56 protein-coding genes and 1 riboswitch (1 of these 57 running past the window's edge) are annotated in these 57,671 nt (G+C 36.0%); of the genes, 15 read left to right on the forward strand and 41 right to left on the reverse strand.

Features of this window, described 5'->3' with window-relative positions; genetic code table 11:
- Window positions 1–16: 16 nt before the first annotated feature.
- The 8 genes from metF to QWT87_RS07885 all read right to left on the reverse strand — a co-directional run bounded on the left by metF (window position 17) and on the right by QWT87_RS07885 (window position 11,066).
- A complete protein-coding gene (gene metF / locus QWT87_RS07850; protein WP_087707902.1) occupies window positions 17–976 on the reverse strand; it encodes a methylenetetrahydrofolate reductase [NAD(P)H] in 960 nt (319 codons plus the stop codon).
- 5 nt (window positions 977–981) lie between these two features.
- On the reverse strand, window positions 982–2,394 hold the full coding sequence (locus QWT87_RS07855; protein ID WP_302715466.1) for a P-loop NTPase fold protein: 1,413 nt from the start codon (window positions 2,392–2,394) through the stop codon (window positions 982–984).
- 3 nt (window positions 2,395–2,397) lie between these two features.
- A complete protein-coding gene (gene metH / locus QWT87_RS07860) occupies window positions 2,398–5,064 on the reverse strand; it encodes a methionine synthase (RefSeq protein ID WP_302715468.1) in 2,667 nt (888 codons plus the stop codon).
- 4 nt (window positions 5,065–5,068) lie between these two features.
- Window positions 5,069–6,160, reverse strand: coding sequence for a fatty acid desaturase family protein (locus QWT87_RS07865; RefSeq protein WP_302715470.1), 1,092 nt, complete (start codon window positions 6,158–6,160; stop codon window positions 5,069–5,071).
- An 83-nt stretch (window positions 6,161–6,243) separates the two neighbouring features.
- On the reverse strand, window positions 6,244–7,254 hold the full coding sequence (locus QWT87_RS07870; RefSeq protein WP_302715473.1) for a homocysteine S-methyltransferase family protein: 1,011 nt from the start codon (window positions 7,252–7,254) through the stop codon (window positions 6,244–6,246).
- Window positions 7,255–7,343: 89 nt separating this feature from the next.
- A complete protein-coding gene (locus QWT87_RS07875; protein WP_302715475.1) occupies window positions 7,344–8,546 on the reverse strand; it encodes an O-succinylhomoserine sulfhydrylase in 1,203 nt (400 codons plus the stop codon).
- Between the two features lie 35 nt (window positions 8,547–8,581).
- On the reverse strand, window positions 8,582–10,126 hold the full coding sequence (locus QWT87_RS07880) for an ACT domain-containing protein (RefSeq protein ID WP_302715477.1): 1,545 nt from the start codon (window positions 10,124–10,126) through the stop codon (window positions 8,582–8,584).
- Complete coding sequence (locus QWT87_RS07885; protein ID WP_302715480.1) at window positions 10,119–11,066, reverse strand: alpha/beta fold hydrolase; 948 nt, start codon at window positions 11,064–11,066, stop codon at window positions 10,119–10,121. The genes QWT87_RS07880 and QWT87_RS07885 overlap by 8 nt, the downstream gene beginning before the upstream one ends.
- 57 nt (window positions 11,067–11,123) lie before the next feature.
- Window positions 11,124–11,231: riboswitch (SAM riboswitch) on the reverse strand.
- A gap of 187 nt (window positions 11,232–11,418) precedes the next feature.
- Between QWT87_RS07885 and QWT87_RS07890 the strand changes: the two genes are divergently transcribed.
- On the forward strand, window positions 11,419–14,034 hold the full coding sequence (locus tag QWT87_RS07890; protein ID WP_302715483.1) for an MGH1-like glycoside hydrolase domain-containing protein: 2,616 nt from the start codon (window positions 11,419–11,421) through the stop codon (window positions 14,032–14,034).
- A gap of 244 nt (window positions 14,035–14,278) precedes the next feature.
- On the forward strand, window positions 14,279–15,955 hold the full coding sequence (locus tag QWT87_RS07895) for a T9SS type A sorting domain-containing protein (RefSeq protein ID WP_302715486.1): 1,677 nt from the start codon (window positions 14,279–14,281) through the stop codon (window positions 15,953–15,955).
- Between the two features lie 76 nt (window positions 15,956–16,031).
- Here the strand turns inward: QWT87_RS07895 and QWT87_RS07900 are convergent, their stop codons facing one another.
- The 9 genes from QWT87_RS07900 to QWT87_RS07940 form a co-directional block, all read right to left on the reverse strand.
- On the reverse strand, window positions 16,032–16,457 hold the full coding sequence (locus QWT87_RS07900) for an OsmC family protein (protein WP_108410847.1): 426 nt from the start codon (window positions 16,455–16,457) through the stop codon (window positions 16,032–16,034).
- A gap of 8 nt (window positions 16,458–16,465) precedes the next feature.
- Window positions 16,466–17,182 carry a phosphodiester glycosidase family protein gene (locus tag QWT87_RS07905; RefSeq protein WP_302715490.1) on the reverse strand — a complete coding sequence of 239 codons (717 nt, stop codon included), beginning with the start codon at window positions 17,180–17,182 and terminating at the stop codon, window positions 16,466–16,468.
- A 67-nt stretch (window positions 17,183–17,249) separates the two neighbouring features.
- On the reverse strand, window positions 17,250–18,572 hold the full coding sequence (locus QWT87_RS07910; protein ID WP_116095882.1) for a DUF58 domain-containing protein: 1,323 nt from the start codon (window positions 18,570–18,572) through the stop codon (window positions 17,250–17,252).
- Between the two features lie 58 nt (window positions 18,573–18,630).
- On the reverse strand, window positions 18,631–18,981 hold the full coding sequence (locus QWT87_RS07915) for a four helix bundle protein (protein ID WP_302715496.1): 351 nt from the start codon (window positions 18,979–18,981) through the stop codon (window positions 18,631–18,633).
- Window positions 18,982–19,036: 55 nt separating this feature from the next.
- The gene (locus QWT87_RS07920; protein ID WP_076395014.1) at window positions 19,037–20,068 is read right to left on the reverse strand and encodes an AAA family ATPase; all 1,032 of its coding nucleotides are present in this window, start codon (window positions 20,066–20,068) and stop codon (window positions 19,037–19,039) included.
- Window positions 20,069–20,157: 89 nt separating this feature from the next.
- Window positions 20,158–21,315, reverse strand: a complete 1,158-nt coding sequence (locus QWT87_RS07925; protein WP_302715499.1) for a hypothetical protein — start codon at window positions 21,313–21,315, stop codon at window positions 20,158–20,160.
- A 12-nt stretch (window positions 21,316–21,327) separates the two neighbouring features.
- Window positions 21,328–22,122 (reverse strand): DUF4129 domain-containing protein, encoded by a 795-nt coding sequence (locus QWT87_RS07930; RefSeq protein WP_302715501.1) that lies wholly within the window; start codon window positions 22,120–22,122, stop codon window positions 21,328–21,330.
- Entirely contained in the window at window positions 22,115–23,074 is a 960-nt protein-coding gene (locus QWT87_RS07935) for a DUF4013 domain-containing protein (RefSeq protein ID WP_302715504.1), read from the reverse strand. The genes QWT87_RS07930 and QWT87_RS07935 overlap by 8 nt, the downstream gene beginning before the upstream one ends.
- Window positions 23,061–24,044: a stage II sporulation protein M gene (locus QWT87_RS07940; protein WP_076395006.1), complete on the reverse strand. Its 984-nt coding sequence runs from the start codon at window positions 24,042–24,044 to the stop codon at window positions 23,061–23,063. Before QWT87_RS07940 ends, QWT87_RS07935 begins: the two co-directional genes overlap by 14 nt.
- 27 nt (window positions 24,045–24,071) lie before the next feature.
- Between QWT87_RS07940 and QWT87_RS07945 the strand changes: the two genes are divergently transcribed.
- Window positions 24,072–24,812: an RDD family protein gene (locus QWT87_RS07945; RefSeq protein ID WP_302715507.1), complete on the forward strand. Its 741-nt coding sequence runs from the start codon at window positions 24,072–24,074 to the stop codon at window positions 24,810–24,812.
- 300 nt (window positions 24,813–25,112) lie between these two features.
- Complete coding sequence (locus tag QWT87_RS07950; protein ID WP_165762954.1) at window positions 25,113–25,280, forward strand: hypothetical protein; 168 nt, start codon at window positions 25,113–25,115, stop codon at window positions 25,278–25,280.
- 239 nt (window positions 25,281–25,519) lie between these two features.
- On the opposite strand, the gene QWT87_RS07955 is transcribed toward QWT87_RS07950, so the two are convergent.
- Window positions 25,520–26,026, reverse strand: coding sequence for a hypothetical protein (locus tag QWT87_RS07955; protein WP_302715513.1), 507 nt, complete (start codon window positions 26,024–26,026; stop codon window positions 25,520–25,522).
- 47 nt (window positions 26,027–26,073) lie between these two features.
- Between QWT87_RS07955 and QWT87_RS07960 the strand changes: the two genes are divergently transcribed.
- Both QWT87_RS07960 and QWT87_RS07965 read left to right on the forward strand, forming a co-directional pair.
- Window positions 26,074–26,532 (forward strand): helix-turn-helix transcriptional regulator, encoded by a 459-nt coding sequence (locus QWT87_RS07960; protein WP_302715516.1) that lies wholly within the window; start codon window positions 26,074–26,076, stop codon window positions 26,530–26,532.
- 49 nt (window positions 26,533–26,581) lie between these two features.
- Window positions 26,582–26,872, forward strand: coding sequence for a GNAT family N-acetyltransferase (locus QWT87_RS07965; RefSeq protein WP_076394996.1), 291 nt, complete (start codon window positions 26,582–26,584; stop codon window positions 26,870–26,872).
- On the opposite strand, the gene QWT87_RS07970 is transcribed toward QWT87_RS07965, so the two are convergent.
- From QWT87_RS07970 to smpB, 5 genes are all read right to left on the reverse strand, one after another.
- Entirely contained in the window at window positions 26,861–27,832 is a 972-nt protein-coding gene (locus tag QWT87_RS07970; protein WP_302715520.1) for a glycosyltransferase family protein, read from the reverse strand. The two genes, QWT87_RS07965 and QWT87_RS07970, sit on opposite strands and share 12 nt — an antisense overlap.
- Complete coding sequence (locus QWT87_RS07975; protein ID WP_302715523.1) at window positions 27,829–28,656, reverse strand: UDP-2,3-diacylglucosamine diphosphatase; 828 nt, start codon at window positions 28,654–28,656, stop codon at window positions 27,829–27,831. Before QWT87_RS07975 ends, QWT87_RS07970 begins: the two co-directional genes overlap by 4 nt.
- Before the next feature lie 58 nt (window positions 28,657–28,714).
- The gene (locus tag QWT87_RS07980) at window positions 28,715–29,455 is read right to left on the reverse strand and encodes a YebC/PmpR family DNA-binding transcriptional regulator (protein ID WP_294286250.1); all 741 of its coding nucleotides are present in this window, start codon (window positions 29,453–29,455) and stop codon (window positions 28,715–28,717) included.
- Window positions 29,456–29,549: 94 nt separating this feature from the next.
- Window positions 29,550–31,040: an OmpA family protein gene (locus tag QWT87_RS07985; protein WP_302715529.1), complete on the reverse strand. Its 1,491-nt coding sequence runs from the start codon at window positions 31,038–31,040 to the stop codon at window positions 29,550–29,552.
- A gap of 77 nt (window positions 31,041–31,117) precedes the next feature.
- Window positions 31,118–31,576: an SsrA-binding protein SmpB gene (gene smpB, locus QWT87_RS07990; protein WP_087707948.1), complete on the reverse strand. Its 459-nt coding sequence runs from the start codon at window positions 31,574–31,576 to the stop codon at window positions 31,118–31,120.
- A gap of 206 nt (window positions 31,577–31,782) precedes the next feature.
- Here smpB and QWT87_RS07995 point away from each other — a divergent pair, with 206 nt between their 5' ends.
- The 7 genes from QWT87_RS07995 (at window position 31,783) to QWT87_RS08025 (ending at window position 40,556) form a co-directional block, all read left to right on the forward strand.
- Complete coding sequence (locus tag QWT87_RS07995; protein WP_087707950.1) at window positions 31,783–33,405, forward strand: ABC-F family ATP-binding cassette domain-containing protein; 1,623 nt, start codon at window positions 31,783–31,785, stop codon at window positions 33,403–33,405.
- A gap of 99 nt (window positions 33,406–33,504) precedes the next feature.
- Window positions 33,505–35,217, forward strand: a complete 1,713-nt coding sequence (recJ, locus tag QWT87_RS08000; RefSeq protein ID WP_302715534.1) for a single-stranded-DNA-specific exonuclease RecJ — start codon at window positions 33,505–33,507, stop codon at window positions 35,215–35,217.
- A gap of 9 nt (window positions 35,218–35,226) precedes the next feature.
- Entirely contained in the window at window positions 35,227–35,811 is a 585-nt protein-coding gene (gene nadD, locus QWT87_RS08005) for a nicotinate (nicotinamide) nucleotide adenylyltransferase (protein ID WP_087707954.1), read from the forward strand.
- A gap of 79 nt (window positions 35,812–35,890) precedes the next feature.
- Complete coding sequence (locus QWT87_RS08010) at window positions 35,891–36,229, forward strand: DUF3817 domain-containing protein (protein WP_302715539.1); 339 nt, start codon at window positions 35,891–35,893, stop codon at window positions 36,227–36,229.
- A 293-nt stretch (window positions 36,230–36,522) separates the two neighbouring features.
- On the forward strand, window positions 36,523–38,784 hold the full coding sequence (locus QWT87_RS08015; RefSeq protein ID WP_302715541.1) for a TonB-dependent receptor domain-containing protein: 2,262 nt from the start codon (window positions 36,523–36,525) through the stop codon (window positions 38,782–38,784).
- Window positions 38,785–38,866: 82 nt separating this feature from the next.
- Window positions 38,867–39,718 carry an alpha/beta fold hydrolase gene (locus tag QWT87_RS08020; RefSeq protein ID WP_302715544.1) on the forward strand — a complete coding sequence of 284 codons (852 nt, stop codon included), beginning with the start codon at window positions 38,867–38,869 and terminating at the stop codon, window positions 39,716–39,718.
- 10 nt (window positions 39,719–39,728) lie between these two features.
- Complete coding sequence (locus tag QWT87_RS08025; RefSeq protein ID WP_302715547.1) at window positions 39,729–40,556, forward strand: GLPGLI family protein; 828 nt, start codon at window positions 39,729–39,731, stop codon at window positions 40,554–40,556.
- A gap of 60 nt (window positions 40,557–40,616) precedes the next feature.
- On the opposite strand, the gene QWT87_RS08030 is transcribed toward QWT87_RS08025, so the two are convergent.
- From QWT87_RS08030 to QWT87_RS08095, 14 genes are all read right to left on the reverse strand, one after another.
- Window positions 40,617–42,374 (reverse strand): discoidin domain-containing protein, encoded by a 1,758-nt coding sequence (locus QWT87_RS08030; RefSeq protein WP_302715550.1) that lies wholly within the window; start codon window positions 42,372–42,374, stop codon window positions 40,617–40,619.
- Window positions 42,375–42,403: 29 nt separating this feature from the next.
- On the reverse strand, window positions 42,404–43,429 hold the full coding sequence (locus QWT87_RS08035; protein ID WP_302715552.1) for a hypothetical protein: 1,026 nt from the start codon (window positions 43,427–43,429) through the stop codon (window positions 42,404–42,406).
- 63 nt (window positions 43,430–43,492) lie between these two features.
- A complete protein-coding gene (locus QWT87_RS08040) occupies window positions 43,493–45,094 on the reverse strand; it encodes an NAD(P)-binding protein (RefSeq protein ID WP_302715554.1) in 1,602 nt (533 codons plus the stop codon).
- Between the two features lie 10 nt (window positions 45,095–45,104).
- Window positions 45,105–45,230 carry a hypothetical protein gene (locus QWT87_RS08045; protein ID WP_302715556.1) on the reverse strand — a complete coding sequence of 42 codons (126 nt, stop codon included), beginning with the start codon at window positions 45,228–45,230 and terminating at the stop codon, window positions 45,105–45,107.
- Window positions 45,227–45,403 carry a hypothetical protein gene (locus QWT87_RS08050; RefSeq protein ID WP_302715558.1) on the reverse strand — a complete coding sequence of 59 codons (177 nt, stop codon included), beginning with the start codon at window positions 45,401–45,403 and terminating at the stop codon, window positions 45,227–45,229. Before QWT87_RS08050 ends, QWT87_RS08045 begins: the two co-directional genes overlap by 4 nt.
- Window positions 45,387–45,725, reverse strand: a complete 339-nt coding sequence (locus QWT87_RS08055; protein WP_302715561.1) for a hypothetical protein — start codon at window positions 45,723–45,725, stop codon at window positions 45,387–45,389. Before QWT87_RS08055 ends, QWT87_RS08050 begins: the two co-directional genes overlap by 17 nt.
- 57 nt (window positions 45,726–45,782) lie before the next feature.
- Window positions 45,783–47,297, reverse strand: a complete 1,515-nt coding sequence (locus tag QWT87_RS08060) for a polyamine aminopropyltransferase (protein ID WP_302715563.1) — start codon at window positions 47,295–47,297, stop codon at window positions 45,783–45,785.
- Entirely contained in the window at window positions 47,290–47,505 is a 216-nt protein-coding gene (locus QWT87_RS08065; RefSeq protein WP_256038223.1) for a DUF350 domain-containing protein, read from the reverse strand. The genes QWT87_RS08060 and QWT87_RS08065 overlap by 8 nt, the downstream gene beginning before the upstream one ends.
- Before the next feature lie 11 nt (window positions 47,506–47,516).
- On the reverse strand, window positions 47,517–47,714 hold the full coding sequence (locus QWT87_RS08070) for a hypothetical protein (protein ID WP_302715567.1): 198 nt from the start codon (window positions 47,712–47,714) through the stop codon (window positions 47,517–47,519).
- A 3-nt stretch (window positions 47,715–47,717) separates the two neighbouring features.
- Window positions 47,718–49,193: a DUF4178 domain-containing protein gene (locus QWT87_RS08075; protein WP_302715570.1), complete on the reverse strand. Its 1,476-nt coding sequence runs from the start codon at window positions 49,191–49,193 to the stop codon at window positions 47,718–47,720.
- Between the two features lie 3 nt (window positions 49,194–49,196).
- Entirely contained in the window at window positions 49,197–49,556 is a 360-nt protein-coding gene (locus QWT87_RS08080; RefSeq protein ID WP_087707972.1) for an S-adenosylmethionine decarboxylase family protein, read from the reverse strand.
- A 24-nt stretch (window positions 49,557–49,580) separates the two neighbouring features.
- Entirely contained in the window at window positions 49,581–50,504 is a 924-nt protein-coding gene (ctlX, locus tag QWT87_RS08085) for a citrulline utilization hydrolase CtlX (protein ID WP_302715573.1), read from the reverse strand.
- Between the two features lie 158 nt (window positions 50,505–50,662).
- A complete protein-coding gene (locus tag QWT87_RS08090; protein ID WP_337250572.1) occupies window positions 50,663–51,007 on the reverse strand; it encodes a four helix bundle protein in 345 nt (114 codons plus the stop codon).
- Between the two features lie 88 nt (window positions 51,008–51,095).
- Window positions 51,096–52,010 (reverse strand): dimethylarginine dimethylaminohydrolase family protein, encoded by a 915-nt coding sequence (locus tag QWT87_RS08095; RefSeq protein WP_087707978.1) that lies wholly within the window; start codon window positions 52,008–52,010, stop codon window positions 51,096–51,098.
- Between the two features lie 313 nt (window positions 52,011–52,323).
- Between QWT87_RS08095 and QWT87_RS08100 the strand changes: the two genes are divergently transcribed.
- Window positions 52,324–52,485, forward strand: a complete 162-nt coding sequence (locus QWT87_RS08100) for a hypothetical protein (protein ID WP_302715576.1) — start codon at window positions 52,324–52,326, stop codon at window positions 52,483–52,485.
- 65 nt (window positions 52,486–52,550) lie between these two features.
- Window positions 52,551–53,030: a hypothetical protein gene (locus tag QWT87_RS08105; protein ID WP_302715578.1), complete on the forward strand. Its 480-nt coding sequence runs from the start codon at window positions 52,551–52,553 to the stop codon at window positions 53,028–53,030.
- A 2-nt stretch (window positions 53,031–53,032) separates the two neighbouring features.
- Here QWT87_RS08105 and QWT87_RS08110 read toward each other — a convergent pair whose 3' ends face one another.
- The 4 genes from QWT87_RS08110 to QWT87_RS08125 form a co-directional block, all read right to left on the reverse strand.
- Window positions 53,033–53,461, reverse strand: coding sequence for a hypothetical protein (locus QWT87_RS08110; protein WP_302715580.1), 429 nt, complete (start codon window positions 53,459–53,461; stop codon window positions 53,033–53,035).
- Window positions 53,462–53,577: 116 nt separating this feature from the next.
- Window positions 53,578–54,864, reverse strand: coding sequence for a citrate synthase (locus QWT87_RS08115; RefSeq protein WP_076391888.1), 1,287 nt, complete (start codon window positions 54,862–54,864; stop codon window positions 53,578–53,580).
- A 90-nt stretch (window positions 54,865–54,954) separates the two neighbouring features.
- Window positions 54,955–56,247 carry a phosphopyruvate hydratase gene (gene eno / locus QWT87_RS08120; protein WP_076391886.1) on the reverse strand — a complete coding sequence of 431 codons (1,293 nt, stop codon included), beginning with the start codon at window positions 56,245–56,247 and terminating at the stop codon, window positions 54,955–54,957.
- A 123-nt stretch (window positions 56,248–56,370) separates the two neighbouring features.
- Window positions 56,371–57,671, reverse strand: the 3' portion of a protein-coding gene (locus QWT87_RS08125; RefSeq protein WP_302715584.1) for a hypothetical protein. 451 nt of this gene lie beyond the right edge of the window; 1,301 of the gene's 1,752 nt are visible here — the last part of the coding sequence; its start codon lies beyond the right edge, outside the window; the stop codon is at window positions 56,371–56,373.

Consider the following 57,671-nt stretch of genomic DNA (forward strand, 5'->3'; position numbering starts at 1 on the left):
TTCATTTTTCACTTTATTAGAATAGCGCTCCGGCTACTTTTTTAATATTATCACTCTTCCCCATCGAATAAAAATGCAGAACCGGAACTCCGAATTCCAGCAGTTCTCTGCATTGTGCGATTGCCCATTCGATTCCGATTTGTTTTACGGCTTCATTATTTTTGGCATTTTCGACTTCATTTATTAAATCTTCCGGAAGATCAATTTTAAAAATCTGAGGTAAAACCTTTAAATGCTTTTTCGTAGCAATTGGTTTAATTCCCGGAATAATCGGAACCGTGATTCCCATTTCTCTGGCTTTCTGAACGAATTCAATGAATTTTTTATTATCGAAAAACATTTGGGTTACGATATAATCTGCTCCCGCATCCACTTTTTGTTTCAGCCATTTCAGATCATAATTCATGGATGGTGCTTCCATGTGCTTTTCAGGATAACCGGCAACGCCGATGCAGAACTTATTATGCTCATCACAAATTTCATCCTGATTATGCAGATATTTTCCTCTTCCCAGATCATTAATCTGGTGAACCAGTTCCATTGCGCTTCCGTGACCTCCCTGAGTCGGCTCAAAATACTGATGCCCTTTCATCGCATCGCCTCTGAGAGCCATCACGTTATCAATTCCGAGATACATACAGTCAACCAGAAGATATTCTGTTTCTTCTTTGGTAAAACCTCCGCAAAGCAGATGCGGAACGGTATCTACATTATATTTATGTTGAATGGAAGCACAGATTCCCAACGTTCCGGGACGCATTCTGGTAATTCTGCGTTCCATTAATCCGTTTCCCTTGTCGATGTAAATATATTCTTCTCTGGAAGTCGTAACGTCAATGAATGGCGGTTTAAATTCCATTAAAGGATCAATATTTTTATAAAGATCTTCAATCCCTATTCCTTTTTGCGGCGGAACAACTTCGAGGGAGAATAAGGTTTTTCCGTTTGCGTTTTTTATATGGTCTGTGATTTTCATTTATTCTAAAAAATTTCGTTTATTTGATTATATTGGTTTATTACATCCTTAAAAAACGACTTGAAATCCGCGATTTTAAAATCACCTTCAAATTTATATTGGTAGCCATCATATTTTATAGTAAAATTATAAGGTGTGCTAAAAACCTGATTTCCTGTATCATTAATTGACTTTCTAAGATTAATAAATAAGTACATTTCTCCTAATGTCTTTTGAAATCTCGAAAGCTGTTGGAATTCAATATTTGTTACATATGTCAAAAAATTATAAGTGTTGCCAAAATATCTAACAACTGTCTTTAATAGAGAGTAAATTGGTTGAAACGAAGAAAATATTCCTACATTCTGATTATTAGCAATAACAGTAAATCTTTTATCGACATTTAATGTGTAAAGATTTGAAATACCTAATCTTGAAAAATCATTATTAAATAACTGTCTTGCAGAAATATAATTCTTTTTGATGGCATCGTAAAAAATAAATCTTAAAAATTGAACATACTCAACATCGTGTTGATCTTGTGGGAAATTTTGATTAAACCAATTAACATAATCAACATTAGAGTAATTATAAACTTCTGTTGTATAAAATTTATTTATATATCCAAAGAAGTCTACATTTTCGCCATAAAAATGGTGATAAATATGTTTGATATTGTTTATATCACAAACTAAAATAACCTTTTCGAATCCAAATTTATTTTCGCCTAATTTATCATGTGCAGAAAAGATATTTAAGATTCTAAAAATATGCTCTGGATCAATTCTATCTAAATCATCAATAACCAAAACAGGTTTTTTTTCTGTTTTTGTTTCAATACCTTTTACTAATCTATAAATAAGCTGGGAAACTGCGTTATTTTCGTACAGAGAACCAATTTTTAATTCTTCCTTATCAAAAAATTGTTTAATAATTTTTAAATCCGGATTTGATTCTATTTCTTTTTTAAAATTGTCAAAATCATTTTTGTTAATTTCAGAAATTTTTGAAACTAATTTTCCTATATTTTTGATCATTGAATAAGATTTAGGTAATTGTTCTTCAATGACTGTTTCTCCTAATAAATCAACATTTGAAACAAAATCATTCAAAAATTTATTTGAAAAATATTGATAAGCTAAATTTCCTACTGGAAAATCAAAATCGTCAAAATCAACACTATTTTTATCTAAAATTTGAAATAATATATCAAACTTTATTAATTCAAAAATATCCTGATTACTTGAAACTGAATAATTAACTGGATTAAGAAAAATGGGGAAATATTTATCCTCATATTTTTGTTCTTTAAAAAATTCACTTAAAAAATACGATTTACCTATTCCAAATTTTCCAGAGAAAATAATTCGATTATTATTTTCAATACTTAAATGATCTTCAAATTTTTGAAAAACTTTTTCTATTAATTCTTTTCCCATAATTTAAATTCCATCTGCCAAATTAGGATTCAACCACTTTCTCGCTTCCTGCAAAGAAATTCCTTTTCTTACGGAATAATCTTTCAATTGGTCTTCTGCAATTTTCCCCAATCCGAAATATTTGGCGTGCGGACTTCCGAAATAGTATCCGGAAACCGAAGCAGTCGGGAACATTGCTAAACTTTCCGTCAGATAAACTCCGATATTTTCTTCCACTTTCAGTAAATCCCAGATTGCGTGTTTTTCTAAGTGATCCGGACACGCAGGATAACCCGGAGCGGGACGAATTCCTTTATACTTTTCAGCAATTAGTTCTTCGTTGGTTAAATTTTCCTGATTGGCATAACCCCAATATTCCGTTCTTACTTTTTTATGTAAAAATTCTGCGTAGGCTTCTGCAAAACGGTCTGCCAAAGCTTTCACCATGATCGCGTTGTAGTCGTCATTCGCTTTTTCGTATTCCTGCGCCAGTTCATCCGTTCCGAAACCGGTTGTTACACAGAAAGCTCCCATATAATCGGTTTTTCCTGAACTTTCAGGGGCAATAAAATCGCTTAACGCCAGATAATCTTTTCCTTTTGAACGCTGAGCCTGCTGTCTCAGGGTGATGAACTTCGTTTTTTGATCGTTGTTTTCATCAAAAATTAAAATATCATCCGTTTCGTTGGAATTGGCTTTGAAAATTCCGAAAATAGCTTTTGCCGTTAATAACTTTTCATCCAAAATTCTTTTTAAGATTACCTGTGCATCTTTGAACAATTCTTTTGCCTGAACTCCTACAACCTCATCTTCTAAAATTTGCGGATATTTGCCATGAAGATCCCAGCTTCTGAAAAAAGGCGACCAATCGATGAAAGGCAATAATTCTCTCAGATCCTGATTTTCAACAACGGTAATTCCTAACTGATTAGGCATAAAAATTTGTTCATTTTCCCAGTCGATTTTAAACTTATTCTGTCTGGCTTCTTCAATAGAAACATAGTCTTTTTCTACCTGTCTGTTCAGGAACTTTTCACGAAATTCGGAATATTCACTTTTCAGATCATCAACATATTCTTTATTTCTATCGCCCAATAATGAACTTACCACGTTTACCGCTCTGGAAGCATCATTGACGTGAACTACTGCATTTTTATATTTTAAATCGATTTTCACGGCTGTGTGCGCTTTTGAAGTCGTTGCGCCACCAATCAGCAAAGGGAAATTTAAATTCTGTCTTTCCAGTTCCTGTGCGATGTACACCATTTCATCCAGACTCGGTGTAATTAATCCACTAAGTCCGATCACATCGACTTTCTCTTCAATCGCAGTCTGAATAATTTTTTCAGCAGGAACCATTACACCAAGATCCACAATTTCGTAGTTGTTACAACCTAAAACAACGCTTACAATATTTTTACCGATATCATGAACGTCTCCTTTTACCGTTGCCATCAAAATTTTTCCGTTGGCTGGTTTTGTTCCGTCTTTTTCGGCTTCGATGAATGGCTGTAAATAAGCCACCGCTTTTTTCATGACCCTTGCAGATTTTACCACCTGCGGTAAAAACATTTTTCCGCTTCCGAACAGATCTCCCACAACGCCCATTCCGGTCATTAAATTAATTTCAATCACATGAAGCGGTTTTTCTGCCTGTAGTCTAGCTTCTTCCACATCTTCCTCGATAAAACGGTCGATTCCTTTTACCAAAGCATGGGTGATTCTTTCCTGTAAGGGATGATTTCTCCATTCTAAATCTTCAACCTTTTCTTTCTTAACGGATTTATGCTTTTCGGAATACTCAAGAAGGCGTTCTGTAGCATCTTCTCTTTTATCGAGAATCACATCTTCAACAAGCTCCAGAAGTTCTTTATTAATTTCATCATAAACTTCCAGCATCGCAGGATTTACGATTCCCATATTCATACCTGCCTGAATGGCGTGATACAGGAAAACCGAGTGCATCGCTTCTCTCACCGTATCATTTCCACGGAACGAGAACGAGACATTGGAAACTCCCCCGCTCACGGATGCATACGGAAGATTCTGACGAACCCATCTTGTTGCTTCAATAAAATCGATGGCATTTCTGCGGTGTTCATCCATTCCTGTTGCCACAGGGAAAATATTTAAATCGAAAATAATATCTTCTGCAGGGAAATTTAAACGATTCACTAAGATATCATAGGAACGTTTTGATATTTCGATTCTGCGTTCGTAGGTATCGGCTTGTCCCACCTCATCAAAAGCCATGACGATCACGGCTGCTCCGTATCTTTTGATGGCTTTTGCCTGTTTGATGAATTCTTCTTCACCACCTTTTAAGCTGATGGAATTGACCACACATTTTCCCTGTGCAACCTGCAATCCGGCTTCCAGAATTTCCCATTTTGAAGAATCGATCATGAGAGGAATTCTTGCGATGTCCGGTTCTGAGGCAATCAGGTTTAAAAATTTAATCATGGAAGCCTTTCCGTCGATCAGTCCATCGTCAAAATTAACGTCGAGAATCTGTGCACCGCCTTCAACCTGATGACGTGCAATATCGAGCGCTTCCCCGAATTTTTCTTCTTTTATTAATCTTAAAAATTTCTTTGAACCGGCAACGTTGGTTCTTTCCCCAACGTTGATAAAGTTACTTTCCGGTGTAATAATCAAAGGCTCAAGCCCCGATAATCTTAAATATTTCATCAATTTATTCTTCTAAAATAAAATATGCATTATTTGCATTTTGCTTCAGCAAATCCACATGTTTGCCCAAAGCGGTGGTCATTGGAAATCTTTTGTATGCTAAGCCGTGTTCTTTGGCAAACTGCTCGATTTCTTCTGTAATTTCATTATAATAGGCATAACTATAATTCGGAAAAAGATGGTGGGCAACGTGAAAGTTGAAATTTCCCAAAATATTCCGCACAAACCAGTTATTTTCTTTTAAATCGTTGGTGACTTCAAACTGATGGTGAAGCCAGCTAAAAGGAAGTCCGTTTTTCTCATCAAGTTTCGGGAAGGCATTATCGGGAAGCGGATGCAGTGGCAACAATACAAAAAGCGCAAAAATACTCGCTGCAATTACCTGTAAAAACCACGCTCCCAAAGCCAAGCCTAAAGAGACTTTAAAAAACAGAACGGGAACGGCAATCTGATAGAAAAAGTAAAACAGCTTATACGCCACCATTTTAATTTTTTCTTTTACCGGAATCGCTCCCTGTGTTTTCAGGATCACTCTTTCGTTATCAAAAAAATCTCTGAAATCGCGAATAAACATCCAGTTGAACAGATATAAAGGATAGACCAGAAAGAAAAAGAAATGCTGATATTTCTGAATTCCTTTTGCTTTGATCCACGGAACAATTAGTAAAAGTCCGCTCTGCTCAATGTCTGTGTCCCAACCGTCTACATTGGGATAGGCGTGATGGCTTGCGATGTGTCTTTTCTTCCAGATGTAGGAGTTGGCTCCCACAAAATCGAAAATCTGTAAAACCAGACTGTTCAGTCTTTTACTTTTAAAAATATTATTGTGAGCCGCTTCGTGAATTAAATTCAGATAAATTAAAACCAGAGAAAGCCCCATTAAAATAAAACTCAAAACGTAGACAGAAGGCTGATCTGCATGTAGAAGAGCAAAGACATATAAACCAAAATAGACCAAAGGCAGAATAACTGCTTTGATCTGAATATAAATGTCCCTGTTTTCAGGAATGGATTCTACTCTTTGGTTCACTTTTTTTCTGAGTTCATTAAATAATCTGGCATCTTCCGGATCTTTAAAGTAAATAGGTTTTTCCATTATATTTAATTTTGTGTGATAATTAAAGATAATATTAAAAACTGTTCCTTTTTCTTATGATTTAATTAAAAAATTCTATTATTTCAGACCAATTCCTTCAATTTTCTTGGTGGATATTGCGAAACCAGATCTGCAATTGCCTTGATATGTTCCGGCGTTGTTCCGCAGCAGCCTCCAATGATGTTGATTAATCCTTTTTCTACATATTCTTTGATCTGACTCGCCATATCTTCCGGAGTTTCATCATACTTCCCGAAAGCATTGGGTAGACCTGCATTCGGATAAGCTGAGACAGCAAATTCTGAATTATGAGCTAAAGTCTCCAGATAAGGCGTTAATTGATTTGCTCCTAAAGCGCAGTTAAAACCTACACTTAAAAGGTTTAAATGAGAAACTGAGATCAAAAATGCTTCTGCTGTCTGTCCGCTCAATGTTCTTCCTGAAGCATCGGTAATGGTTCCTGAAACCATGATCGGAATTTTGATGTTTCTTTCGTCCTGAAGTTCGTCAATAGCGAAAAGGGCTGCTTTTGCATTCAATGTATCGAAAATGGTTTCTACCAACAGAATGTCCGATCCTCCGTCTAATAAAGCTTCGCACTGCTGTTTGTAAGCAATTCTCAGTTCATCAAAAGTAATGGCTCTGTATCCGGGATCGTTTACATCGGGGCTTAAACTTGCGGTTCTGTTGGTTGGGCCGATAGAACCTGCCACAAATCTTGGTTTATCCGGATTTTTCGCGGTGTACTCGTCGCAGGCTTTTCTTGCAATTTTTGCAGATTCGTAATTCAGTTCGTAAACGAGATCTTCCATGTGATAATCTGCCATGGCAATGGTTGTTCCTGAAAATGTATTGGTCTCAATGATGTCTGCTCCCGCTTCGAGATATTTTTTGTGAACTTCTTCTATGGCATGAGGCTGCGTTAAAGACAACAAATCATTGTTTCCTTTTACCGGATGTTCCCAGTTTTTGAAACGTTCGCCACGGTAATCTTCTTCTTCGAATTTATACCGCTGAAGCATGGTTCCCATCGCTCCGTCGAGAATTAAAATTCTTTCGGATAATGCTTTGTATAGTTGTTCTGAATTTTTCATTTATTATTTATTTCGTCGTGAATCAATTCGCTGATATTTTCCATAGGTTGCACCTACGGTTATTGTTATTGAACCCTTCGGGTTCGTTGTTAATCCAACGCCTGTTTTAAATCTGCAATGATATCTTCCACATTTTCCAGACCTACCGAACAACGAACCAGACCTGCAGTAATTCCGACTTCGTTTCTTTCTTCATCGGATAATTTGGAGTGCGTTGTAGAAGCGGGATGCGTTACAATAGTTCTTGTATCGCCTAAGTTTGCGGAAAGGGAACACATTTTTATTTTATCTAAAAAGTTTCTTCCGCCTTCAATTCCTCCTTTGATTTCGAAGGCAACGATGTTTCCGCCTAATTTCATCTGCTTTTTCGCAATTTCGTAGCTTGGATGAGATTTTAAGAACGGATATTTTACTAATTCTACATTGGGATGGCTTTCAAGAAACTCAGCTACTTTTAAAGCGTTCTCGCAATGTTTTTCTACGCGAATTGCCAGTGTTTCGAGACTTTTAGACAAGACCCAAGCGTTGAAAGGCGACATTGCAGGTCCTGTATTTCTGGCGAAAAGATAGATTTCACGGATCAGGTCTTCTCTTCCGACCGCTACTCCGCCCAAAACACGACCTTGTCCGTCAATTAATTTGGTTGCAGAGTGCACCACGATGTCTGCTCCGTATTTTATCGGCTGTTGCAGATAAGGTGTTGCAAAGCAGTTATCCACAACGAAAATTAAGTTATGCTTTTTTGCAATCTGCCCGAAAAACTCTAAATCCAAAACCTCAATCGCAGGATTGGTAGGTGTTTCCAGATATAAAATTTTCGTGTTGGGCTGAATATATTTTTCTACATTCCCAGCATCTTCTGCTTTAAAATAGGTTGTTTCGATATTCCATTTCGGGAAATATTTTGTGAACAAAGTATGCGTAGAACCGAAAACGGACTGACAGCTTACAATATGATCTCCGGCATTTAACAAAGTCGCAAATGTGGAGTAAATCGCAGCCATTCCTGTGGCAAAAGCATACCCTGCTTCTGCGCCTTCCATTTTGGCAATTTTATCGGTAAATTCTGTTACGTTCGGATTCGAAAAACGGCTGTATAAATTTTTTGGTTTTTCTTCCGCAAAGCTCGCTCTCATGTCTTCCGCATCCTGAAAAATAAAGCTGGATGTGAGATACAAAGGGGTTGAATGCTCATCAAACTGGGTTCTTTCAGTCTGGGTTCTTATGGCAAAGGTTTCAAAATTGGTTGATGGTTGATGGTTGTCAGTTGATAGTTTTTCTTCGTTATTCATCACTAATACATTTTACATTTGTACTTTTCACAGAATCATTTCGTTTCACTTACTCTTAAAATGTCTCCGAATACACCTCTTGCCGTAACTATTGCGCCGGCGCCGGCTCCCATGATGACGATTGGGTTTTCTCCGTAACTTTCGGTGTAGATTTCGAAGATTGAGTCTGAGCCTTTCAGTTGTCCTAAAGCGGAGGTTGCCGGAACGGAAATTAATTTCACATCGAGTTCTCCTTTTTCTTTCTGCAAATCTCCGTGAAGATCTCCCACATATCTTAAAACGTGTCCTTCTTTCTGATTTTCTTTGATTTTCTGATATTCCGCATCTAATTCGTCCAGTCTTGAAAGGAATTCTGATTTGGAAACAGAAAGCAGATTTTCAGGAACAAGATTCTGAATTTTAATATCTTCAAACTCATTGATTAGATCTAATTCTCTCGCCAAAATCAATAATTTTCTTCCCACATCGTTTCCTGACAGGTCTTCTCTCGGATCGGGTTCTGTATATCCTTTTTCCAACGCTTCATTGATGATGGTGGAAAACTTATCGTCTCTCAAAGAAAAATTATTGAAAACATAGCTTAATGTTCCCGAGAAAACGCCTTTAATTCTTGTGATATTTTCTCCTGAAAGGTGTAGAAGTTTAATGGTGTCAATCAATGGTAAACCGGCCCCCACATTGGTTTCGTAGAGATAGCGTCTGTTGTTTTTGTTCAACGTATATCTTAGTTGACGGTATTCTGAAATGGGAAGGGTGTTAAAAATTTTGTTGGAGGAAACGAGATCGAAGCCGTTTTCCGCCAAAGTGTGGTAATTTTTTACGAAGTCTTTGCTTGCGGTGTTATCCACAACGATTAAATTTTCAAGCTGATTTTCTTTGGAAAACCTAATGAGTTCCTGAACATCGGAAGGTTTTTCTGCTGTTAAAACCTCATCATTCCAATTGCTGTCGAATCCTTTTTTGTTGAATGCTATTTTCCTGGAATTGGCGACTGCAACTACTTTCAGGTCTATTTTTTTTCGTCTTTTAATTTCTTCCGAAGATTCCAAAACCTGCTGTATTAAGGTCTTCCCTACGTTTCCGTGACCGATGATTGCCAGATGAACGGTTTTCGGTTTTTTGGAAATTTCAGATTCGATGATATTTTTTGCTTTTTCGTCCTGTGAAGATGTCACAACGATATTTACCCGTTTTTCGGCTGCAATCTGGTTTAAAAGCAATGGGAAAACATTATTTCTTGCGAGTTCCGCTAAAACTTTGTTGAAGTCTTCTGCAACAAATCCTAACACCGACACATTATTGATGCTGTATATCTGAGAAACTTTCCCCGATTTTCTTTCTGGTTCAAATTCGTCAATCAGACAATTGACTGCTTTTTCGGAATCGTTTTCATGAACTAAAATGGAGATTCCGTTTTCAATTGCCTGCTGGGAAATTACTCCCACACTGATTCGCGCCAAAGTAAGCGCTTTAAAAATTCGTCCGTCGATCCCGATTTCACCTAAGAAATCTTCTCCTTCAAATTTGATGATGGATCTGTTTTTTAAAAATTTTATTTCGTTAGCATTAATCTTACTCATTTTTCAAAATATTTTTAATGATCGTATTTAATTGTTTATATTCCATTAAGAAGGCATCGTGCCCATGAACTGAGGTGATCTCGTGATAGAAGACATCTTTGTTTTTCTCTTTCAGCCTTTCAAAACACATTCGGATTTCTGAAGCGGGGAAAAATAAATCTGTATCTACAGAGATCATGTGCATTCGCGCCTGAATTTTTTCCAAATGTTCTTCATTGGCATTGATATTCATCAGCAAATGATTCATGAGCTTGTATGATTTTAAACTAAATCTTTCGTTTAAAGCTTTTCCGTGATAAACAAGCCAGTCTTCCGACTCTAATCTCTGCTTTTCTTCACTGAATCTGTTTTGAAATCTGTTATTTAACGATTCAGGTGTTCTGTAACACAGCATCGCATGAATTCTTGCTTTTTGCAATGGTTCATCGTTTTGGTTTAGTAAAAATTTCTGAACGAGACACTGTGCATGAAGCCAGTCGTGGGTTTTAAAATCGCAGGCTACCGGGATGAAAATTTCGGCAAGTTTTGGATTTTTCACTAGCATTTCCCAACCGATTCCGCCTCCTAAAGAACCTCCAATAATGGCGTGTAAACTTTTGATATTTAAAATTTCAAGACCTTTCAAAAATATGTTTGCTATATCTGAGGGCGTGAAATCTTCACATTTATCAATAAAAAAATCATCAAATCCGTTTCCGGGAATATTGAAGCACAGAACGGTGTATTGGTCGGTATCGATTACCTGATGTTCTCCAACCAGTTGTTTCCACCATCCTTTTTCTCCGGAAACATTGGAATTTCCGGTTAAAGCATGATTCACTAAAATGATCGGGGCAGAAAACAGGTCTTTCCCGAAAAGCTGATAGCTCAACGGGATATTGTATTCCTTTTGGGAATCGGTACGATACGAAAAATTAATATGTTTAAGTTCTGTTTTCAATTCTATTATTTTAATACAATTGAAAATGCCACAGGAAATGGCTGAAAGAACTTCAGTGAGTTATCTGTCCAAAATAATTCTGGTAGAACGTAGCACCTTCATTGCTTGCGCAAAGGGTTGCTAAGGTTTCATAGGGTCTAATCCCTCAACCTTTCTTGATAACATTTTCAATATTTGAATGAACGAATGGTGCAAAGATAAAACTTTTCTTTTAAATATTTATAAAAATTTAATTTAATCTTACAAACCCCGATAAACAGAAGGCTTTCAGGGAAATATTAATAATAATTCAAATTTCGTGAGTTGGAATTTTTTCGCAAAAAAACTAACTTCGTAATGAAAATGATGAGATATGATTGCTGAAAAACAAAGATTACAAGACACAAACTGGAAAAACTGGGGACCTTACGTGAGTAACCGGCAATGGGGAAATGTACGCGAAGACTACAGCCCGAACGGCGATGCATGGAATTTCGCCAATCACAATAACGCAGAAAGCTATGCCTACCGTTGGGGAGAAGAAGGAATAGCGGGAATTTCTGATGCAAAGCAGCTTTTCTGTTTTGCGCTTTCGTTCTGGAACAAAAAAGATAAAATGGTGAAGGAGCGCTTCTTTGGACTGAGCAATCCACAGGGAAATCACGGAGAAGACATTAAAGAACTATTTTATTATCTGGATAATACACCTACTCACAGCTATATGAAAATGGTGTACAAATATCCGATTAATGCGTTTCCGTATGATGAACTGCTTTCTGAAAATGGAAAAAGAAGTAAAAAGGAAGCGGAATATGAAATTTTCGACACCGGAATTTTTGATCAGGATGAATATTTTGATATTTTTATAGAGTACGCTAAAGCAGAATACAACGATATTCTAGTAAGGGTAACGGTCTGCAACAGAAGCAATATAGTGGCTCCGATTGTAGTGGCTCCCACGGTGTGGTTCAGAAATAACTGGAAATGGGGTTACAATACATATAAAGGACAAATCAATGCTTCTCATGAAGGCTGCATCACCATCAACCATGACAGTGTTCCGATAAAAAAGTTTTATTCAAGAAATATTGCCGCGGAAAGTGTTTTCTGTGATAATGAAACCAACAGTCCGAAATTATATGGAACACCCTATCCGGGAAATACTTATTACAAGGATGGCATCAACGATTATATTACTTACGGAAGCAACACCGTGAATCCTGAAAAGAGAGGAACAAAAGCTTCTTTTTTAATTGATGAAGTTATTGAAGCCGGACAATCGAAAACGTTTGATTTCAGATTGTCTCCCAATGAACTGGAGAATCCGTTTTATGAATTTGATGAGATCTTTAACAGCAGAGTTGCTGAAGCGGATGAATTTTATGCCGAAATTCAGAATGATGTTTCTGATGACGATGAAAAAAACGTGCAAAGACAGGCTTTTGCAGGACTCCTCTGGAACAAGCAGTTTTATCATTATAATGTAGGAAAATGGCTGAAAGGCGATCCGAATTTTGAAGCTCCCAGAAATTTCAACCATTATGTCCGAAACACGGAGTGGAATCATATGCACAATAAAGACATCATCTCGATGCCTGATAAATGGGAATATCCTTGGTATGCAACTTGGGATCTTGCCTTCCATTGTGTTCCGTTTGCGATTATTGATGCGGAATTTGCGAAAGGACAGCTTCTTTTATTAACGAAAGAATGGTATATGCATCCGAACGGACAGCTTCCTGCCTACGAATGGAATCTGAGTGATGTAAACCCGCCCGTTCATGCGTGGTCGTGCTTCCGAGTATTTAAAATTGATGAAAAGCAAAACGGCAAACCTGATCTTTTATTTTTGGAAAAGGTTTTTCAGAAATTATTGTTAAACTTCACATGGTGGGTAAACCGAAAAGATAAAAACGGAAAAAATATTTTCGGAGGCGGTTTTCTTGGGCTTGATAACATCGGGGCTTTTGACCGGAATATGGTGTTAAAAGACGGACAGCATCTGGAGCAGGCGGACGGAACGAGCTGGATGGCAATGTACGCTCTGAATATGATGCGGATTGCCATGGAGCTGGCTCAGTATTATCAGGTGTATGAAGATATGGCGATTAAATTCTTTGAGCATTATCTTTATATTGCCGAAGCCATGGAAAATCTGGGGGAAGGAACAAAAGGGCTATGGAACGAAGAAGACGGCTTTTTCTATGACGTGCTTCAGCTTGGGAACGGCGACAGTGTTTCTCTGAAACTGAGAAGTATTGTGGGATTGATTCCTATGTTTGCCGTAGAAATTATCGATCATCATCTGTTGGATAAAATGCCCAACTTTACTACCAGAATGGATTGGATTCTGAAAAACAAACCTGAACTTACGAAACTTGTTTCGCACTGGGAAGAGGAAGGTCATGGAAGAAAGCATCTGATGAGTATTCTGAGGAAAAACCGTCTGACAAAAGTTTTGACCAGAATGCTTGATGAGAAAGAATTTTTAAGCCAATACGGAATTCGGGCAATGTCTAAGGTATATGAAGAAAAACCATTCAAATTTTCTGTTCATGGCACTGAAAATGTAGTTTATTATACGCCTGCAGAAAGTGACAGCCGAATGTTCGGAGGAAACAGCAACTGGCGCGGCCCGATCTGGTTCCCGATCAATTTCCTGATTGTAGAAAGTTTGCAGAGATTCCATTTCTATTACGGAAACAGCATGAAAGTGGAATTGCCGACCGGAAGCGGAGAGAAGAAAAATCTGGATGAAGTCGCTCACGATATCAGCAACCGACTTTGTTCTATTTTCCTAAAAGACGAGAATGGAGAACGTGCTTTCAACGGAGGAAATGCTAAGTTTAATTATGATGAAAATTTTAAAGATTACATTACCTTCTTCGAATATTTTCACGGAGATAATGGTCGCGGCGTAGGAGCTTCTCACCAGACAGGATGGACAGCTACGGTTGCCAAGCTTTTGAAGCCAAGATTGTTGATGTAATATTAACTAAACATAAATTTTAACAGGATATTTCAATTTTGAGATATCCTTTTTTTATTATTCACCACATAACATAAATACCGTCAATTGATATGTTAAAGGTTATAGCCAAAATCTATTTTCTCATTAGTATAAAATAAATTTTTATGCATTTTATATAAAAAATCAATATTTATAAGCAAAAATAATTATTAATTTAATACCTAATAACTATATTAGCAGAATAAAATCTAATAATTATTTCATGAAAGTAAAACTACTACCTATTGCAACTTTTTTAGTTTCATCGTTATTCACAACCCATTTAAAAGCGCAGAATTATCAGCCTTTATTTATTCAGAGCGGATACAATGCAGATGTAGTCGCCAACGGTGTGGGGTCATCGGCTTCTTCCACCAATAATGATGTCGATGGAGTAAGCTATGCCTTTGTCTCAAGAGATTTTCAGTTAACGGCTTCAAGTTCGCAACTTACTTACGGACTGCCTGTGAATGGAATTATCAATTCTGTAGTTTCTTCGACTCCGGGACTTTCCTATCAACTGGCATCTTACAGTTCCAACAATGTTTTAAGACTGCAAAACAGTGGCGATAACGGAACTTTACAATTTTCCAACCCCCTTTCAGCAAACACCTTATATATGTTGGCAACTGGAGGAAGCGGATCCTGTACCGTAGATGTGGATGTAAATTTTACAGACAATACTTCTCAGACGTTTACCGGCATCAATATTTCCGACTGGTATTACGGGAGCAATTTTGCCATTCAGGGAATCGGAAGGATCAACATCAGCAATAACAATCTTGAATCCGGTTCCGGAACAGATCCTAGACTTTACCAGATTCCTTTATCAATAAATCCTACAAATTTATCCAGAGTCATTAAAAGTGTTACGGTAACCAAATCCGGATCGGGAGGTATTCCGAATATTTTTGCTTTTGCAGCAGATTCTTATAATCCCTGCGAAGCGCCTACCAACATTACCGCGGTTACTACCATGAACGGAGCGACATTAAGCTGGACAGCTCCTTCCAGTGCGCCGTCTTCGGGATATCAATATTATTACAGTACTTCTTCTACTCCACCAACAGCCAGTACAACGCCTACAGGAAGTGTACCTTCGGGAACTTCAGTTACTCTGAACAGTTTGTCAACAGGACAAACCTATTATTTCTGGGTAAGATCCTATTGCGGAGGTTCATCATATGGATTCTGGAAAATGAAGCAGTTTGCACCGGGACAAATTTCTGCAACGTATACAGGCGGAGATATCAGTACGGAATTCAACTGGGGACCTGATAATACAACAACAACTAACTGTGCGGGAAGTGTATATATCAATATTCCGAATGGGTACAAAGTTGTATCTACAGATGTGAGCTACACGATGACAACGGCAAGCAACGGATGGATGTCTGAACAGAAAAGTTTATTGGTATGTTCTTCTAACGGAACAGCAGAATCATCTGTAAGTTCAGGATCGGGATCAAACGGAGGAACGTTTTCTTATAACAGAACCGGACTCAATATTGCCAATAATTTAACAGGAACGGTGAATTTTGATCTGCGAGCATGGAGAACTTACGGAGGCTCCGGTTGCAGCGTAGATTACAACAAAGTGGATAACGGAACTTTTACGGTAACCGTAACTGTTCAGCCTATCGTTTTGGCAACCGGTGAGGTGACTGCTAAAGAGAAAGAAAGAATTGCCTATCCGAATCCTTTTGCTGATATTCTTTACCTCGAAAAACCTGAAAATGTGAAAAAAGCAGTAATTACGGATGCTTCGGGAGTGGTGGTACAAACTGTTGAAAATCCATCTTCATCCCTATTCCTTGGAGGAATAAAATCCGGAATGTATATTCTGACTTTAACCATGAAAGACGGTTCTGTAAAAAGTATGAAAACCATGAAAAAATAAATAACCATTGGTAACGAAAATCGCGGGCAGAAATAAATTTCTGCCCGCGATTTGTTTTTAATATTGTAAGTAAAGATTACGCTTCTGCGATCTCTCCGTTTACAAATACTTCATATCCTATTTCTACATTCGGTTCCAGTGTTTTGGAAACCGAACAGTATTTTTCGAAAGACAACTGAGCTGCTTTCTGGGCTTTTTTAGGATCAATATTTCCTTCCAGAAGAAACTTAACTTTTATCGATTTGAAAGGTTTTGCATCATCTACAGGAATTCTTTCGCCTTCTACTTCTGCTTTGAAATCCGTGATTTCCTGTCTCTGTTTTTTCAGAATAGAAACAACGTCTATTCCGCTGCATCCTGCAACTGCCATCAAAACGCTTTCCATAGGAGAAACTCCTTTTGCGCCGGGTTGTGTCGTATTATCCAAAAGAATTGAATTTCCCTGAGAATTGGTACATTCAAATAAAAAATCGTCGTTGATTCGGTTAAGTGATATTTTCATTTTTAAATTTATTTTTTAGATGTGGTAACCCCGATCATGACTCCGAAGTCTCCATCCTTCTGAATCCATTTCTGTTCAGGACAATAGGTTCTGGAAACAAAGCCATCGAGGTACAAAGCTTTTACGCAGCCTGATTCTTTAAATACGGAAGCAAAATTATAAAAATTAACCTCTGTTTTAGACATTATAAAAACGATATTTCCATTTTTTAGGATTCCGACTCCATTTCTGATGTTGATATTTTTTGAATCTTTTTTAAATATTGGATTTATTTTTCCATCAATCAGCAATATCGGTCCGGATTGTGTTGCATATTTTATTTCAGGATCGTTTCTGAAAGCTTTTGTTTCAACAATTTCAGCTTCATTATTTTTTGTGAGGTAAAATATTCCGTTAGGAGGGAGATAAAAATTTCCTTTGCCGGATAAAGTATCTGTTTTATTCAGAATTTTAAAATTTTCAATATACAATCCTTTCGGAAAGTTATTGGGTTCAAACATTCCGCCGTTCATGGCAAATATTAATTCTTTATTTCCCTGCTCCGTTTTATTCTTTAGATGAGCAATGCTTTTAAGAATTGTTCCGTCATCATCTTTCCAGTAAAAAGCAACATTTTCTATTTTAGGATTCACTTTAAAAATGACAAAATCATCCTCATGTTTTATTTTCTTATCGCAGGATAAAAAACAACAGAGACATACTATAAACAATGCAATTTTCGTCATTTACAAGTTTGCTTAAATCATTTATGAATTTTGCGGTTCATTTTGCAATGAAATCCCTGTTTAAAAATTACAAAATCCCTCTCGCTTTAATTTCCAGATATTTATTGATGACATCAATGTTCAGATTTTCCGGTAAAGTATAGACTGTGTAAATTCCGTATTTGCGGAGTTCCTGAATGATCAGTTTCTTTTCAAACTCAAATTTTTCGGCGATGATTTCGTCATACACTTCCTGCATACTTTCAGGATTTTTATGAATCAACGTCTGCAATTCTGAATTTTTGAAGAAAACCACAACCAGTAAATGGTTTTTGGCAATTCCACGAAGGTATTTTAACTGACGGTTTAAGCCATCCAATGTTTCAAAATTCGTAAAAAGTAAAATCAAACTTCTCTGGTTCAGCGAATATTTTACATCCTGATATAATCTGTTAAAATCACTTTCAAAGAAATCTGTTTTGATGTTGTAAAGGGCTTCCGAAATTTTTCTAAGTTGTCCCGATTTATTTTCCGCAGCAATTTTATTTTCTGTTTTTTTAGAAAAAGTCATCATTCCGGCGCGGTCGCCTTTTTTCAGAATGATATGGGATAAAGCCATCGTTGCATTAATGGAATAATCCAAAAGACTCAGGCCTTTGAAAGGCATCTTCATTGTTCGTCCTTTATCAATCAGCATAAAAATACGCTGCGATTTTTCGTCCTGAAACTGATTGACCATCAATCGGTTTGTTTTGGACGTCGCTTTCCAGTTGATCGTTCTGATGTCATCTCCCGGAACATATTCTTTAATCTGCTCAAACTCCATCGTATGTCCCAGTTTTCTGATTTTCTTGATTCCGCCCAACAGAAATTCACTCTGCAAAGCCATCAGTTCATATTTTCTCAAATGAATAAATGACGGATAAGCCGGTAAATTCGCATCTTTCTGAAAATTAAACCGTTTTGCTACAAAACCTAAAGGTGAAGAAACATACACATTTAAACTGCCGAAATTATACTCTCCTCTCTCCTTTGGTTCCAGAATATATTGAAAAAATGTATTTCTTCCCGGTTCTATCTGTTTTTCGATTAAAAAATCTCTCTTCTGAAACTGAAACGGAATTTCGTCAATTACTTTCACATTGATTTTGAAAGCATAGTTGTTTTTAATATCAACTTTTACGGGATTTTCATCACCATTGGATAATTTTTCGGGCAATATTCTCTGTGCAGAAATCCCTTCTTTCCTGTTGAAAACAAAAAGATAATCCACCATTGCCGCCAAAAAAATCAGAAGCAAAACGATGTGCGCGACCCACATGAGTAACGGAAAGAAAAAAGCGAGAACATACAGAATTCCCACTCCGATGAGCGTGAAGAAAAAGCGTGTATTGAGGTATAAGTTTTTCATTTTGTAGATTGCAGGTTGCAGATCTTAGGTTACAGTTTAGTGACCCTACATTTTAATATTATTTCAAAGAATTAATGAGCCCATTCAGCATTTTAGAAATTTCGATAATATCCTGATTTAATTTTGAATAATTTTCTTCGTTTAAAAAATGAAGATTTCTGGAAATAATCAATTGAGTTTCAACTTCAGCACAACTTCCTCTCGAAATTTTCAGAAATTGCAGATAATCCGGTTTGCTTCTTCTGGAGTTTCCTTCTGCAATATTAGACGGAATAGAAACTGAAGCTCTTCTGATCTGAGATTTTAATCCAAATGTCTCCTCTTTTGGAAAAGCATCGGTTGTCCGGTAGATTTCAGTTACAAGATCAATGGCTTTCTGCCAAACCAGAAGCTCTTTAAAATTAGCCATATAATAAATTTAACGTTGAATTAAAAACTACAATCTGCAACCTTTTACCTGTAACCTATCTCGGAATCTCTATTCCCTCTAAAATCTGTCTGATGATTTCATCTGCGGTAAGGCCTTCCATTTCTCTTTCCGGCGATACGATGACTCTGTGTCTCAGAACGGCATAACTGGCTTCTTTAATGTCTTCCGGCGTTACGAAATCTCGTCCTCTTAAAGCGGCAAATGCTTTTGATGCGGTTAACAAAGCCAGACTCGCTCTCGGAGAAGCTCCCAAATACAGGAACTGGTTTTCTCTGGTATTGATGATAATTTTAGCAATGTACTCCATCAACTGAGATTCAACAATGATTTCTTTTACCAGATGCTGATAATTTTTCAGTTGCTGTGCAGTAATCACTTTGTTGACAACCTCCGTTTTATCTTCCTGCTTGCTTTCGTGCTGGTTTCTGATGATGGCAATTTCCTGCTCCAGATTCGGATAACCCACATTTATTTTAAACAGAAAACGGTCAAGCTGGGCTTCCGGAAGTCTGTATGTTCCTTCATGCTCAATCGGGTTCTGGGTTGCCACCACAAGGAAAGGTTCTTCCATCGGATAGCGGGTTCCGTCCATCGTGATCTGCCTTTCTTCCATCACTTCAAACAAAGCTGCCTGAGTTTTTGCAGGAGATCGGTTGATCTCGTCAATCAGGATAAAATTAGAAAAGATAGGTCCTTTTTTAAATTCAAATTCAGAATTTTTTACGCTGAAAACGGAAGTTCCCAAAATATCGGAAGGCATCAAATCGGGCGTAAACTGAATTCTGCTGAATCCTACATCGATGGTTTTTGCCAGTAATTTTGCCGTGATGGTTTTGGCAACTCCCGGAACACCTTCAATAAGAACGTGACCGTTCGAAAGAAGTGCCGCCAAAAGATGTTCCACCATATTTTCCTGACCGACGATTACTTTTGCAATTTCGGCTTTTACTTTTTCAAGACTTGTACGAAGTTCAATCATATCGATTCTCGACTGAAACTGATCTTCTTTTTTATCTAAGCTGATAGAAAATTCGTTTTCTATATTTGGGTTTTCAAAGTTTTCCATATCCTATAATTTATCAATAGAACAGTGTATCCAATTACCAATTACATTGAGAATTACCACACTGTTATATTTTCAGATTGTTACATTTATTAAATAATTTCATCCAAAATTTTATTCATTCTCACAAGATCTTCCTTCATTACGTGCGCGTAAGGATCCTGCCCTTTTTTAATCAGCCCAATGGCTTCATCAATCATTTCCATCGGTTTTCCGGTTTTCAGATGGAGTTTTTTTGCAAATTCTTCATCTAATTTCTGAGTATCGATAAGGAGGTCCATTCTTACTTTGTTCAGGAAGTACTGTGCTTTTTTCGACATCATATCATGGAAATCGCCTTCCTGAAGATAAAGATTTCCGATACTTTTCACAAAATCTACCGAGTTATTTTTCAGCGGTTCCACAATCGGGACAATACGCTGTTTTCTTTTGGCATTAAAGAAAATAAACAAAGCCAGACCGCCCAGAAGAACCCACCAAGCATATTTCAAAGCAGGGTTTGAGAGGATAAACCTCAGCAGAAACTGGGAAGATTTCGAATTGCTTTCCAGAAACCACAATGTTTCTTTATCATCCAGATAAGAAAAAACGTCTTGTGCATATTTTACATTGCCGGGTTTCAGAAGATAGTAATTGGTAATAAAAAGCGGTTCGCAATGAACGTAAAAATAACCTTCCCCGAATTTTATTTTAACAAAGTTTGCCTGATCGTCATTATTTTTTTCCACTGTCTTTCCTAAGACTTCAGATCCCGGTTTAATGAAAGTAAAACCTCTTCCTGAAGGAAATTTATCCAGTTTAATGAAATCGTTCTGGTATTTTGTGTCGGTAAGTTTTAATACATTTTCATCCTGAAAAGAAATCATAGAATCATAATAACCGATGCTGTCGGAAATTTCTTTCGGCATTTCGCTGATAATCAACATCGCGTTGGAACCTTTGGAAACTTCTTCCAGAATTTTATTCCACGATTCTGTATCTACTTCATGCTCAATGACAAGGATATTATGGCTGCCTTTTTCTTTATTCTGGGTATAATAATCGTAAGGAGTCTGATCTATTTTTTTAACTTTATTCTTAAAAAGATCTTTGATCTCGTTATTAAAAACATACAATCCGAACGGTGATTTCTGGTAAGTCTTGAAATTTTTCCTCCAATCCGTACTTTCTGTTTTGTTGACTTCAAACAACGCCAGAATAATCATCACCACGACGAAGATTACAGCATATATTTTGAAAGTTTTGTTCATGATAACAATTAATTACGGTTTAAAGGATTGATATTGGTTTTTAAATTTCAGGTAGTTTTCTTCATCTATAGAGAATTCTCCGTACCAGACATAATCGAAAATATAGGCAAGATCGTAAAAACTTTCTTTTAAGTGCGGTACTTTCAGCTCTGCCGCATAATCTTTGTTGGTTTTTTCCGGATTCCAGATGATGAGTTTTTTATCGCTTAATTTTTTTAAGACAAATAAAAACTGATAACGCACCGCCGAACGGAAATCCCCAGATTTTTCAAATTTCAGAATACTTTCCGGGAAATTAATTTCATGAATATTTTCATGAAGCTCTTCTTCGCGGATATCCACTTTCCGGTTTTTCTTTCCGAAGAACGAAATTCCGCCGTTCCCGATGAGATATTTAATGATGAAATACAGCAGGAAACCGACAAGAACAATTACAAAAAGGCGCACTAAAATCCCTGCGAAATTTCCGGATTTTGTAAATACGGTTTCCCCGAAAATACTGTCTAACAATTCTGCGAGCTTCTTCATCAGCTTCTGCCCGAAAGACATTCTGGGTTTTACCGTAGTATAATCGAAATCTTTGTCTTTGTATCTTGAAGGGATATTGTCTTTAAATTTTTTAGGATAAACAGTGTTTTCCGTTACCGGATTTTTATACAATACAGAATCTGCACGGTACATATTCCTGTAATGTCCCGTTTCTATTGAGTCCAGAAAAACTGCTTCTTCAGGAGGCAGATCGTCCTGCTGCTGAGAAAAAACAGTTCCGAAGCTGAAAAAAAGCAGTAAAAGAAGAAGCCTATTCATTATTTCCTATTGTTTCTATTTCTGCCAGTTCCATTTTCTGATGAAGATCGGTGCGGCTGTCGTAATACATCAATCCTGAATTTACATACAGAACATTCATTAAAATGGTTGAAACCAATGTTGAAAGTCCGTAGATAAAGAATATAACAATTCCGAAATTTCCGGAGAAAGGATTCTGTTCAAAATTCCCATCCGGAGCGGTTGTTGAAAGTTTAAGAATGTATAAAACCATCGGAACTCCGGATAAAAATCCGCTTACAATATAAAAAAGCAGTCCCAAAATAATGGTTGCTCCCCAATATTTCCAGTAGGGAGATTTTTCTCTTCCATTCGGGTAAGAAAACTGAGATCTTATAGCATAACTTAAGCTTTCGAAAAAACCTTTATTTCCGTTAAAATAATCGTAGCAGAGAAAGGTAATGATGCTGAATAAATTCGGAAGGATAAAAAGCAGCAGAAAAATCCCAATGAAAAAAAACACCAACAGATAAGAGAATCCGAAAATAGCAGTTGCAACCGGCATTACCAAAAAGGTAAGCCCGAAATAGGCAATGAAAACTTTTTTAGAATTCACTTTAAAATCACTGATGATATCATCTGTTTTTATTTCTTTCTGCCCTTCCGCAATTCTTTTCATATAAAATACAGGAAAAAGCAGATTAACCGTCATTAAAGCTGTGGAAAGCACAAAAAGTACAATTCCCGCGATGATAATCAGTCCTAAATTATCCTGAAAATACTGTTCAAAATAATAGCTCTGCCCGCTCATATTCGATCCGAAAATGGCACCGAAGAATTCCCGGAATCCTACCACCATCACAACAACGGTTAAAATAAGCAGCAAGCCGTTCAGCAGAATAAAATTTTTAAAATAATTCTTACCGTATAATTTGAAAAAAGCAAAAGTATCGCTGATGAAACTTCCGAAATCTCTTTTTTTATAAAACTGCATCCTGAATCTGGTTATTAATTTTTTTGCTGACAACAGACGGATAAATACAGTAATAAAACCCGATGATTGCCAAAGACCCGAAAATAATAATTAAATTTAAAATTAAAGGCATTTTCAGGGCGTGTCTTGTTACATATCCTTCAATAATTCCTGCACAAATGGTGAAAGGAACGGTACTCAGGAATATTTTGAATGAATCTTTAAATCCGCTTTTGAAAGAATTAAATCTGGACAGTGTTTTAGGAAATAAAATAGAGGCTCCCAGAATAAGACCGCACATCGCTTCCACTACCATCGCAAAGATTTCAAAAACTCCGTGAAGCCAGATTCCTCTTGCGCTGTCCTTCAGTGCGCCGTAATCATAAAAGAAATACTGGAAAGAACCGAGCATCACGCTGTTGTTCAGCAAAGCCCACAACGTTCCAACTCCGCCTGCAATTCCGTAGATATACAGTCTTGCACCTACTTTTATATTGTTGAAAATAATCCCGATCGTACTTCCCCATGTAGAACCGCTCTGGTAAACTCCTACCGCATTTCCTGCCTTAATGTTTTCGATGGTCTGGTTCACATATTCTTCACCCAGAATAACCTTGGCGAAATCTTTATCGTAAATTCCGGAAAGCAGACCGATTAAGGTAAATAATGTAAAGAACAGAAAAGCATATCCCAAATATCTTCTGTATTGGTACACCAGCAAAGGAACTTCGGTTTTGAAGAAATGCAGAAACCTGTTTTCCTCTACCCTTTTGGTTTTATAAATTTTCTGGAAGATCTGTGCCGACAAATGGTTAAGATAAACCGTGGTATTACTTTTCGGGTAATACGTCTGTGCAAAAGAAAGGTCGTTAACGAGGTTGATGTACAGCGAAGAGAGATCATCAGGATTTTTTTTAATTTTCCCCTGAATAACCTGTTCTATTCCCAACCATTTTTCTTTATTTTGTTTAATGAAATAAACTTCTCTCATAATTGTAAGGCTAAAATAATAAAAATAATGTCTCAAATCGCGATAAATACTTCACAAAATGTAAATATTAATTTCAACATTGCGGGTGTTGGAGAAAGACTTCTTGCTTATATTATCGATCTTCTTATTCAAATTGCGTACACCATCGCTATTCTGTATCTTTTTTTCAATATTCTGAATCTGGGATATGTAATGGACGGGCTGGATCAGTGGTCGATTATTGCTATTTACAGCATTCTTCTTTTCCCGACTGCGATTTATCCTCTTGTTCTGGAAAGCCTTATGGAAGGGCAGACTCCGGGGAAAAAAGTCATGAAAATCCGTGTGGTGAAAATCGACGGTTATCAGGCGGGATTCGGAGATTATATGATTCGCTGGGTTTTCAGGATTATCGATATTTCTATTATCGGTCTCATCTCTGCCATTGTTTCCAAAAACAACCAGCGTTTGGGAGATATTGCAGCGGGAACCGCCGTTATTTCCTTAAAAAACAACATCAATATTTCGCATACGATTCTGGAAAACATTAAAGAAGATTATGTTCCAACTTTTCCGCAGGTCATTGCTTTAAGCGATAATGATATGAGAATTATTAAAGATAATTATCTGAAAGCTTTACGAGTGGACGACCGACAAATCATCAGCAAACTTTCCGATAAAATTAAAGGAATTCTGAAGCTGGAAGTAGATCCTACCAAAATGACGGAAAGGCAGTTCATCGGGGTTGTTATTAAGGATTACAATTATTATACGGGGAAAGATAGTTAGGAAGACGATTTTAAAATATTTAAGAACAACTCTTCTTATAAAAACTCCCGCAGATTTGGCGGATTTTGCAGATGATTTTGTAAAATTCGACAAATAATTTTTATTAATTGATTTAAAAACTGCAATCTAAACGCAAAGGAAAAGTTTTCACCTCATTAAAGAGAAGCAAAGATACTCCGTCGCAGACGGATGATAAAGCGCGCTTCTTAGAAGATGAAATCTGCCTTCACTTTGCTGCCTAAATATATTCATTCTCAAAACAAAAACTTTGCGTTTAGATAATCCGGAACAAAGTTTGTCATGCTGAAAGCATCTTTAGGATTATATTTTGTAGATTTCTACTGCGTCGAAATGACAGAGCTGTTTATGAAAGCTCCCGCAGATTTTGCGAATTTAGCAGATGATTCTGAAAAAACCATCGGACGCTTATGCAAACATATTTTTATTGATTTAAAAACTGCAATCTAAACGCAAAGGAAAAAAGTTTTCCCCTCATTAAAGAGAAGCAAAGATACTCCGTCGCAGACGGATGATGAAGCGCGCTTCTTAGCAGATGAAATCTGCCTTCACTTTGCTGCCTAAATGTATTCATTCTCAAAATAAAAACTTTGCGTTTAGATAATCCTGAGCAAATTTTGTCTTGCTGAAAGCATCTCTACTACTATATTAATAGATTTCTCCTTCGTCGAAATGACATAATATTCAAACTAAATCATTCTAAAACTACGTGTATAAAAGAACTGAGCAACCATTGCCAAAATCAACAGGACAAAATGCAATACTCTAATTTTGAGTTCATATCTACGGATGACGGAAAGAAAAATGATGTTGATAACGGATGTAAAAAGTATCGCCACATCATGCATATTTTTCACTTCTGAAATATCAATATCTAAAGCGCAGCGCCTTACCGTTCCAAAATTGAACCTGCAAAAGTGAATAAAAAAAGACAACATGCACGAGAGGTATAAAATGATAACGTATTCTGAAAAATCTTTTACAAATTGGTTTCTTTCTTTACCAATCAGGGCAAAACCTAAATTTATGAACGACAGAAGCAAACAGGATGTTATGGTAAAAAGAATATCATAATGCCCAAAATTCAGAAGATGGTACACCACAAAATACTGAATGGAAATATACAGTGCTCCCACCGTTACAGGAAGCCAAAAGAAATGATAAGCGAAATAATTTAAATTTGATCTTTCCGGCATATTAGTTTTTAAAGGTATTTTTTGAACGTTTGTGTTTTTTAGCTAACTTGTCAAAAGTAAAAATTAGAAATCAACAAAAAGACTTTTCTTTTTGCGATTTTATTGCGATTTTTCGCAAAAAATTTATCTTTACACTAAACTTTACAGAAATTGAAAAAACAAAACTCATCGAAGCCCGCAAAAGAAGAAACATCAGCCAGGAAAGAATGGCAGACATCCTTTCTATGGATGTTTCCAACTACAACCGAAGAGAGAAAGGAACGGCAAAAATTTCTTTATCGGAATGGCAGAAAATCGCTGAAGTATTGGAAGTTCCTTTCGAAGAGGTTTATGAAAATGAAGAAAGTTTAGTTTTTATTTTTAATGACAATTCTACAGGCAATGGAATTGTTAATACCAATAATTACAACATTCCGCTTTCTTTGTGGGAATCTCAGAAAAAATACATCGATAAACTTGAAGAAGAAATTGAAGCACTAAAAGCAGAAATCGCAAAATACAAATAATCTTTCGCGGTGCAGTTTTTGTATTTTACACTTCATAAAAGTTTAAGTTATGAGATTTGAAAATAATAAATCGGGAAACGGCGGTGTAATTACTTTAAATAATGAAGTAAAAGAAATCGGAAGATTAACGTACACTATTTTCCCCGAAGACAGCAAATTCATTATTTCCTTCGTTTTGGTTCACCCAGAATTTGAAGGTCGCGGAATGGGAAAATATCTGGTAGAAGAAGCCATAAAGTTTGCCCGCGAAAACAACTGGAAAGTCTACCCGCATTGTTCTTACGCGCGATCTGTAATGATGAGAATGAAGGATGTGGAAGATATTTTTTTACAGCGTTAACACTTCGTTCACCAAGATTTCTTCAATATCATCGGGATAATCTACTTTCAGATGCTGATCGGAATTTACCCAGTTCTGTATTTCTTCCAGTTTCAATACTTTAGAATTCGGAATTCCCATCTTGTCTAAAGCGCAAGCGTTGCATTCCTGTTCATATTGATTATGAATAGGAATTACGAACAGTTTTTTATCCATAAAAAGTGCTTCTGCGGGACTTTCGAAACCTGCATTGCAGAGAATTCCATCGCAGTTTTCAAACGCTTTTAAGTATTGAATTTCATCAATCGGAAAAATTTCAACATTATTTTCCTTAAACTGCAATTTGGAATATTTGGAAAAAACTTTCCATTCTACCGGAATCTGCTTTAAAACTTTAATGATATTTTCATCCGAAAAGCTCGGAAGATACACCAGATAAAAACCTTTTTTGTTGGGATTCAGGTTTCGGATTTTTCTTCTGATCACCGGCTTTTTTATCTGAGGATGATAATTTTCGAAATGGAAACCAATTCTTCTTTCGCTCGGAACATAATATTTCAGCACCATTTCTCCGAAAAAATCTTTTTTATCCGGTTTTGGCGTTTCTTTAAACAACAAGGAAGCCTGATGACTGAGTTCTATCATCGGATGTTTTTTGAATTTACAAGCCCATCCCGTTAAAGGTTCATAATCGTTGATGACTAAATCGTACTGAGAAAGCTCGATTTCGCGAATCGCTTTGAAGGCTTCTAAAAAACCATTGTCTGTAAACGTTTTTCGATAGGATAAACCGCCTGTTTTATCGTAAAGAAGGGAAACGCCTTTGTGTTTAAAATTAATATCAAAATCAGCCTTTAACTGCGACTGATGTCCGCTGATAAGTGTATCGACAGAAGCATATTTTTTCAGGATCGGAACGATTTCCTGTGCACGTGCGACGTGTCCGTTTCCGGTTCCCTGAAAGGCGTATAAAATTCTCATTGGCTGAAGTTGGTTACTATTTTTAAAAGTTCATCACTGTCGATTTCCTGAATTTCCTCTGCGGTATCATCTTTTAAAGAATCTTTATGTTCGTCATAATAAAAAATCTTCCACTCGTTATTATTGTACTCCAGTGCGGAAAGATTTTCGATCCAGTCGCCGGAATTAAGATACGTGCAGGAACCTCTTTTATTAATCACCTCCCGAATCTGCGGCTGATGAATGTGTCCGCAAACTACGTAATCGTAGTGATTGTCGATGGCAAGTTCGGAGGCAGTCAGCTCAAAATCCCCAATGTATTTTACCGCTTTCTTCACATTGTTTTTAATTTTTTTTGAAAATGAATATTTTTCTTTTCCCATTTTCTCCAAAAACCAATTGACAACATTATTAATCACAATTAATAAATCGTAGCCTTTTCCTCCCAGTTTAGCAATCCATTTCGAATGCTGAACGGAAGCATCAAACACATCTCCGTGAAAGATCCATGTTTTTTTATTGTTGATGTCTAAACAGATTTTATTACAGACTTTAAGTTTACCCAATTGGAAGTCGGTAAACTTCCGGAACATCTCGTCATGATTTCCGGTAATGTAGAAAACATCTGTGTTTTTTGTGGCAAAGGACAATATCTTTTTGATGACCTTTAAATGGGGTTTAGGGAAGTAAGACTTTTTGAATTGCCAGATATCGATAATATCTCCATTCAAAACTAAAGTTTTAGGCTGAATAGAATTAAGATATCGCAGTAATTCTTTAGCCTTACATCCGTAAGTTCCCAGATGAACATCCGATATAACAACTAATTCGACGTTTCTTTTCATAGTTTTATGCAAAGAAACTACTTGAAAGTTAACTGTATATGAATGTTATATTATTTTTTTAGAGAGTTTCCATCAACTCTTCTGTAATTTCCATATTATGATATACGTTTTGTACATCATCATCGTCCTCGAAACGCTCAAGCATTTTCATATTTGCCTTGAACTGCTCTTCGTTTACTTCTTTTGTATTGTTCGGAATTCTCTGAAGTTCTGCGCTTTTTGCCTCAATTCCCAGTTCGTCTAATTTGTGAGATAAAGAACCGAAATCTTCGAAAGCCGTTGTAATCATTACTTCTTCTTCGTCTTTTTCTACGTCTTCTGCTCCGCCGTCAATCATTTCCATTTCAAAATCGTCCCAATCCATTTTAATTTGAGCTAAATCGATCGTGAAAATCCCTTTTCTGTCGAAGATGAAAGCTAACTCGCCATTTTTACCAAGGTTTCCATCAAACTTATTGAAAATAGCTCTTACATTGGCAACAGTTCTTGTTGTATTGTTTGTAGTACATTCTACGAAAAAAGCAACACCACCTTGTCCGTAACCTTCGTAAGTAATTTCTTCATAGTTTTCTGCATCTGCACCACTTGCCTTTTTAATCGCTCTTTCTACGTTATCTTTTGGCATGTTTGCACCTTTCGCATTCTGTATGCATCTTCTTAATGCAGGATTAGATTCCGGATCTGCACCTCCTGCTTTTACTGCCAATGCAATATCTTTACCTATTTTAGAAAAAGTTTTAGCCATTTTGTCCCATCTGGCCATTTTAGAAGCTTTTCTATATTCAAACGCTCTTCCCATTTTATATTTTTAATTTTCAACAAAATTACTTAAAAGTGAACGAAAAAAAAATACCCCCAGAGAACTGGAGGTATTTATATTTAGAAAAATTTAATTATTTTTTCTTTTTAGCTGGAGCTTTTTTCTTAGCTGGAGCTTTTTTCTTAACTACTTTTACCGGAGTTGGATCTTCGTAGTCTCTCTTTTTAAGAGATTCCCACTGAGCCGCATCTTCGATAGCAGTAACAACTACTTTTCTGTCTACTTGTCTTTCAACATCAGAAGCAGTAGCAGGAACTTTAGCTTTAGCTTTACCTACACCAATTGATTTAAGAGCGTTAGCATTAACACCTCTTGCATCTAAAGCAGCAACTACAGCAGCAGCTCTTTCTCTAGATAATTTCAAGTTGTAAGCTTCAGATCCTTTAGCATCAGTTTGACCTTCTAATAAGTAGTTACCTCCTTCTTTCTTAATGATGTCAGCAGCTCTGTCTAATGCAGGAGTAGATTCAGCTTTAATAGTAGCTTTGTTGAAATCAAAGAAAATGCTGTTAACTTGCTCTTGAATTTCTTTTTCTTTTACTTTAGCAGGCTTAGGACATCCGTTGTATTCTGGAAGACCTGGAACAGTAGGACAAGCATCATCTTTATCTAAGATACCGTCTCCGTCTGTATCTGGCCAAGGACAACCATTGTTTTCAGCAGGACCTGCAACTGTAGGACAAGCATCATCTTTGTCGATTACACCGTCACCATCAGTATCTGGCCAAGGGCATCCGTTGTTTTCAACCGGACCAGCAACATCTGGACATTGATCGTCTTTATCTGGAACTCCATCACCATCAGTATCAGGACATCCTTGGAATTCTGGTAAACCTGGTGTATCTGGACATAAATCGTCTTTATCTAAGATACCATCTTTATCTCTATCTCTGTTACCAAATCTAAAGTTCAAAGAAGCTGAAGCTTGCCAGAAGTTAGCAACTGTAGATTTATCACCCGGAGTTGATACGTAATCTCCCTGGATACCTAAACCGAAGTTTTTAGTTAACCAGAAGTTAACACCTGCACCAGTAGCAACCGTAAAGAAGTTAGCTTTACCGTTTTCAGTACCGTTGTCACCATTTGGAACATATTCTCCATTGGCATCCGTTCTAGGGAAAGTAAGAGAAGTATAATCGTGTCTCAAATAGTTAGCACCAACTCTTAAATATGGATCAAACCAAGATTCTTCGTCCCAAAGAAGACCTGCAGCCTTCGCCTGGAAACCTAAACCTGTCATCAACATAAACTCTTTACCCATGTTGAATCTTTTGTTTTCAACATTTCCAACAGTAGTCTGCCAGTCGATTACCAAACCTTTACCGATGTTCCTAGCTACAGTAAGTTTTGATAATGGCGGAGTAATAGAGAAGTTGTTCATATTGAACATTGTCTTCGTCAAATTATTAGCAGAGAACGTATTACTGAAATTATTTCTCTGTGCCAAATGGTTTTCCGCGTGAGCACCAACCCCGATTAACCACGGATTGTTGGTAGTCTGAGCGAACACAGTAGAAGCAACAGTAAGTGCCAATGCTGAAATTCCTAATTTTAGATTTTTCATAGAATTAAATGATTAAATAATTGATAATGCAAAATAAATATAATTTTTCTTTATATACAAAGTTTTTCAGATGATTTTTAACTTTTCTTTAATATTCTGTCGAGGTTTCGTTTATTTTCTCTATCTTTTATGCTCTCCCTTTTATCGAAGAGTTTTTTCCCTCTACCCAGCGCTATGAGAACCTTTGCTTTTCCCCTGTCATTGATATATAACTTAAGAGGTATAACGGTGTTCCCTGCATCCTTTAACTTTTTTTCTAATTTCTGTAACTCTTTTTTGTGCAAGAGCAATTTCCGTTCCCTTTTTGTTTTATGATTGTAAAAAGTTCCTAATTTGTACTCGTCGATCATCATATTAATGATGTACAATTCCCCATCAATAAACTGACAGAACGATTCTGCGATGGATGCTTTTGAAGAACGCAAAGATTTTATTTCCGTACCTGTTAAAACCATTCCCGCTTCGTATTCTTCCAGAATTTCATATTCAAATCTGGCTCTTCGGTTTAATATATTGACTGTTTTTTCAATCTTCATTTTAAAATCCTTTTGTATTTGTAAGATGTAAAAATTTAATAAGGTTGCAGAAGAATTTATATTTTTTATGATATTTATTTTCTGCGTTTTATTAATTTAATGAATGAAATATATAAAAAATACCCCACATTTAAAAACCTGACTATTACAATATTGCGAAATACCCAAATTCTTTTCGTATTTTTGCGCCAAATTTACAAAACTATATGTTAACAGTATCTAACTTATCTTTACAATTCGGGAAAAGAGTTCTTTTTGACGAGGTAAACATTATGTTTACGAAAGGAAACTGCTACGGAATTATCGGAGCAAATGGTGCAGGAAAGTCTACATTCCTTAAAATATTAACAGGAAAACAAGACCCGACAACAGGACACGTATCTTTGGAACCTGGAAAAAGAATGTCTGTTCTGGAGCAGGATCACTTTGCGTATGATCAATTTACTGTGCTTGAAGCGGTTTTGAGAGGTAACAAGAAATTATTCGAGATAAAAGAAGAGATGGACGCGCTTTATGCGAAAGAAGACTTCTCTGATGAAGACGGTATTAAAGCCGGAGAATTAGGTGTAATCTACGACGAAATGGGAGGATGGACTGCAGAATCTGATGCACAGACCATGCTTTCCAACGTAGGTATTAAAGATGATATGCACTGGCAAATGATGAGCGAACTTGAGAACAAAGACAAAGTAAAGGTACTTTTGGCTCAGGCGCTTTTCGGAAATCCGGATGTATTGATCTTGGATGAGCCTACGAACGACCTTGACATCGATACGATCTCTTGGCTGGAAGATTTCTTAGCAGATTACGAAAACACCGTAATCGTTGTATCTCACGACCGTCACTTCTTAGACACGGTTTGTACGCACATCGGTGACTTGGATTATGCTAAACTTAACCTTTACACAGGTAACTACTCTTTCTGGTATCAGGCTTCTCAGTTAGCAACGAGACAAAGAGCTCAGGCAAACAAAAAAGCGGAGGAAAAGAAGAAAGAACTTCAGGACTTCATTGCAAGATTCAGCTCTAACGTTGCAAAGGCTAAACAGGCAACTGCAAGAAAGAAAATGATCGATAAATTAAACATCGATGATATTAAACCGTCTTCAAGAAGATATCCTGCCATTATTTTCGAAATGGAAAGAGAAGCGGGAGATCAGATTTTGGATGTAAAAGGTCTTGAAAAAACAAAAGACGGAGAATTATTATTCTCAAACATAGATTTAAATCTTAAAAAAGGAGATAAAGTTGCTGTTTTGTCTAAAAATTCATTGGCAATCACAGAATTTTTCGAAATTTTAGCAGGAAATGTAGAAGCAGACAAAGGAACTGTTGCTTGGGGAGTTACTACAAACCAGTCGCATATGCCTTTAGATAATACAAACTTCTTTCAGGAAGATTTAAGTTTGGTTGATTGGTTAAGACAATTCACGAAAAATGATGAAGAGCGTCATGAAGAATTCGTAAGAGGATTTTTAGGAAGAATGCTTTTCTCGGGTGATGAAGCTTTAAAATCCTGTAAAGTGCTTTCAGGAGGTGAAAAAATGAGATGTATGTTCAGCAGAATGATGCTTCAGAAAGCCAACGTTCTTTTACTGGACGAACCTACGAACCACTTAGACCTTGAAAGTATCACGACATTGAACAACTCACTGTCTAACTTCAAAGGAAATATTCTACTGGCTTCTCATGACCACGAAATGCTTTCCACAGTCTGTAACAGAATCATTGAGCTTACTCCAACCGGAATTATCGACAGAGAAATGACTTACGATGAATATCTTGCTGATAAGAAAGTAAAAGAATTAAGAGAGAAAATGTATTCTTAAAAATATTTAAAAACCGTTCAACTGCTGAACGGTTTTTTTTAACACTTCCCCTTCAACAATAAACTTTTCTTTTAAATTATAATTCCCTATTTTTGTGAAATGAGTCAAAAATGGATTTACAAGCCCGAACCCGATGAGGAAATTGTGGATGGATTAAGTTCGTCTCTTGGTTTTGGAACTTTTGAATCTAAACTCCTCGTTCTCAGAGGAATTGACAATTATCAAAAGGCAAGAGAATTTTTTAAACCCAACCTTAACGACATTCACAGTCCGTTTTTAATGGCAGATATGCAAAAAGCTGTAGAGCGGATTGCCACTGCAATTGAGAATGGAGAAAAAATATTGGTATACGGAGATTATGACGTGGACGGAACAACTGCCGTTGCACTGATGTACCTCTACCTCAGCAAAATTGTTCAGAAAAAATATTTAGATTACTATATTCCCGACAGAAATTCTGAAGGATACGGAATTTCCACCGAAGGAATCGACTTTGCCAAAGAAAACGGCTTTTCTTTGATTATCGCTTTAGACTGCGGAATCAAAGCATTAGATATGATCAGCTATGCCAGAAGTCTGGATATTGATTTTATCATCTGCGATCACCATTTACCCGGCGAAGAAATTCCTGATGCCGTTGCCGTTCTCGATCCGAAAAGAAGTGACTGCCGCTATCCTTTCAAAGAACTTTCAGGATGCGGAGTAGGTTTTAAACTTTGTCAGGGTCTCAACACCATTTATAAACTTCCTGAAGCTGAACTGTTTGAATTAACAGATCTTCTCGCGATTTCCATTGCTGCAGATATCGTTTCGATGACAGGCGAAAACAGGGTTTTGGCTAAAATGGGACTGAAAACTCTTCGAAAAACGAGAAATTTAGGATTAAGATTATTAATTCCTGAAGACAAGCTTTCTCATTTTGAAATTTCAAATATTGTTTTTGAAATTGCGCCGAAAATTAACGCTGCCGGAAGAATTTCGCACGGAAAAGCAGCCGTTGAGCTTATGGTTTCGGATAACCTGAAACATGCTCACCAGATCGTGAGCGACATCATGAATCTTAACGATGAAAGGCGTGAACTGGATATGAATTCTACTCTTTCTGCTTTGAATCAGGTTATTGAATCTCAGCAGGAAACAAAATATACCACCATCGTTTATCATCCTGAATGGAACAAAGGTGTGATCGGAATTGTAGCTTCAAGACTGATTGAAACTTACTACAAACCCACTCTCGTTTTTACCGATGGAAATAATGGGGAAATGGTGGCTTCGGCGAGATCCGTTTCGGATTTTGATGTTCACGAAGCACTGGATATGTGTTCGGAATATTTCTTAAAATTCGGAGGACATCATGCTGCTGCAGGACTTTCTATGGAGAAAGAAAAATTTGCCGCTTTTAAAGAAAAATTTGAACGTGTTGTCTCTGAAAAAATCAAAGAACATCAGAAAGAGCCATCCATTACGATTGACTCGGAAATTCAGATTGATGAAATTAACCGGGAATTTATCAATTTCCACAGAAAATTAGCTCCTTTCGGACCTCACAATATGAAACCGATTCTTACCTTAACCAATCAGAAGGTTTCGGGATATATCAAAACAATGGGGAAAGATAATAATCACCTTAAATTCTACATTAAGCAGGAGTCCACCGGAAGAAATATTGAATGTGTAGGCTTCAAATTAGGACAGTTTGCAGATGATTTCAGAAATAAATATTTTGATCTAGCCTTTACACTGGAAGAAAATCACTGGAAAGGAAATGTCACACATTATCTGAATATTAAAGATGTACAATTCAGGGATTAGAAGTTTTTTATGAAAAAAATTGGTTTATTTTTCGGTTCGTTTAACCCCATTCATATTGGTCATTTAATTTTAGCCAATTACATTCTGGAAAATTCCGATATGGATGAACTTTGGTTTGTGGTAAGTCCGCAAAATCCTTTTAAAGAAAAGAAATCTTTGTTAAAAGATCATAACCGACTGGATATGGTGCAGCTTGCGGTAAAAAATTATCCGAGAATGCGTGCTTCAAATGTAGAGTTTTCGCTTCCGCAGCCAAGTTATACGATTGATACACTGACTTATCTTCATGAGAAATATCCGGACTATTCTTTTAGTTTAATCATGGGAGAAGATAATCTGGAAAGCCTTCATAAATGGAAGAATGCTGAAACTTTAATTAAGAATCATCACATCATTGTTTATCCGAGGGTTTTTGAAGGTGAAAAGAAAGATTCTGAATATCTTCAGCACGAAAATATTTCTCTAATCAACGCGCCGGTTATTGAGCTTTCCGCAACAGAAATCCGAAACATGATTAAAAGCGGAAAAAATGTAAGACCGATGCTTCCTCCCGAAGTTTTTGATTATTTGGATGGGAGCAGTTTTTATAAGTAATTTAGCTTTGATAAGCCGATGCAGGAAGATGGAAGCTGGAGGTTTCTTATTAGTCCTGAATTAATGATATGTAAAATTTATGAATTTCTTAGAAAAATTATTTTTAAAATATCCACAGGAAAAAATCATTAAGTGGTTTAAGAATATCTGCCTTGCAGAAGCCGTTTCGTGGTTTTTTCTTTTCACCGCAATGATCTGGATCCGTACCAATCCCGATGAAATCCTTCCTATTGTTTACATCAGTACCATCGGAAGTATTCACGGTTTCTTTTTTTCTCTTTATCTGATTTTTTTACCCGCGATAAGAAAAATTTACATCTGGGACGATGAAGACAGCGTTTTTGCCTTAATTGCCGCTTTCTTCCCGTTTGCCACGATCTGGATCGATAAAAAGCTTGCCCGTTTCGACAGAGAATAAATTCAATAGAAAGAACCATTTCGGTTCTTTTTTCTTTTTATCACCACTACAACATTTCAGAAATTTCATCCTGAAATGTAATACAGTCATGCTCAAAATTGTCTTATTGACAGCAAAGGAACAAAAGCAAAAAATTTAATCTAAAATTTTATTTACTGAAAATCAATTAGTTAAATTTAATTTAAAAACATTTTAAGTACTTTGTATTGCAAGATACTTAATTTATTATATATCTTTGCAATGTTAAATAATAACAAATACAAGCTATTAAAAACTCTCTAAAATTATAAAACATGAAAACGCCCATTCTTATCGCAGCTATATTCTTTAGTGGATTATCTTTCGCTCAGCAAACTAAAAAGGATACTGTAAAAACAAAAAGCATAGAAGGAGTTACTTTAACCAAGCAGGTTTTCAAAAAACAAAGCGACCGTTTTGTATATGATGTTGCTGCATCTCCCATTGCAAAAGGCAATACAACATTCGATATTCTGAAGCAGACTCCCCTATTGTCTACAACAGATGATAAAACGTTAAAGATTGCAGGAAAGAACAATGCGCTGATCTACATTAACGGCAGAAAAAGCAATATGGATGCAGAATCTCTGGTTCAGTTTCTGAAAAATACACCCGCAGAAAATATCCAGAAAATTGAAGTGATTACAGTTCCGGGAAGTGAATATCAGGTGGAATCTTCCGATGGGATCATCAATATCGTGCTGAAGAAAAAAATGAGCGACGGAACCAGCGGAAATATGAGAATGTCTAATACCCAGAGTAAATACAATGCAAGCAACGCCAGTTTTTCCGTAAATTACAGAAAAGACAAACTTGGAATTAATGCGAATCTTAGTGGTGGCGAAAATATCAATCCGCAAGCATATGTTCTTAGAAACCGATCTGAAAATGTACAGAATGAATCTGTAGGGAATATTGATGATCCGAACAAAAATTTAGGAGGATATCTGAATATTGATTATCAGTTGAATGACAAAAGTAATCTGGCTTTATCATGGAATACATGGGCAAACAAAAGCTACAATTCTACGATTGATCTGATGAACACGATTACAAAATATAATACTAACGGCAATATACTTTCAACCGCTTATACTAAAACTAAAAATAAAGAGGACGCAAGAAGCTATAACAATTCTGTAAATTTAAACTATGAAGTAAAGCTTGATTCTTTAGGAAGCAAACTTAACGTGAATGCAGCTTATCTTAATTATAAAAGATTTCAGTACACGAATAATAACACACTGATTCAGGATGCCGCAGGAAATTTCACCCAAAACAGCAGCAAAATAATTCAGGATCTTCCGCAGGTTATTAACAATTTTTCCGGGACGGTAGATTATATTCAGAAATTTAAAAACGATTTTACATTCTCTGCCGGAGGAAATTACAATAAAACAAAAACAGACAACGACACCAAAAACTATTCATATCCATACGATCTTTCCGGTAACCAGTTAGCTTCTCAAAACGATTTTAACCATTTTATTTACAATGAAAATATTTATGGTCTGTATGTAACTTTTGAAAAGAAGTTTTCGGATAAATTCTCAGGAAAAATCGGAGCCAGATACGAAATCACGAACAGCTTAGGCACCGCAGACAGTTGGAAAAACAATGTAGAAACCAATCAGCAGATCGAAAGAAATTATAATAATCTTTTACCTTATTTGAGTTTCAATTATGCCATTAATGATAAGAACAATATATCTTATTCATTTTCAAGCCGAATGAGAAGACCCAGCTTTTGGGAACTGAACCCTGTAAAAAATCTGATTACAGAAGATAATTATACCCAAAATAATCCTTTCGTAAAAGCGTCTTCCACTTACAATCAGGAGTTAACATATATGTACAAAAATTCTTATTTCCTGATTCTGAATCATACGTATGAAAAAGACCAGATTACGCAGGTTCCGTTGCAGAGAAGCTATATCGATCCGAAAACCAATCAGAAAAGAGTTCAGTTGGCGTACATCAGAACCAATTTCGGAGACAAGCAGGAAATGTCTGCTATGTTGGGAATTCAGAAATCTTTATTCAAGCAATATCTTACATTAAACTTCAATGCGGGTGTACAGTATAACATCAACAACGGAACATTAGATACAGATCCTACAACAGGACAGGTTTTTGACACTTATGTAAACAACAGAAAATCTGCAAGTATGTTGATTACCAGCAACAACACCATCCGTTTAGACAAAAAGAAAACATGGTTCTTAGGCGTAAATTTCTTCTATGTGGATAAACAGCAGATAGAACTTGGTATGCTGAAAAACTTAGCAAGTTTAGATTTGAACATTAAGAAAAACTGGAACGACTGGACTTTTGCGGTGAATCTGAATGATGTTTTAAGAACCAATGTCGTGGAAATTGAAGATTTACAGGCTTCCGGAAACTATAACTACATTAGAAACGACCAGTACAAAAGAAGTATTAATGTAAGCATCACCTACAATTTCGGAAACCAGAAAGTGAAAAAAGTAAGAAATATTGAAAGTGCTTCAGACGAAATTAAAAACAGAACAAGATAACAATCATTTCTTCATATAAATCATTTTTTGTGGTAAACTCGCTGAGAAATCGGCGAGTTTTTTTATTTTTAATTAAAATTCAATGATGAAGAGTCGTTTAATTGCTTTAGCAGGTTTATTTCTTCTTACACTTTTAGGCTGTAAGCAAAACACCATTGATTTCGGAAGTGGTAAATCTTTTACGATAGAAAAAAATGTTTCCTACGGAAAAGACAAGGAACAGAAAATGGACGTTTATATTCCTAAGGCTTCTTTAAAAGATAAAGACGTTTTCATCGTTATTCATGGCGGCGGTTGGCGCGGCGGAAGAAGATCTCAGCTTACGGATTTCACTTATGATCTGATGAAAAAATTTCCTGAACATATTTTTGTCAATCTGGATTATAGGCTTGCTTCATCCAAGCGTTTTGCTCTTCCCAGTCAAACGGATGATATTACCAGTGCTATGAACAATGTAGAAAAAACCTTAAAAATTCATCCCAAATATATTCTTCTCGGAAACAGCGCGGGCGGACATTTAGCTATGTTGTATGCTTATAAATTTGATCCGGACAGAAAGGTAAAAGCGGTTATCAATATCGTCGGTCCCACTGATCTGAACGATTCAGGATTTAAAAATTATGAAGATTATGCTTTCGTAGAAAAACATTTGATTGATCCTAAAATCGTTGACAGCAAAACAACGCTAATGGACTTTGGAAGTCCGGTTCACTGGATTACTCCAACTTCCGCTCCTACCCTTTCGTATTACGGAATTAATGACCATGTGGTTCCACTGTCTCAAAAGAAAACGCTGGACTCGGTTCTATCAGAAAATAAAGTGTATCATGAATCCTATGAATTTACTGGAGATCATCTCGGCTGGGATCAGTCTTCCAATGCAGATTTTCTGGTTAACAAAATTGAGGAGTTTATGAAGAATATAAATCCTTAAAATTCTTTAGATGTACAGAATAGTATTTTTTCTTTTAATAACAGCTCAGTTATATAAATCTCAAAATAAACGTTTTGTTTACGAATACAGTTTCGCAGAAGATTCCACACAGCTTGACATCAAGAAACGAGAATTTCTGAATCTTGATATTCATAAAAACAGTTCCCGATTTTATTCTTACGATATTCCCGAACAGGACTCTTTAGTAAGAATTAAAGAGAAACCGAAACATAAATTTCCTTATCAGGGAATTCAGTATTTAGACGTTATTGTAAAAAATTATCCAGATTTTAATATGACATTGTATACAAGCTGTCAGAATTATTATCAGGTAAACATGCAGAAAAAACCTAAATGGAAAATCTTTCCTGAAAAAGAAAAGATTTTAAATTTTTTAGCTCAAAAAGCGACAACTAAATTATATAACAGAAAATGGACAGTTTGGTTTACAACTGATATTCCCATTCAGGACGGTCCTTATTTGCTCCATGGCTTACCTGGGTTAATTGTAAAAGCAGAAGACGAGAAGAAAGGAATTTCATTTCAGCTCGTAGAGATAAAATCACTTCGAAATTCAAATCCAGAAGAACTTCCATATTATTTCAGACATAAGCTTATTTCAGTAACAGAAAATTCTTTCAAAACTATTTTAAAAAATTATTTCGACAAACCTTCTCCGCAGCGGAACAATGATAACAATGATCTGAAACAAATCTTTTTTGACGGTAACGGAAAAGAAATATCAGATTCCGAATTTTATAGAATGGTGGAAAGAAACAATAAAAAAGCTTTAGAGAAAAGGAATAATCTTTTAAGATGGGATATTATAAAAAAATAATATTCTCTTTATTACTAAAAAAATAAACGCTCTGAAAAACTCAAAGCGTTTATTAATATTTTATTCAGACTTAAAAATCTCCGATCTTTCTGAAACTCCATTCGCATTGAAAGCTTCAATCTGGAAATAATATGCATCCGCTCTATCGGCTCCGGTGAAGAAATATTCGTTTTTTCCGTACACCATAATGCTTCCGTACAATTTTTCAGGAGATTTTCCCCAATAAATAACATATCCGTCTGCATCGGAATTCTGCTGCCATTTCATCCAGATGCTTCTTCTTTCGCCGTATTTTTTAGGATCAGATCTCAACGGAACAAAATTCTGAACTTTTCCGGGAACAGTTCCTGCGCCTTTTCCAAAAACTCTGAATCCGCTTAATGCAAATTTTCCGGTTGGCATTTTCAGATTTTCCATTTTCAGAAATCTTGCTTTGGCAGGTTTTTCCAATTCTACATAATCATGAGGAACATCTTTGGTGTTTTTGCTTTTATCCACAATAACATTCCATTTTTTACCGTCATCGGAACCATAGATTTTATACTGATGCATTTTGCCCAGCGTTTTTCCCATAAACTCAACATCCTGATCGGCATAATTGATCTGAATCGCATTAATGGTAGAAACCTCTCCTAAATCCGTCTGAAACCACTCTCCGGAATTCCCTGTTTTGGCACTCCAATACGTTTTAATATCTTCATCCACCGCATAATTAGAATGATAACCACCTAAAGTGGATGAAACCTGAACCGGCTTATTGTAATTCAGCAGCATCCATCCTGCAAAAAGTCCTTTAGAGAAATCTTTTCCCTGTGCATACTGCGGAAGATAGGTTGGATAATCTCCGTAAGCCGTGTTGCAATACATTACATCATCTTTATCAAATCCGGCAGGCCAGATTCCCAAACGTCTTTCAAAATTGTTTTTGGTTGAAATAAAAATGGTTGAAATATGCCACCAGTTTTTATAATTATCCTCAAACGTTGCACCGTGTCCTGCTCCTCTCGCAAAACCTCCCGGTTTGTAAGAAAACGGATTATGCTGTTGATATTCAAAACCTTCCAAAGGCTTATTACTCACATATACTCCATCCGAATATCCGCTGAATTCCGTTGCAGGAGCTCCGTACTGAAGATAATATTTTCCGTTATGCTTCGTCATCCACGCTCCTTCTACAAAAGGCTGCAAGAAAACATTGTCATTATATTCCCCAAATCTTTCCCAACCATGATCTTCCGGTTTTAACCTGATGGTCGGCTTTACAAAACCTTCGGACTGAAGGGTATTTACTTTTACTTCAGTTCCCAACAAAGGCCATTCGTTACTGGATCCCCAATACAAGTACAGCTTGTTTTTGTCTTCATCGTAATGAAATGCAGGATCCCATGCTCCGACTTTTAAAGTATCAACAGCAATTTTCCAGTCGTCTTTGGTGGGATTGGTACTTTTCCAGATCGGGAAATCCTGTTCCCATGTCGAACCGAAAACGTACAAAGTATCTTTCATTGCCCAAACTGCAGGAGCGTTCAGATCGTGGGTATATTTATTGTCTCTTAAAAATTTTCGGTGGACAAACTTCCAGTCGAGCATATCGTCGCTGTACCAGTATCCTTCCTGATTGGTGGAAAAAAGAAAGAGCTTATTTTTAAAATTAACAATCACCGGATCAGCCGTAGCACGGTGTTTTCCCTGTTTTGAAAAAACTTCGAACGGAGTATACCCGTAATCGATATTAATCGGGTTACAAAATGTCTTCTGCTGAGCATTTAAACTGAAAAATCCCAACAAAAGCATGAATGAAAGGAGGCACTTCTGCATTTTCATATGTTTTAACTTTGAGGACAAAATTAATTAACTTTTTTCGGTTTTCTCCAAATAAAGCCATCCAATAAGTAATGCGTAAGCTGAGGAACGACTAATAAAGGGACTAAAAACTGAAACCAGTCTAAAGAAACATTCAGATGTAATGAAAAATGTTCGTTCCAAACCAATATTTCCCATAGAAATTCTTCGAAAAATGCAAAAGCAAGAATAACGAGAATAAACAAAAATATCCCGAAAGCAGATTTGAATAAAGAAAGACGGTTTAGATTTTGATCCTCTTTTTGCTTTATTTCTCTGATGTAAATTAAAGCAATGTAAGGAATTCCGTGTGAAATCACATTCAGGAAAGTGAAAACCAAATCGTTGTTGAAATAAACAATTCCGAAATACCACGAAAGATAAGTCCCTGAAATTAAGGCAATTTTCGGAATATTAAATTGTCTGGTTTTGAAAATTTTATACACCGTTTTTACGATCCAAATCATTAAAATCCCAAAATACAAAAACTTTATTACAGGAACATAATCCGGAAGATTCTGAAGCCAGTTGAATTCATTTTGGACAAACCAAGTAAAAGCTCTCGGTGTTTTAAACCAATACAACATCGGAAAAATTGTAGCAGAATACACCGCAATTTCATCCAACTTTTTACTCCAGTTATTGGGTTCAAATCTGGTATAAATTCTCATGAAACCATATTGCTGCCTGATAAAATGAAAAACCGCCACCAAAGCCAAAACCGACCAAAAAGTAAGACTTCCGAACTGGTATAAAATCAATCCTAAAATCCAGCTCAATGCAGGGATTCCATAATAGAGCAATTTTCTTTTCCTGACTTCTTCTTTAACGAAATAGGTTTTGAATAAGGTCGAATACACATGCGCTACATCCACAAAAACAATCAGGAAAAGCCATGTGTAAAAGGAATAATGATTTTCCAGCCCCTGAATCTGTTTCTGAAATAATAAAACGACCAGCAAAATAATGAAAGGCGGCGACAGAATAAACCAGCCGTCTGTTTTTGCGTTATGGATCCAGGGTTGTTTCATTTTTATTTTTGGGAAGCCTAACAGGTTTTAAAAACCTATAAGGTTTGAATTCTTATTTTAATATTAATCAAATTGCTGCATCTGCTTTGCGGTTCTCCATCCCTGATAAAATGCTTCTTCAAAAATTGAAATTCCTGAAAGATCAGAATGGGCAAAGAAAATTTTTCCGTCAACCGGCTGTTTTGCTTTTTCTGAATTTCCAAAAATTTGGTTCGGAACCGGAGCAATCATCGCATGACCGATTTTGTGAAACTGTATTTCGAGGATAAAATCTTCAATCATTGGATGGGCTTTTTTTAAATCTTCCAAAACAAGGCTTTTCAACTGTTCTTCTTTCAGACCATATAATTTTTTTCTTGCTTTTTTACAGTCGTTGGTAGAAAAACTTCTGTAGTAGGTAATCACTTTTTCACCCATAATCTGGTTTACATTCTGATGCTGATCGTAAATATAACCCAAACCATCGGAACCGTAAATTACGTTATCCCAAGCCAATTCTTCATCTCCACCGAAATCGTTTTGTAAAGTAATCGTTGTTAAAAGCCACGGAACATAGTTAAAATGTTCAGCCCTTTTATTGTTGAAAATTCTTTCGTTGACGAATTGCGGAGTTGCGAAGAGAACTTTTTCAGCAATGATCTTTTTTGTCTTTTTCTGAATATTGTCGAAACTTAAAACCTCAACATTTTTATCATTAATTTTTACCTCAAAAACTAAATTATTCGATGAAGATTTTCCTTCCGTATATTTTGAAAAATGTTTTGCCAGTCTTGCATTTCCTTCCGGCCATGTGAAAACCTGATCTTTGTATTTTTTGCTCCAGTTGTTTTTTCTTCCGGCGAAATAATGAATTCCAGCCCAAGCTGAAACATAATCGATTCCCAAACCATAATCGTCGCGACAGGAATAATCCAACAGCCATAGTAATTCTTCAGATGTAAAATTTTCTTGTTTCAGCCAGTCTTTGAAAATAATTTTCTCTAGTTGTAAAACCTCATCTTCCCGACTGGAATCGTGAACCGGAATGGCAAACCAATATTTTCCTTCTGCATCTTTTTTATGCTGAAAGTGATCCATCATTTTAAAAAAACGGTCGAATTCCGCTTTTGTTTCTGTGGAAATTCCGTTTTGCGGAACGATATCATTTTGCCATGAATTTTTGAAAAATAACCGTTCCTGTTGCGGAAAAGTCATCTGATATTCGTCTAAAATCGGATCGCCGTTTTCATCGTCTCCCTGATACATTTTGCATTCATTCAGAAATTGGATAATTTCAGTATTTTCTTTATTCGGCAATGGCAAATAATGCGCTCCCAGAGGAAATTTTGAAAATTTGTTCTGTCCGTTGGAAGAGTTTCCGCCCACATGGTTTTCCATTTCGAGCAACAGATAATTGTTTTCCTGATTCTGACTGAAAAATCTACACGCCGAAAGTCCTGAAATTCCTCCGCCGACAACGAGGTATTTTGTGCGAATTTCTTCTGTAGGTTGAGGAAAATCTTTCACCCAGAGTTTGTGCCCTAAAATATGATTGGTTCCGGTGATTTTTAGCAATAACGATTTGCCTTTTTTACTGCAATAGTGTAAAAAAGGAATCATGAGACTGCCTAAGAACATGGTTTTAAGGAAATCTTTTCTGGAAAATTGAGTGGGCTGAGTCGGCAAGATTTAATGGTTATTTTGAGATGCTTTCGTAATTGTCATCGGGATTCTGAAAATTATTGATAACTCTGTGGATTCTCAACATATCATCCTGATAATCATAAATAATGTAGTTATGTTTCGTTACTAAATATTTCATAAACCCTGTATCTCTATATTTTTCAAAGTATACATTTTTTGAAGTAGCATTTGAATAGCCTGATCATATTTATCCAAAAAATTTTCTAAAACCAGAACGCCCCAATGATCAAAAAGATAATCCTGAAGATTTTCAAAATCCTTCTTGGAAAGATCACTATATTCTACTCTCATTCTTACGCTGTTCTAATCTTGCACGAGCCTGCTTCATTAATTCCTGGTGAGATATCGTTCTTCCCATTCTGAAATCTTCTTCGGATCTTTTCAACGATTCTAAAATCTCTTCATGGGTTTCGTTTCTATAAACAGGTTCCATTACTTTAGCAATAGAAAGCAGTTCTTCGGAAGTAAATCTTTTTTCTTTCATTTTTTTAAAAAAGGTAGGTTTCTTAATTCCTGTTTTTTCAATAATGTAAGAAATTTTAAATGGTGAATCTTTAAGAATCTGATCGATGTTGTTCTGGATTTCTATATATTTTTCAATTTCAGCTATCATATTTCTACAATTTAAGTATCAATTTATGACACAAATATAATAAATAATTGACACTTTTTATTGAACTTTACCCCATTCTTCATCAAAATACCGTACTAAAATCTGGTTATCCAATCGATTGACTTCAATATCTTTGGTTTTCATGTCTTTCGTAAAGTAAGAAAGCTGCGAGAAATTATAATCATAAAATTTCAGATTCGGAATTTTACGATAGATTTTATTGCTGATCGGCTCAAAAGAAGCCATTGAAAATCCCCATTCTCCGAATGACGGAACATACGTGTGATAAGCGGAAGTAAAAGGAAAAATCTGATTAATTGTTTTCTCAATACACCAGAAAGATTTCGGGGCAAAGTAAGGAGAGGTAGTCTGCACCACAATTTTTGTATCTAAAGTAGTCAGTCTTTCCAGCTCTTTGTAAAACTGTAAAGAATATAATTTTCCTAAACTGTAATTGGAAGGATCCGGAAAGTCAATAATGATAACATCGTATTTTTTTGAGTTTTCTTTCACCCAGATGTAAGCATCTTTGTTGATTACTTTCAGTTTTGGATTGGATAAAGAGCTTTGGTTCAATTGGCTCATCGTTTCATTATTCCTGAAAAAATTTGTCATTTCTCCATCCAAATCCACCAGAGTGATGTCTTTTACTTCTTTGTATTTTAAAACTTCACGAACTGCGAAACCGTCTCCACCGCCGAGAATTAAAATATGATCGATCTTTTTAGCCATCGACATGACAGGATGAACCAACGCTTCGTGATAACGGTATTCGTCTACTGAAGAAAACTGCAGATTGTTATTCAAATATAATCTGAATTCACGGCTGTTTCTGGTTAACACGATTCTTTGATAAGGCGAACTTTTGGTGTAAACGACATTTTCACCATATAATTTTTCTTCTGAAAATGATAAAATTCTGTCTGAAAAAATAAACAGAATAACAAGCAAAAGAAAGGCTCCGATTGATTTAATTCTTAATGAAACTGGTTTTGAAAGTTCTTTTTTCAGATAGAAACATAAAAATATGGCAATTGAAATATTAACCAAGCCAAAAAACAAAGGGGTTTTTACGATTCCTAATTGCGGAATCAGTACCAAAGGAAACAGAATAGAAGCCAATAAAGCTCCGATATAATCAAAGGCGAAAACATTGGATACCAAATCTTTAAACTGAACCCTGTCTTTTAAGATATTCATTAAAAGCGGAATTTCTACTCCAACCAGACAGCCTGTAAAAAAGACAAAAAGATACAGCACGGCTTCAAAATGAGCCAAAGTATTGAACAGAATAAATAAAACCACAGAGCTTATTCCGCCGATGATTCCGACCAGAATTTCAATCTCTATGAATTTATCAATTAAATTTCCTTTGATGAATTTGGCAAAATACGATCCGACTCCCATCGAAAAAAGATAGACTCCAATGATGAAGGAAAACTGTTTTACGGAATCGCCCAAAAGATAGCTCGCCAAAGCTCCCGCCACCAATTCGTAGATCAGTCCGCAGGTTGCGATGACAAACACCGAAAACATCAAAAGCAGTTCAAGAGGAATCCTCTTTTTATCCATGAATCGCTGCGCTTATGATAATTGAAATCCCAATAATGAAAGCTCCGAAAATAATCGCCAAAGCGGTATTTTTATTGTGAGCGATTTCGTGCCATGTTTTTTCCGGCGTTATTTTTTCAATAATTAAATAACAAACCAGCAATATGGCTATTCCCAGAAAGGAATAAATCACTGAATTGATGACCGGTAAAAAGTTGATCTGATCCATAGTTTATATTTTTATTTGTGATAGTATCTGTAATAGCCCACTCCGGAAGAGTGGTGTCTTCTTGTGGTTCCGTCTCTGTAGGTTTCTGTTTTTTCGCAGTCGCAGAACTGGTTGCCGCCAAAAGTGAGATAAGTAAACCAGCCGACAAAAAAAACTCCAATGAGACAGAGAATCCAGTGTTCTTTTATGTAGTTAATGATATTTTCCATCGTTTATGAGTAGGTGTAAGGTGAATTTGAACTGTTGAACCATTTTGATCTTTCGAAAGATTTTCTTCCGAACCAGACTGCTACAACAAACCCGATGATAAACAAAAGAATAAACACAAAATTCCTGAAGGAAACAGGAAGCCATTCTGCTTTAATTTTAACCGATTTGTTTTCGGTTAACTCTGGTGTTGTCGCTCCGGCTGTAAGATTGGTATTCAAAAGAGAGTCGATATCCGCTTTTCCTAAAGTCTGATGAACAAATTGTCCGAGGCTGCTTGTTGTGTCTTCCTTTATCATTTTAGAGTCTCCGAAAGCCGTTGTTTCCATCGTACTGTTGTTGGTAACATTAATGGTTCCGTTGTTATCTCTGGATAAGGTTAAACTTCCGTCTTGGGTGGCGTAATATGATGGAGGCATAACCTTTGGAGATTCCTGTTTTTCTGCCGAAATAATAAAGTGGTATTTTCCGGGAGCAACTCCGCAGAAATTAAAACTTTCATCCCGCCTTCCTTCGCTCCAGTTTTCACCGTCTTCATAACCGTGGTATTCCTCAATGTCTTTTGAAGCATAAACTATTTCGTTGGTTTTCTCGTTCACCAATCCTAAGCCGACATTTGCCCAAGAATTATCCACATTTGAATATACCTCAACTTTCAATGGGGCAGAACCGCCTGATAATTCAAAGCTTTTGCTGACCATTTCTTTATTGCGGACATCTGCAAAATTAATCTCCTGCTCGAAAACCGATTTATTGGTTCTCGTCCCGACTACATACAACTGAATCAGGCTGATTAATAATGCTGAAACCGCCATAATATTAATGGTGTGCTTTACATTTACATAAAATGGCTGAACAATTCCTATTCCTGAATAATTGGGAAGGTTTGAAATTCCGAACGCTTTTTTTACTTTGTATTTTGAGATGTGTTTGCCTGAAAAATATTGTATGCTGGTTTTAGATTTTTCCTCAGAAACCATATAGATTCCGTTTACATATTCTTTGTAAGTAGAAATTCCGAAATCCAGTCTTTCTTCGAAAAAACCAGCAGCAGCATGAATATGACATTCCGTAGTTTCATATTTTCTGAAACTTATAGCTCCATACTCCAGAATAAGACTGTTCCATGATTTTCTTTTCACATCCATTTTATCAATTGTGTGAAGCAAAACCCAATGACCATCGCTCTCACTTAAAAAAGCATCTTTTCCTTTTGTATCTTTTAAATAATATTCTCTCCAAAAGATACTTGTCCCATATTTTCGGATAATAATTCCGGTGACGGTATATTCTGTATTGTCGATGATTCCTTTCTGCCCGATATCCAATACAACATTTTCTGTAGGAACTTTGATGTGTTTCTGATGTTTATTATTTTCGACATCAATAAGATAAGAACAGGTCTTACAGACATATTCTTTTATATCGAAAGTAAGATCCAGTTTATTTCCGGATTCGCAGGCGGGACAAACATAAAACATTTTTTATCTGTAAATTTTGTGTTTCTGAATGGTTTTAGCTTTAAAATATTCTATTACTTCATCTGCAATTTTTTCAACTTTTTCTGTGTTATCCTGCAGATAATTGCAGAGAAAAACATCAAAAGTAAGTTGTTTAAATTCCGGCCACGTATGAATACAGAGGTGGGATTCTTTAAGGCAAACCGCGGAAGTAAAGCTGTTATTTTCAAAAATATGACTGGTAATTCCTACAATTTCCACGTCTTTTGTTGCGAGCATATCTCTGGTAAATGCCAAGAAACCGTCACCGTCTATTAACAAAGCTTCTGACTCCGTTTCCAAAGTCAGAAGAATATGTAAACCTTTGCTGGTTAATGATTCCAATTCAATGTATTTTCAGCAAATATATTATTTTTTTGGTAAGAAAACTTCTGCAAGCATACAACGCGCACTTCCACCTCCGTTTACTTCAATTGTGTTTAGATCAGAATAAATGATTTCACAGTATTTTTCAATCGCTGCAACCTGATCCTGATGTAAGGATTTATAAGCGGTTTCGCTCATCACCAAAAATTTCTGTCCGTCTTTATTATTTACCTGAAGCATATTTCCGGCAAACTGCTGCATCTGCTCTTCAGAAATTTCAATGATTTCTTTTCCTGAATTTTTAATGGTTTCAATGACTTTGCTTCTTTCGAGTTCATCATCGATACAATCCAGACAGATTACCACAAATTTATCTGCTACACACATCATCACGTTGGTGTGGTAAATCGGAAGTCTTTCTTCTCCAACGGTTTGGAATGAATGGAAGACAACCGGCGTAAAACCGTACTTCTCACAAAATTCTCTGAACAGGTTTTCATCCAGTCTTAAAGAAACTGAACCGTAAGCAATTTTGTTATCGTGATCGAAGATCATGCTTCCTGTTCCTTCCAAAAAATGTCCCTGTGTTTCAGGAAAAGACCAGTCGTCGATTTCAGCGACTTCAAATCCCTGTTCTTTAATGGTTTCAATGATATCGTCTCTTCTTTCTACTCTTCTGTTGGAAGCAAACATCGGATATAAAACTACTTTTCCGTCTTTGTGAAAACTTACCCAGTTGTTCGGGAAAATTGAATCCGGAGTGTGTGGATCTAATGTATCTTTTACCGTGATGACGTTAATTCCTTTGCTTCTCAATCTTTCAACAAAAGCTTTAAATTCTGACAAAGCTTTAAACTGGGTATCGAAACCTTTCTGCTCTACCTGAAAATAATTGTTTTTTGCCGTTTCTGCATTAAATCCGAATGCAATCGGCTCTATCATTAGTACTGTATCTGTTGTCTGCATACTTTGGGTTTGAGGGTGTTTTTGGTTTGAGAGTGTTTTGAGTTTTAGTGTTTTAGTGTTTTAGTGTTTTAGTGTTTTAGTGTTTTAGTGAAAGTTACTTTTTACTTTTTACTTTTTATCTGTTGAGGAAAATGTACACCAATTCTGTGACTGACTCATCATATTGACCACATCCCGATTATTTGATTGTATTGTTTATTTAAACTAATAAACTGTTCTTCTTTTATATATTTGCATTTCCATGCGTACAAGAGCCATGTTTGGGTTTCTCTTGCTTCTCCTTCAGAATCTGTAAGCTTTGCGACGAAAGATTTTTCATACTTTCTTTTTCCCCAAGCCTCGCTTATATTTGCCGAAACGGATCGTGACGAACGCCTTATCTGATCTGTAAGAGAGTAGAGTTCTTCTTTAGGAAAAGATTTTGTGAGTTCAAAAATTATCATCGCAAATTCTACTGACTTTTGAAACACCTTTAAATCTTGGTGAAATTTAATTGTTGACATCTTTGTATTTTAAGCTAAAATAGAAAAAATAACAACAACTCAGCCCCAAAACTCTCTAACTCTAAAACACTCAGACTCTCAAACTCAGCTACTCTCTTACTAATGGCATTGTCGAGCAACGTAAAAGTCCTCCCATTTTAGAAATCTCACGGTAAGGAATTTCTTCAACGGTCATTCCCCATGCGTTTCTGAGGTGATTGTTCATTCTGGTGAATGCTTTGTCGGAAACTACGATTTCAGGAGAGATTGAAAAAATATTCGGGAACATCTCAAACATTTCCTCCGCTGTAACGTGAAAACAGTTTTCTTCACCGAAAATATCAATAATCAGGCGGTAATCGCTTTCGTCTACAAACCCGTCTTTGTAAATAATACATTTATCTTTTCCGATAGGATTGAATGTACAATCCAGATGTAAAATTCCTTCATACGGTATTCTGTCGTTCTTTTTCAGCTCCAGATCAATGATTCTTTTTTTAGGAAAGTATTCTTTCAGAATTTCGATGGCATATTCATTGGTTCTTGCCGTTTTATAACTTCTGTAATCTTCACTGAAACATGTTCCGATAAACAGAAAATCGTCCCAGACAATAACATCTCCACCTTCAATGTGTGCTGTTTCCGGAAGATTAATTATTTTTCTCCACGCCACTTTTTCAAAAACCGTTTTATAAGCTTCCTGTTCGTCTGCACGGTCTGCAATAACATTGGAAATGATCATTTTATCATCGATTACAAAGGCAACATCTCTTGCAAAAACCTGATTGTAATCTGCAATGATGTCCGGACGAAGAACTTCTACGTCATATTTTTTTAAAACTGCTTCAAAAGCGTTCATTTCATGGATGATATCCGATTCTTTCGGATAGATGTTATTTTCGATAGAATGATACGACTTTGCATCATAACTTTCCTCTAATGTAGGAACTGCTCCCATTGAATTGGGTTGTCCTAAAACCACTGATTTCAGCCTGCCCGTTTCGTTTTTTATATTTAGCTTCATAAAGATTTATGCAATGCTACAAATATAAGTAAAGGACTGAATCTGGGAAACTTTTGTCCTGTTTTTAGGCGATCTGCGCAATATAAATCTATGAAATAATCTTCTTACAGTTTTTTACTTCAGCAGATTGATAGACTAAAGCATTTATTCACTTAAATAAGCGATTTTATCAGATAATTTTATTCACAATAATTGGTTATGAATTATTTTTTGATAAAATGTAAAAAGTTTTAATTAAAATTCCTACCTTAGTGATATAATTTCTGTAGAAATTAAAACATAAAGTATTAACAATCAAACACCAAAAAACATCATGAACACAAAAAAATCTGTGCTTTTAAAAGCACAAAAACTAGGAAGAGAACAGCAAAAATCGATTATCGGAGGAGCATCTGCTGCAAGACGCTGCTGCGAATATGATTATGAAACAGGCGCATGCACACTCTGGACTTGTGACAGATGTCAATGTCCTTAAGAAAAACCAGAACCTGCTTTATGCAGGTTTTTTTATATTGTATTTTTGTAACATACGAATACAAAATGGAAAAATCAGATAAATCAATTCATAACATCTGCATCGCAAAAATTAAACGGAGCACACTAAAACCTTATGATTTCAAATGGACAAAATTTTACGAAACCGATTCTAAAAATCTATTCAAAAATTATCCTTTAGAATTGGATAATGAAGAATTAGTTATCTGCTCAACTGTTATTAATTCAGAAAATTTCAGCATTTTAACCACAAGAAAATTGATTACCCTCGAAAACGGCAATTTATTTTCCGGAAATCTGATGAACGCAAAAGATAAATTTTACGGAGAATTTAAAAGTAAAAAGGAAGCACTTACTTTTGGCTCAGCAGAACTTGAAAATGGCGCCATTTTAAAATACTTTATTGAAACCGGAACAGCTTCAATGGTCATGATTCAGGGTGTAAGGACAGCAATAAGTATTCAGGATACTCGCGCGGAAAACGTCAAAAAAGCCACTGAAATAATCAATAATAAATTGCAGTAATTCTATTTTTTGTCTGCCCTTAAAACCGTGATTGAATACCAAAGAGAAATTACACCGATTATCAACTGCCCCGGAACTAAAGTTCTTCTGAACAGCATGCTGAAATCATTGGCTCTTTTATAAATAAACGGAATCCATCTTTCTTCAGTCTCATAAAAATAGAGGTAATAGACGGTTGCGGCCCTGAAAATTAAAAGAGAAAGACTGATAAAAAACAGTATTTTTAAAGATTGTTTTGTAGAAACCAGAATAATTAAACTAAAGGCACAAAGGAAACAAATGAACATCTCCATCTGGTAAAAAATAACGTTTACCAAGCTGTACGTGGGCGAATAATCTTCAGGTTTTGTATGAAGCATTTCAAGGAAATCAAATGTTTCAATCAGGAGAAAGAGTCCATAAACAATATAGAGAACAACATTAAGTCTCATTGTAATTTTTAGTGAATTTAATTTCGCATTTTCCATACTTTAAGTTAAAAAAAATCCGTGAAATAAAAAAAACCCCAAAGCAAGCTTCAGGATTTTTGTTTATAGTAAAATATTGATTATCTGTTAACCATATCGATATAGTCTCTTTTTGGAGCCCCTTGATAAACTTGTCTTGGTCTTCCGATCGGATCTCCTTTCAGTCTCATTTCTTTCCACTGAGAAATCCATCCCGGTAATCTTCCTAATGCGAACATTACGGTGAACATTTCTGTAGGAATTCCTAATGCTCTGTAAATAATTCCTGAATAGAAATCTACGTTTGGATACAGTTTTCTTTCTACGAAGTATTCGTCTTCAAGAGCTACTCTTTCTAACTGCATTGCAATATCAAGCGCTTTATCCTGAATTCCTAGTGCATTAAGAATATCATCAGCAGCTTTCTTGATGATTTTTGCTCTCGGATCGAAGTTTTTGTATACTCTGTGTCCGAATCCCATTAAACGGAAATTATCGTTTTTATCTTTTGCTTTTGCAATGTATTTAGATACATCTCCTCCATCTTTTTCAATCAGTTCAAGCATTTCGATAACCGCCTGGTTTGCTCCACCGTGAAGTGGTCCCCAAAGTGCAGAAACCCCTGCAGAAACTGAAGCGAAAAGACCTGTATGCGCAGAACCTACCATTCTTACTGTAGAAGTAGAACAGTTTTGCTCGTGATCTGCGTGAAGAATTAATAATTTATCTAAAGCACCTACTACAACAGGATCGATTTCAAATTCCTGATTTGGCATTCTGAAAGCCATTTTGTAGAAGTTTTCTACATAGTTCAGGCTGTTGTCTCCGTGATTAAGCGGCAATCCCTGAGTTTTTCTGTACGTCCATGCGCAAAGGTGAGAGAATTTTGCAATTAACAATTCTGCAGCATGATCCATCTCTTCTTTAGAATTTACGTTAACTGCTTTTGGATTAAACGCCGTTAACGCAGAAGTTAAAGAAGATAAAACTCCCATTGGGTGAGCAGAACGAGGGAAAGCATCCATGATCTTTTTCATCTCCTCTGCTACGAAATTATATTTTTTAATGTTTGATTCGAAAGAATTGTACTGATCCTGAGAAGGCAATTCACCGTGTAATAAAAGGTACATCACTTCTGTGAAGTTAGATTTCTCAGCGATCTGCTCAATCGGATATCCTCTGTAGAATAATTCTCCTTTGTCTCCGTCTAAGTAAGTGATGTCACTAAGTGTAGCTCCGGTGTTCTTATACCCTAAATCAAGAGTGATTAGACCTGTCTGGTCTCTTAATTTTGAAATATCGATTCCTCTGTCTCCGATAGTACTATCCACAATTGGATATTCATATGAATTACCGTCGTAATTCAATATTACCTTGTTGTCTGACATTATTTAATTTATTTTTTTCTAAATATACTACTTATTACAAAATACGGCAAACTAAAAATTTCGCTTGCCGTTATTTATAAATTCGATTAATTATCTTTTGATTTTAAAAGCATCTAAGCCCGGGAAAACTGCGGTTTCACCAAGAGCTTCTTCAATTCTCAACAATTGGTTGTATTTCGCCATTCTGTCTGATCTTGAAGCCGATCCTGTTTTAATCTGTCCGCAGTTCATTGCTACTGCCAAATCTGCGATTGTAGAGTCTTCAGTTTCTCCTGATCTGTGAGACATTACAGAAGTGAATCTGTTGTTCTGCGCCATTTGTACCGCTGCCATTGTTTCAGAAAGGGATCCGATCTGGTTTACTTTTACCAAGATTGAGTTTGCAATTCCTTCTTTTACTCCTCTTGACAGTCTTTCAACATTGGTTACGAATAAATCGTCTCCTACCAACTGTACTCTGTCTCCGATTTTATCGGTTAACATTTTCCAGCCTTCCCAGTCGTTTTCCTGCATTCCGTCTTCAATTGAAATGATCGGATATTTGGCTGCCAATTCAGCAAGGTAAGAAACCTGCTCGCTGCTTGAGAACTGAGCGGCATCCGGCGTCTGGAATTTTCTGTAATCGTAGATTCCGTCTTTGTAGAATTCGGAAGCTGCACAGTCAAGCGCCAACATAATATCGTCACCCGGCTTGTACCCTGCTTTTTCAATAGCCTGAAGTAAAGTATCCAAAGCATCTTCAGTTCCTTTGAAAGTTGGTGCAAAACCTCCTTCATCGCCTACCGCAGTAGATAAACCTCTTGAGTGAAGAATGGATTTAAGGTTGTGGAAAATTTCCGTTCCTTTTCTCAATGCGTGAGAGAAAGAATCTGCTTTTACCGGCATGATCATAAATTCCTGAAACGCGATAGGTGCATCGGAGTGAGAACCTCCGTTGATCACATTCATCATTGGAACAGGAAGTGTGTTTGCATTGACACCGCCAACATATTTGTACAAAGGCATTTTCAATTCTGCTGCTGCTGCTTTAGCCGCTGCCAAAGAAACACCAAGAATCGCATTTGCTCCAAGATTTCCTTTATTATTGGTTCCATCAAGATCGATCATAATCTGGTCGATAAGATTCTGATCGTATACAGGAAGACCTACCAACTCGGGCGCAATCACTTCTCTTACATTCTCAACCGCTTTAAGAACTCCTTTCCCCATATATTCTGAACCGCCGTCGCGCAATTCCACCGCTTCATGTTCTCCTGTAGAAGCCCCGGAAGGTACCGCAGCACGTCCCATCGCACCACTTTCCGTGAATACATCTACTTCAACTGTAGGATTTCCTCTTGAATCCAAAATTTGTCTCGCTTCTATGTAAGAAATGTAACTCATTGTTCGTTTTTTTATAGTTCAGACAAATTTAATGAATTTTTGAGTTTTTGAAGCAAATGAATGGGAATTTATGGGGTTATTGTGAGTTAAATTTTAGTTAATTTTAAAGATTATTAAAAGTTATTACTGTGCAAATTTCATGGATGACTGTTGTTTTTGAGTAAGATTATAAGTAATTCCAAAAAATGCCCCTACTCTGAAGTTTTTTGTTAATAAATCTTCATCGGCGATTTTTGAATCGAGTTTATGTCCTTCTTTATAGTTTGATTTTAATTCATCAACAGAGCGAAAAGATGGCCCTGCAGTTAAAATGAATTTATTTTTTTTCCCAAATAAAATACTAAAGCCAGGAAAAAGAGAATTAAAACTAAAATTTGTTCCAAAGGATGTTCCCAAAGAAACACCATAAGCAATATTGCATGGGGTTCTAAAACTTGCATGAAACATAGCGGCAATGGTTGGATTAAATTTATTATTATTCATTCTCTGTACAATATTTTCGTCAGTTAATGTATATTTTTTATCCGTTGTAAAGAAATCGAAAACTGTTCCTATACTAAAGTCAAAACGAATACCTCCTTTTATATATTCTTTGTAAACAAAACTTTTATCATTATCTACATGAAAAGTATCTTCCATGTTTCTTTTACTTCTGATTTTCACATCAAATTCAAGATAATCTTCTTCCCCTTGAATAGGAGCCGAAACATATTCATAAGTTGATTGTTTTCTTAACAATCTATCTAAAATTTCTACTTGATTTAGTTTTTTTGATAAATTAATCTTTTGAACAACCTCGTCTATATTTCTAACTGATTTTTGCATACGGTCAATATCTTTCATTATATTTAATTTTACCACATCCTTGTCATTCAAGCTTTCCAGATTAAAGTTTAAAAAAATTGTGAACAAATTTAAGTCCTGTAAAATCTCCAAATATTCTCTTCGATAGCTATTAAATGTTTTATATGCTCCATTTAAGTTTTTTTTATTTAACAAAAATGTAGTCTCTAATTGAGGAATAATTTCACATTTTGAGTCATCTTTATTTTGATTTTTTAAAATATTCTGATACATATTATAATTAAGCTCCGATGAAATAACCTTATCTATATAATTATTATAATTCTGATTTAGTTTAATAATCTCTCTGGCATTTTTTTCAAATAGCGCATATTTATTGTTTAGTTTTAAGATTTTATCTGATAGTATTATTTTAAATACTTCTGCATCTTCTGACGCTTTAATAATATTAGATATTTGAAGTTCTTTTAGTTTTTGTAGCTTTTGATTTTTAAGTAGTTCTTCCTGTAGTCTCGTAATTTCTCTACTGTTATTATCTTTAGAGCTTTCCATTGTATTCTCTAAACTTTCAATTTTCATTTTAATAGTATTTTGCTCCAATGTTAGTGTATCTTTTTCCA

Origin of the sequence: Chryseobacterium urinae, assembly GCF_030518295.1 — a bacterium.
Lineage (GTDB): Bacteria > Bacteroidota > Bacteroidia > Flavobacteriales > Weeksellaceae > Chryseobacterium > Chryseobacterium mucoviscidosis.

Bases quoted from the DNA above. Each gene is read 5' to 3' on its own strand.
- metF (WP_087707902.1), bottom strand. From the start codon at position 976: ATGAAAATCACAGACCATATAAAAAACGCAAACGGAAAAACCTTATTC.
- QWT87_RS07855 (WP_302715466.1), bottom strand. From the start codon at position 2,394: ATGGGAAAAGAATTAATAGAAAAAGTTTTTCAAAAATTTGAAGATCAT.
- metH (WP_302715468.1), bottom strand. From the start codon at position 5,064: ATGAAATATTTAAGATTATCGGGGCTTGAGCCTTTGATTATTACACCG.
- QWT87_RS07865 (WP_302715470.1), bottom strand. From the start codon at position 6,160: ATGGAAAAACCTATTTACTTTAAAGATCCGGAAGATGCCAGATTATTT.
- QWT87_RS07870 (WP_302715473.1), bottom strand. From the start codon at position 7,254: ATGAAAAATTCAGAACAACTATACAAAGCATTATCCGAAAGAATTTTA.
- QWT87_RS07875 (WP_302715475.1), bottom strand. From the start codon at position 8,546: ATGAATAACGAAGAAAAACTATCAACTGACAACCATCAACCATCAACC.
- QWT87_RS07880 (WP_302715477.1), bottom strand. From the start codon at position 10,126: ATGAGTAAGATTAATGCTAACGAAATAAAATTTTTAAAAAACAGATCC.
- QWT87_RS07890 (WP_302715483.1), top strand. From the start codon at position 11,419: ATGATTGCTGAAAAACAAAGATTACAAGACACAAACTGGAAAAACTGG.
- QWT87_RS07895 (WP_302715486.1), top strand. From the start codon at position 14,279: ATGAAAGTAAAACTACTACCTATTGCAACTTTTTTAGTTTCATCGTTA.
- QWT87_RS07900 (WP_108410847.1), bottom strand. From the start codon at position 16,457: ATGAAAATATCACTTAACCGAATCAACGACGATTTTTTATTTGAATGT.
- QWT87_RS07905 (WP_302715490.1), bottom strand. From the start codon at position 17,182: ATGACGAAAATTGCATTGTTTATAGTATGTCTCTGTTGTTTTTTATCC.
- QWT87_RS07910 (WP_116095882.1), bottom strand. From the start codon at position 18,572: ATGAAAAACTTATACCTCAATACACGCTTTTTCTTCACGCTCATCGGA.
- QWT87_RS07915 (WP_302715496.1), bottom strand. From the start codon at position 18,981: ATGGCTAATTTTAAAGAGCTTCTGGTTTGGCAGAAAGCCATTGATCTT.
- QWT87_RS07920 (WP_076395014.1), bottom strand. From the start codon at position 20,068: ATGGAAAACTTTGAAAACCCAAATATAGAAAACGAATTTTCTATCAGC.
- QWT87_RS07925 (WP_302715499.1), bottom strand. From the start codon at position 21,315: ATGAACAAAACTTTCAAAATATATGCTGTAATCTTCGTCGTGGTGATG.
- QWT87_RS07930 (WP_302715501.1), bottom strand. From the start codon at position 22,122: ATGAATAGGCTTCTTCTTTTACTGCTTTTTTTCAGCTTCGGAACTGTT.
- QWT87_RS07935 (WP_302715504.1), bottom strand. From the start codon at position 23,074: ATGCAGTTTTATAAAAAAAGAGATTTCGGAAGTTTCATCAGCGATACT.
- QWT87_RS07940 (WP_076395006.1), bottom strand. From the start codon at position 24,044: ATGAGAGAAGTTTATTTCATTAAACAAAATAAAGAAAAATGGTTGGGA.
- QWT87_RS07945 (WP_302715507.1), top strand. From the start codon at position 24,072: ATGTCTCAAATCGCGATAAATACTTCACAAAATGTAAATATTAATTTC.
- QWT87_RS07950 (WP_165762954.1), top strand. From the start codon at position 25,113: ATGCTGAAAGCATCTTTAGGATTATATTTTGTAGATTTCTACTGCGTC.
- QWT87_RS07955 (WP_302715513.1), bottom strand. From the start codon at position 26,026: ATGCCGGAAAGATCAAATTTAAATTATTTCGCTTATCATTTCTTTTGG.
- QWT87_RS07965 (WP_076394996.1), top strand. From the start codon at position 26,582: ATGAGATTTGAAAATAATAAATCGGGAAACGGCGGTGTAATTACTTTA.
- QWT87_RS07970 (WP_302715520.1), bottom strand. From the start codon at position 27,832: ATGAGAATTTTATACGCCTTTCAGGGAACCGGAAACGGACACGTCGCA.
- QWT87_RS07975 (WP_302715523.1), bottom strand. From the start codon at position 28,656: ATGAAAAGAAACGTCGAATTAGTTGTTATATCGGATGTTCATCTGGGA.
- QWT87_RS07980 (WP_294286250.1), bottom strand. From the start codon at position 29,455: ATGGGAAGAGCGTTTGAATATAGAAAAGCTTCTAAAATGGCCAGATGG.
- QWT87_RS07985 (WP_302715529.1), bottom strand. From the start codon at position 31,040: ATGAAAAATCTAAAATTAGGAATTTCAGCATTGGCACTTACTGTTGCT.
- smpB (WP_087707948.1), bottom strand. From the start codon at position 31,576: ATGAAGATTGAAAAAACAGTCAATATATTAAACCGAAGAGCCAGATTT.
- QWT87_RS07995 (WP_087707950.1), top strand. From the start codon at position 31,783: ATGTTAACAGTATCTAACTTATCTTTACAATTCGGGAAAAGAGTTCTT.
- recJ (WP_302715534.1), top strand. From the start codon at position 33,505: ATGAGTCAAAAATGGATTTACAAGCCCGAACCCGATGAGGAAATTGTG.
- nadD (WP_087707954.1), top strand. From the start codon at position 35,227: ATGAAAAAAATTGGTTTATTTTTCGGTTCGTTTAACCCCATTCATATT.
- QWT87_RS08010 (WP_302715539.1), top strand. From the start codon at position 35,891: ATGAATTTCTTAGAAAAATTATTTTTAAAATATCCACAGGAAAAAATC.
- QWT87_RS08015 (WP_302715541.1), top strand. From the start codon at position 36,523: ATGAAAACGCCCATTCTTATCGCAGCTATATTCTTTAGTGGATTATCT.
- QWT87_RS08020 (WP_302715544.1), top strand. From the start codon at position 38,867: ATGATGAAGAGTCGTTTAATTGCTTTAGCAGGTTTATTTCTTCTTACA.
- QWT87_RS08025 (WP_302715547.1), top strand. From the start codon at position 39,729: ATGTACAGAATAGTATTTTTTCTTTTAATAACAGCTCAGTTATATAAA.
- QWT87_RS08030 (WP_302715550.1), bottom strand. From the start codon at position 42,374: ATGCAGAAGTGCCTCCTTTCATTCATGCTTTTGTTGGGATTTTTCAGT.
- QWT87_RS08035 (WP_302715552.1), bottom strand. From the start codon at position 43,429: ATGAAACAACCCTGGATCCATAACGCAAAAACAGACGGCTGGTTTATT.
- QWT87_RS08045 (WP_302715556.1), bottom strand. From the start codon at position 45,230: ATGAAATATTTAGTAACGAAACATAACTACATTATTTATGATTATCAG.
- QWT87_RS08050 (WP_302715558.1), bottom strand. From the start codon at position 45,403: ATGAGAGTAGAATATAGTGATCTTTCCAAGAAGGATTTTGAAAATCTT.
- QWT87_RS08055 (WP_302715561.1), bottom strand. From the start codon at position 45,725: ATGATAGCTGAAATTGAAAAATATATAGAAATCCAGAACAACATCGAT.
- QWT87_RS08060 (WP_302715563.1), bottom strand. From the start codon at position 47,297: ATGGATAAAAAGAGGATTCCTCTTGAACTGCTTTTGATGTTTTCGGTG.
- QWT87_RS08065 (WP_256038223.1), bottom strand. From the start codon at position 47,505: ATGGATCAGATCAACTTTTTACCGGTCATCAATTCAGTGATTTATTCC.
- QWT87_RS08070 (WP_302715567.1), bottom strand. From the start codon at position 47,714: ATGGAAAATATCATTAACTACATAAAAGAACACTGGATTCTCTGTCTC.
- QWT87_RS08075 (WP_302715570.1), bottom strand. From the start codon at position 49,193: ATGTTTTATGTTTGTCCCGCCTGCGAATCCGGAAATAAACTGGATCTT.
- ctlX (WP_302715573.1), bottom strand. From the start codon at position 50,504: ATGCAGACAACAGATACAGTACTAATGATAGAGCCGATTGCATTCGGA.
- QWT87_RS08090 (WP_337250572.1), bottom strand. From the start codon at position 51,007: ATGTCAACAATTAAATTTCACCAAGATTTAAAGGTGTTTCAAAAGTCA.
- QWT87_RS08095 (WP_087707978.1), bottom strand. From the start codon at position 52,010: ATGAAGCTAAATATAAAAAACGAAACGGGCAGGCTGAAATCAGTGGTT.
- QWT87_RS08100 (WP_302715576.1), top strand. From the start codon at position 52,324: ATGAACACAAAAAAATCTGTGCTTTTAAAAGCACAAAAACTAGGAAGA.
- QWT87_RS08105 (WP_302715578.1), top strand. From the start codon at position 52,551: ATGGAAAAATCAGATAAATCAATTCATAACATCTGCATCGCAAAAATT.
- QWT87_RS08110 (WP_302715580.1), bottom strand. From the start codon at position 53,461: ATGAGACTTAATGTTGTTCTCTATATTGTTTATGGACTCTTTCTCCTG.
- QWT87_RS08115 (WP_076391888.1), bottom strand. From the start codon at position 54,864: ATGTCAGACAACAAGGTAATATTGAATTACGACGGTAATTCATATGAA.
- eno (WP_076391886.1), bottom strand. From the start codon at position 56,247: ATGAGTTACATTTCTTACATAGAAGCGAGACAAATTTTGGATTCAAGA.